The organism is Roseimaritima sediminicola, from assembly GCF_009618275.1.
Taxonomy (GTDB): domain Bacteria; phylum Planctomycetota; class Planctomycetia; order Pirellulales; family Pirellulaceae; genus Roseimaritima; species Roseimaritima sediminicola.
This window is the reverse complement of the sequence record NZ_WIAD01000011.1, coordinates 1-57,671: the sequence shown is the minus strand read 5'-3', so window position 1 is coordinate 57,671 and position 57,671 is coordinate 1. Positions and strand designations below refer to the sequence as shown.

At 58.9% G+C, this 57,671-nt stretch carries 49 protein-coding genes and 1 tRNA gene; 27 read left to right on the top strand and 23 right to left on the bottom strand.

Features of this window, described 5'->3' with window-relative positions:
• The first annotated feature begins 511 nt into the window (after window positions 1–511).
• The 4 genes from rpmB to gatB all read left to right on the top strand — a co-directional run bounded on the left by rpmB (window position 512) and on the right by gatB (window position 4,438).
• The gene (rpmB, locus tag GE027_RS08120; RefSeq protein WP_153556692.1) at window positions 512–790 is read left to right on the top strand and encodes a 50S ribosomal protein L28; all 279 of its coding nucleotides are present in this window, start codon (window positions 512–514) and stop codon (window positions 788–790) included.
• 2 nt (window positions 791–792) lie between these two features.
• The gene (gene gatC, locus GE027_RS08115; protein ID WP_153556691.1) at window positions 793–1,083 is read left to right on the top strand and encodes an Asp-tRNA(Asn)/Glu-tRNA(Gln) amidotransferase subunit GatC; all 291 of its coding nucleotides are present in this window, start codon (window positions 793–795) and stop codon (window positions 1,081–1,083) included.
• Between the two features lie 368 nt (window positions 1,084–1,451).
• Complete coding sequence (gene gatA / locus GE027_RS08110) at window positions 1,452–2,948, top strand: Asp-tRNA(Asn)/Glu-tRNA(Gln) amidotransferase subunit GatA (RefSeq protein WP_153556690.1); 1,497 nt, start codon at window positions 1,452–1,454, stop codon at window positions 2,946–2,948.
• Complete coding sequence (gene gatB / locus GE027_RS08105) at window positions 2,945–4,438, top strand: Asp-tRNA(Asn)/Glu-tRNA(Gln) amidotransferase subunit GatB (protein WP_153556689.1); 1,494 nt, start codon at window positions 2,945–2,947, stop codon at window positions 4,436–4,438. The genes gatA and gatB overlap by 4 nt, the downstream gene beginning before the upstream one ends.
• 808 nt (window positions 4,439–5,246) lie before the next feature.
• Here the strand turns inward: gatB and GE027_RS08100 are convergent.
• The gene (locus tag GE027_RS08100; RefSeq protein WP_237607382.1) at window positions 5,247–6,299 is read right to left on the bottom strand and encodes an aldose epimerase family protein; all 1,053 of its coding nucleotides are present in this window, start codon (window positions 6,297–6,299) and stop codon (window positions 5,247–5,249) included.
• Window positions 6,300–6,475: 176 nt separating this feature from the next.
• On the opposite strand from GE027_RS08100, the gene GE027_RS08095 reads away from it, so the two are divergent.
• From GE027_RS08095 to GE027_RS08070, 6 genes are all read left to right on the top strand, one after another.
• Entirely contained in the window at window positions 6,476–7,561 is a 1,086-nt protein-coding gene (locus GE027_RS08095; RefSeq protein ID WP_237607395.1) for a tRNA dihydrouridine synthase, read from the top strand.
• 436 nt (window positions 7,562–7,997) lie between these two features.
• Entirely contained in the window at window positions 7,998–8,531 is a 534-nt protein-coding gene (locus tag GE027_RS08090; protein WP_153556687.1) for a shikimate kinase, read from the top strand.
• A gap of 514 nt (window positions 8,532–9,045) precedes the next feature.
• Window positions 9,046–9,118, top strand: a tRNA-Asn gene (locus tag GE027_RS08085).
• 262 nt (window positions 9,119–9,380) lie between these two features.
• Entirely contained in the window at window positions 9,381–9,593 is a 213-nt protein-coding gene (locus GE027_RS08080) for a hypothetical protein (RefSeq protein WP_153556686.1), read from the top strand.
• Window positions 9,594–9,647: 54 nt separating this feature from the next.
• On the top strand, window positions 9,648–9,878 hold the full coding sequence (locus tag GE027_RS08075; protein WP_153556685.1) for a hypothetical protein: 231 nt from the start codon (window positions 9,648–9,650) through the stop codon (window positions 9,876–9,878).
• Window positions 9,875–10,423 (top strand): hypothetical protein, encoded by a 549-nt coding sequence (locus GE027_RS08070; protein ID WP_153556684.1) that lies wholly within the window; start codon window positions 9,875–9,877, stop codon window positions 10,421–10,423. Before GE027_RS08075 ends, GE027_RS08070 begins: the two co-directional genes overlap by 4 nt.
• Here GE027_RS08070 and GE027_RS08065 read toward each other — a convergent pair.
• The 6 genes from GE027_RS08065 to GE027_RS23330 all read right to left on the bottom strand — a co-directional run bounded on the left by GE027_RS08065 (window position 10,420) and on the right by GE027_RS23330 (window position 14,749).
• Window positions 10,420–11,040, bottom strand: coding sequence for a recombinase family protein (locus GE027_RS08065; protein WP_237607381.1), 621 nt, complete (start codon window positions 11,038–11,040; stop codon window positions 10,420–10,422). The two genes, GE027_RS08070 and GE027_RS08065, sit on opposite strands and share 4 nt — an antisense overlap.
• Window positions 11,028–11,696, bottom strand: a complete 669-nt coding sequence (locus GE027_RS08060) for a recombinase family protein (protein WP_153556682.1) — start codon at window positions 11,694–11,696, stop codon at window positions 11,028–11,030. The genes GE027_RS08065 and GE027_RS08060 overlap by 13 nt, the downstream gene beginning before the upstream one ends.
• 17 nt (window positions 11,697–11,713) lie before the next feature.
• Window positions 11,714–12,262, bottom strand: a complete 549-nt coding sequence (locus tag GE027_RS08055; RefSeq protein WP_153556681.1) for a zeta toxin family protein — start codon at window positions 12,260–12,262, stop codon at window positions 11,714–11,716.
• Window positions 12,259–12,636 carry a TA system antitoxin ParD family protein gene (locus GE027_RS08050; protein ID WP_153556680.1) on the bottom strand — a complete coding sequence of 126 codons (378 nt, stop codon included), beginning with the start codon at window positions 12,634–12,636 and terminating at the stop codon, window positions 12,259–12,261. Before GE027_RS08050 ends, GE027_RS08055 begins: the two co-directional genes overlap by 4 nt.
• Before the next feature lie 533 nt (window positions 12,637–13,169).
• On the bottom strand, window positions 13,170–14,096 hold the full coding sequence (locus GE027_RS08045; protein ID WP_153556679.1) for a restriction endonuclease: 927 nt from the start codon (window positions 14,094–14,096) through the stop codon (window positions 13,170–13,172).
• 38 nt (window positions 14,097–14,134) lie between these two features.
• Window positions 14,135–14,749 (bottom strand): helix-turn-helix domain-containing protein, encoded by a 615-nt coding sequence (locus GE027_RS23330; RefSeq protein ID WP_237607380.1) that lies wholly within the window; start codon window positions 14,747–14,749, stop codon window positions 14,135–14,137.
• Window positions 14,750–15,073: 324 nt separating this feature from the next.
• Between GE027_RS23330 and GE027_RS08035 the strand changes: the two genes are divergently transcribed.
• From GE027_RS08035 to GE027_RS08010, 6 genes are all read left to right on the top strand, one after another.
• The gene (locus GE027_RS08035) at window positions 15,074–17,974 is read left to right on the top strand and encodes a DEAD/DEAH box helicase (protein ID WP_237607394.1); all 2,901 of its coding nucleotides are present in this window, start codon (window positions 15,074–15,076) and stop codon (window positions 17,972–17,974) included.
• Between the two features lie 2 nt (window positions 17,975–17,976).
• Window positions 17,977–18,672: a DUF4391 domain-containing protein gene (locus GE027_RS08030; protein WP_153556676.1), complete on the top strand. Its 696-nt coding sequence runs from the start codon at window positions 17,977–17,979 to the stop codon at window positions 18,670–18,672.
• Window positions 18,665–20,530, top strand: coding sequence for a site-specific DNA-methyltransferase (locus tag GE027_RS08025; protein ID WP_153556675.1), 1,866 nt, complete (start codon window positions 18,665–18,667; stop codon window positions 20,528–20,530). Before GE027_RS08030 ends, GE027_RS08025 begins: the two co-directional genes overlap by 8 nt.
• A gap of 110 nt (window positions 20,531–20,640) precedes the next feature.
• Window positions 20,641–21,387 carry a DUF5131 family protein gene (locus GE027_RS08020; protein ID WP_153556674.1) on the top strand — a complete coding sequence of 249 codons (747 nt, stop codon included), beginning with the start codon at window positions 20,641–20,643 and terminating at the stop codon, window positions 21,385–21,387.
• Entirely contained in the window at window positions 21,384–22,550 is a 1,167-nt protein-coding gene (gene tcmP / locus GE027_RS08015; protein WP_153556673.1) for a three-Cys-motif partner protein TcmP, read from the top strand. The genes GE027_RS08020 and tcmP overlap by 4 nt, the downstream gene beginning before the upstream one ends.
• 8 nt (window positions 22,551–22,558) lie before the next feature.
• A complete protein-coding gene (locus GE027_RS08010) occupies window positions 22,559–25,675 on the top strand; it encodes a type III restriction-modification system endonuclease (protein ID WP_153556672.1) in 3,117 nt (1,038 codons plus the stop codon).
• A gap of 35 nt (window positions 25,676–25,710) precedes the next feature.
• On the opposite strand, the gene GE027_RS08005 is transcribed toward GE027_RS08010, so the two are convergent.
• From GE027_RS08005 to GE027_RS23575, 4 genes are read right to left on the bottom strand one after another with little or no spacing between them, the layout of a single operon-like run.
• Complete coding sequence (locus tag GE027_RS08005) at window positions 25,711–27,339, bottom strand: phospholipase D-like domain-containing protein (RefSeq protein ID WP_153556671.1); 1,629 nt, start codon at window positions 27,337–27,339, stop codon at window positions 25,711–25,713.
• Window positions 27,340–27,370: 31 nt separating this feature from the next.
• A complete protein-coding gene (locus GE027_RS08000) occupies window positions 27,371–27,970 on the bottom strand; it encodes an HNH endonuclease (protein ID WP_153556670.1) in 600 nt (199 codons plus the stop codon).
• Entirely contained in the window at window positions 27,967–28,398 is a 432-nt protein-coding gene (locus GE027_RS07995; RefSeq protein ID WP_202617359.1) for a hypothetical protein, read from the bottom strand. The genes GE027_RS08000 and GE027_RS07995 overlap by 4 nt, the downstream gene beginning before the upstream one ends.
• Window positions 28,395–28,529: a hypothetical protein gene (locus tag GE027_RS23575; RefSeq protein ID WP_261344038.1), complete on the bottom strand. Its 135-nt coding sequence runs from the start codon at window positions 28,527–28,529 to the stop codon at window positions 28,395–28,397. The genes GE027_RS07995 and GE027_RS23575 overlap by 4 nt, the downstream gene beginning before the upstream one ends.
• 346 nt (window positions 28,530–28,875) lie before the next feature.
• On the opposite strand from GE027_RS23575, the gene GE027_RS07990 reads away from it, so the two are divergent.
• The 3 genes from GE027_RS07990 to GE027_RS07980 all read left to right on the top strand — a co-directional run bounded on the left by GE027_RS07990 (window position 28,876) and on the right by GE027_RS07980 (window position 31,548).
• Window positions 28,876–29,031, top strand: a complete 156-nt coding sequence (locus tag GE027_RS07990; protein ID WP_153556669.1) for a hypothetical protein — start codon at window positions 28,876–28,878, stop codon at window positions 29,029–29,031.
• 253 nt (window positions 29,032–29,284) lie between these two features.
• Entirely contained in the window at window positions 29,285–31,390 is a 2,106-nt protein-coding gene (locus GE027_RS07985) for a glycosyl hydrolase family 65 protein (protein WP_162006623.1), read from the top strand.
• Window positions 31,390–31,548: a hypothetical protein gene (locus GE027_RS07980; RefSeq protein WP_153556667.1), complete on the top strand. Its 159-nt coding sequence runs from the start codon at window positions 31,390–31,392 to the stop codon at window positions 31,546–31,548. Before GE027_RS07985 ends, GE027_RS07980 begins: the two co-directional genes overlap by 1 nt.
• Before the next feature lie 258 nt (window positions 31,549–31,806).
• Here the strand turns inward: GE027_RS07980 and GE027_RS07975 are convergent, their stop codons facing one another.
• Window positions 31,807–32,571 carry a nucleotidyltransferase domain-containing protein gene (locus tag GE027_RS07975; protein ID WP_153556666.1) on the bottom strand — a complete coding sequence of 255 codons (765 nt, stop codon included), beginning with the start codon at window positions 32,569–32,571 and terminating at the stop codon, window positions 31,807–31,809.
• Window positions 32,568–33,503: a nucleotidyltransferase domain-containing protein gene (locus tag GE027_RS07970; protein WP_237607393.1), complete on the bottom strand. Its 936-nt coding sequence runs from the start codon at window positions 33,501–33,503 to the stop codon at window positions 32,568–32,570. The genes GE027_RS07975 and GE027_RS07970 overlap by 4 nt, the downstream gene beginning before the upstream one ends.
• Window positions 33,504–33,812: 309 nt before the next feature.
• Between GE027_RS07970 and GE027_RS07965 the strand changes: the two genes are divergently transcribed.
• The 3 genes from GE027_RS07965 to GE027_RS07955 all read left to right on the top strand — a co-directional run bounded on the left by GE027_RS07965 (window position 33,813) and on the right by GE027_RS07955 (window position 36,094).
• Window positions 33,813–34,343 (top strand): hypothetical protein, encoded by a 531-nt coding sequence (locus GE027_RS07965; RefSeq protein ID WP_153556665.1) that lies wholly within the window; start codon window positions 33,813–33,815, stop codon window positions 34,341–34,343.
• A 1,207-nt stretch (window positions 34,344–35,550) separates the two neighbouring features.
• Complete coding sequence (locus tag GE027_RS07960; protein WP_153556664.1) at window positions 35,551–35,730, top strand: hypothetical protein; 180 nt, start codon at window positions 35,551–35,553, stop codon at window positions 35,728–35,730.
• Between the two features lie 85 nt (window positions 35,731–35,815).
• Entirely contained in the window at window positions 35,816–36,094 is a 279-nt protein-coding gene (locus tag GE027_RS07955) for a hypothetical protein (protein ID WP_153556663.1), read from the top strand.
• A gap of 217 nt (window positions 36,095–36,311) precedes the next feature.
• Here GE027_RS07955 and GE027_RS07950 read toward each other — a convergent pair whose 3' ends face one another.
• Window positions 36,312–36,806, bottom strand: a complete 495-nt coding sequence (locus GE027_RS07950) for a GNAT family N-acetyltransferase (protein WP_202617358.1) — start codon at window positions 36,804–36,806, stop codon at window positions 36,312–36,314.
• Complete coding sequence (locus GE027_RS07945) at window positions 36,806–37,375, bottom strand: GNAT family N-acetyltransferase (RefSeq protein ID WP_153556662.1); 570 nt, start codon at window positions 37,373–37,375, stop codon at window positions 36,806–36,808. Before GE027_RS07945 ends, GE027_RS07950 begins: the two co-directional genes overlap by 1 nt.
• Before the next feature lie 275 nt (window positions 37,376–37,650).
• On the opposite strand from GE027_RS07945, the gene GE027_RS07940 reads away from it, so the two are divergent.
• Window positions 37,651–38,118 (top strand): DUF1569 domain-containing protein, encoded by a 468-nt coding sequence (locus tag GE027_RS07940; RefSeq protein WP_153556661.1) that lies wholly within the window; start codon window positions 37,651–37,653, stop codon window positions 38,116–38,118.
• A 167-nt stretch (window positions 38,119–38,285) separates the two neighbouring features.
• On the opposite strand, the gene GE027_RS07935 is transcribed toward GE027_RS07940, so the two are convergent.
• From GE027_RS07935 to GE027_RS07925, 3 genes are all read right to left on the bottom strand, one after another.
• Window positions 38,286–39,662, bottom strand: a complete 1,377-nt coding sequence (locus GE027_RS07935) for a DUF1501 domain-containing protein (RefSeq protein WP_153556660.1) — start codon at window positions 39,660–39,662, stop codon at window positions 38,286–38,288.
• 23 nt (window positions 39,663–39,685) lie between these two features.
• Entirely contained in the window at window positions 39,686–41,968 is a 2,283-nt protein-coding gene (locus tag GE027_RS07930; RefSeq protein ID WP_202617357.1) for a PSD1 and planctomycete cytochrome C domain-containing protein, read from the bottom strand.
• A gap of 295 nt (window positions 41,969–42,263) precedes the next feature.
• The gene (locus GE027_RS07925; RefSeq protein ID WP_153556659.1) at window positions 42,264–43,889 is read right to left on the bottom strand and encodes a sigma-54-dependent Fis family transcriptional regulator; all 1,626 of its coding nucleotides are present in this window, start codon (window positions 43,887–43,889) and stop codon (window positions 42,264–42,266) included.
• A gap of 242 nt (window positions 43,890–44,131) precedes the next feature.
• Between GE027_RS07925 and GE027_RS07920 the strand changes: the two genes are divergently transcribed.
• Together GE027_RS07920 and GE027_RS07915 are read left to right on the top strand one after the other, a co-directional pair.
• Window positions 44,132–44,683 carry a carboxymuconolactone decarboxylase family protein gene (locus GE027_RS07920; RefSeq protein ID WP_153556658.1) on the top strand — a complete coding sequence of 184 codons (552 nt, stop codon included), beginning with the start codon at window positions 44,132–44,134 and terminating at the stop codon, window positions 44,681–44,683.
• Window positions 44,684–44,792: 109 nt separating this feature from the next.
• Window positions 44,793–45,464 (top strand): peroxiredoxin-like family protein, encoded by a 672-nt coding sequence (locus tag GE027_RS07915; protein WP_153556657.1) that lies wholly within the window; start codon window positions 44,793–44,795, stop codon window positions 45,462–45,464.
• 148 nt (window positions 45,465–45,612) lie between these two features.
• Here the strand turns inward: GE027_RS07915 and GE027_RS07910 are convergent, their stop codons facing one another.
• Window positions 45,613–50,388 (bottom strand): pre-peptidase C-terminal domain-containing protein, encoded by a 4,776-nt coding sequence (locus GE027_RS07910; RefSeq protein ID WP_162006622.1) that lies wholly within the window; start codon window positions 50,386–50,388, stop codon window positions 45,613–45,615.
• 189 nt (window positions 50,389–50,577) lie between these two features.
• A complete protein-coding gene (locus GE027_RS07905) occupies window positions 50,578–51,582 on the bottom strand; it encodes a phosphotransferase (protein ID WP_153556655.1) in 1,005 nt (334 codons plus the stop codon).
• 317 nt (window positions 51,583–51,899) lie between these two features.
• Between GE027_RS07905 and GE027_RS07900 the strand changes: the two genes are divergently transcribed.
• Together GE027_RS07900 and GE027_RS07895 are read left to right on the top strand one after the other, a co-directional pair.
• Window positions 51,900–52,208 carry a VF530 family protein gene (locus tag GE027_RS07900; protein ID WP_153556654.1) on the top strand — a complete coding sequence of 103 codons (309 nt, stop codon included), beginning with the start codon at window positions 51,900–51,902 and terminating at the stop codon, window positions 52,206–52,208.
• A gap of 212 nt (window positions 52,209–52,420) precedes the next feature.
• Complete coding sequence (locus tag GE027_RS07895) at window positions 52,421–53,674, top strand: sialate O-acetylesterase (RefSeq protein WP_237607379.1); 1,254 nt, start codon at window positions 52,421–52,423, stop codon at window positions 53,672–53,674.
• A gap of 19 nt (window positions 53,675–53,693) precedes the next feature.
• On the opposite strand, the gene GE027_RS07890 is transcribed toward GE027_RS07895, so the two are convergent.
• The 3 genes from GE027_RS07890 to GE027_RS07880 form a co-directional block, all read right to left on the bottom strand.
• Window positions 53,694–56,552 (bottom strand): YncE family protein, encoded by a 2,859-nt coding sequence (locus GE027_RS07890; protein ID WP_153556652.1) that lies wholly within the window; start codon window positions 56,550–56,552, stop codon window positions 53,694–53,696.
• Window positions 56,553–56,717: 165 nt separating this feature from the next.
• Window positions 56,718–57,098, bottom strand: coding sequence for a restriction endonuclease, SacI family (locus GE027_RS07885; protein WP_153556651.1), 381 nt, complete (start codon window positions 57,096–57,098; stop codon window positions 56,718–56,720).
• Window positions 57,052–57,414 (bottom strand): hypothetical protein, encoded by a 363-nt coding sequence (locus tag GE027_RS07880; RefSeq protein ID WP_153556650.1) that lies wholly within the window; start codon window positions 57,412–57,414, stop codon window positions 57,052–57,054. Before GE027_RS07880 ends, GE027_RS07885 begins: the two co-directional genes overlap by 47 nt.
• Window positions 57,415–57,671 lie beyond the last annotated feature (257 nt).

Sequence of the window (57,671 nt, the reverse complement as noted above, 5' to 3'; positions counted from 1 at the left end):
GGCAAACTGTGCCGGTCAGGCGAGCTATGAGGGTTATCGGGAGCCGCCCCCGGGAAGCTGAGCGAAAATGGAAATTAATTTCGGTCTTCTGCGAAAGAAGTTGGGCCGGCCCATGAGTTCGTTGGTAGCTGATCTCGCCAGAGCTTGGAGGAAGCGAGTGGCGAGAAGCGAGAAGCGAGATCTAATTGTGCTCGTGCTCGATTTGAGATTTGCTGACTCTAACGGACTCTATGGTTGGCGTGCGAAGTTCGGACGCAGCAGTCACGGCAGTGGCGACATGCGGTAGCCCAGACGCGAGCCTGAGGTGCCGCTGGCTATGGCGGGATTTCCGCGGTTGTACACGAGGTCGATCGCGGTATACTCTTGAGCTTCGAAAAATTCGAACCGATTTCGAACTGCTCGCCCAACCCAGCGTGCTCTCGCCCCCAACGGTGCGGCAGTGACGCTGTAAAGCCAATAAGAATCTATCTTCCACACCGTTTATTGTTTGTAAGAACGTCGGAGAACACTCATGGCCCGCCAATGCGAATCCTGCGGCAAGAAAGTCCAGATGGGCAATCGTGTCGAAACCCGCGGTAAAGCCAAGTACCTGGGTGGCGTCGGTACCAAGATCACGGGGATCACGCGACGAAAATTCGTCCCCAACCTGCAGAAGGTGCATGTGACCACACCCGGCGGCCAGAACAAAACGATGCGTGTTTGCACCTCGTGCATCCGCAGCGGAGCCGTCCGGAAGGCCGTCAAGGTCAAGCCCTTCGAGCTGGGTGATAAGAAGCCGGCGAAGAAGTAGCCATGGCGTTTTCCGACGACGACATCCGCAAACTGGCCTACCTGGCCCGGTTGGAATTGACCGACCAGGAGGTCCAGACGCTCGGTCCACAGCTCGAGCGAATCCTGGGTTTTGTGGAACAACTGGCCGAGCTCGATACCGAGGGTGTCGAGCCGATGACGACGGCGCTGGACGTCAATAACCGCTGGATCGCCGACGTCGTCCAGCCCGGGCTCTCGCGCGAGCAGGCGCTGGCCAACGCCCCCCTGGCCGACGACGAATGCTTCCTCGTCCCCCCCGTGCTGCCGTCCTAGCCGGGGCACCAGTGGCATAGGCTTCCAGCCTGTGAACAGTGGCATAGGCTTCCAGCCTGTGAACAGTGGCATAGGCTTCCAGCCTGTGAACAGTGGTATAGGCTTCCAGCCTGTGAGGAATAACCTGTCCCGCAGCCGAATTCGCCAGAATTTGGATCGTTGGAGTCTAGCCTTTAGGCGATTCACCCGAGTCCAGCCTCCAAGCTGATTCGTCCGAGTCCAGCCTCCAAGCGTTGTCACCCCAGGCCGCCCACAAAACTTGCCCCACAAAATCGGCTAAAGCCTAGACTCCAGCGTCTCTAACGCCCAAAGTCTGGCGACTTCGGCTACAGCGTCTGTTCCCCGTCGCTCTTTGATTTGATTACCTCATGACTATCCCGCTCGATTCGGCCGTTACGCTGCAATCCCTGCTCGCCAGCGGCGAACTCTCGGCCGTCGACGTGGCCCGCAGCGTCTTGGAGCGTGCCGCGGCGACCGAGTCCACCGTGGCGGCCTTCACCTATCGCCCTGATGAACGCTTGCTCGAGCAGGCCGAAGCGATCGACCGGCGGCGACGCGAGGGCCAGCCGCTGGGACCGTTGGCCGGGATCCCGGTCGCCGTCAAGGACGTGCTCTGCACCACCGACATGCCCACGACGTGCTCGTCGCGGATGCTGGAAAATTTCCGGTCGCCCTACGACGCCACGGTCGTCGCCCAGCTTCGCGCCGCCGACGCTCTGTTGGTCGGCAAGACGAACATGGACGAATTCGCGATGGGGGCCAGCACCGAGAACAGCGCCTTCGGTCTCACCCGCAATCCCTGGGCTTCGACCTGCACGCCCGGCGGCAGCAGTGGCGGTGCGGCCGCCGCGGTCGCCGCTTCGGTGGTCCCGCTCAGCGTCGGCAGCGACACCGGCGGCTCGATCCGCCAGCCCGCGGCGTTCTGCGGCGTCACCGGGTTGAAACCGACCTACGGCCGGGTCAGCCGCTACGGGTTGGTCGCCTTCGCCAGCAGCCTCGATCAGGTCGGACCGTTGGCCTGGGACGTGGCCGACAACGCCCTGCTGCTGTCTCACCTCGCCGGCTTCGACCCGCGAGATTCCACTTCGCTGGATGCTCCGGTGGAGGATTATCTGGCTGCGGTTTCGCCGGCCGCGACCGCGGATCTCAAAGGGCTGCGAATCGGACTCATCCGCGAACACGTCGATCACCAGCGACTGGCCGCTCCGGCTCGCCAGGCCGTGCTGGACGCCGTGGGCGTATTGACCGCGGCCGGTGCCGAGGTCGTCGACGTGCACTTCGACCAGACCAAGTACTGGGTGCCGACCTATTACATCATCGCCCCCTGTGAGGCCAGCAGTAACCTGTCTCGCTACGACGGGGCGCACTACGGCTTCCGGGCCCAGCCGGCCGCCGAAGCGGCCCAGCAACACGGACCGCTGACGGCCACCTACTGTCAGAGCCGCGATCAGGGCTTCGGGGCGGAGGTCAAACGCCGCATCATGCTGGGCACCTACTCGCTCAGCGAAGGCTACGCCGACCGCTACTACGCCAAAGCCCTGCAGGTGCGGCGGTTGATCCGCGACGATTACGACGCGGCCTTCGGCAAGGTCGACCTGCTGCTCGGCCCCGTCACCCCGGGCCCCGCTTTCCCGCTGGGCGAGAAGGTCGACGATCCGCTGGAGATGTACCTCTGCGACCAGTTCACCGTCGGCGCGAACCTGGCCGGGATCCCCGCCATCTCGCTGCCCGCCGGCCACGACGAGAACAATCTGCCCCTTGGCGTGCAACTGCAAGCTCCACCGCTGGGCGAAGCCGCCTTGCTGCGAGCCGGCACCGTGTTTCAAAACGCCACCGACCATCATCGACGGAGGCCGCAACTGTGAGCGACCGGCGTGACGCCGACGGACGTTATCCGTTCAAAACCGTGATCGGCCTGGAAGTCCACGCCCAGCTCCGCACGGCCAGCAAACTGTTTTGCCGCTGCAGCACCCAGTTCGGCTCCGCGCCCAACACCCAGGTCTGCCCGGTGTGTCTGGGCCTGCCCGGGGCCCTGCCGGTGATGAACGAACACGCCATCGAACTGGCCATCACCACCGGCCTGGCACTCAACTGCGACATCCCCTCGGTGACCAAGTGGGACCGCAAACAGTACTTCTATCCCGACCTGCCCAAGGGCTATCAGATCAGCCAGTTTGATATGCCGATCTGTGCCGAGGGCTACCTGGACATTCCCGATCCGGCCGATGAAGGCGAGACGCGGCGCATCGGACTGTTCCGCGCTCACCTGGAAGAAGACGCCGGCAAGAGCATGCACGACGAGGCGGCCGGTCGCGACCACTCTCGCATCGACCTGAACCGTTGTGGCACGCCGCTGCTGGAGATCGTCAGCAAGCCCGAGATGTTTTCGGCCGCCGAAGCTCGCAGCTATCTGACGGAATTAAAACTGCTGCTGACCCACCTGGGCGTTTCGGATTGCGAGATGCAGGAGGGCAGCCTCCGCGTCGACGCCAACGTGAACCTCCACATCGAGAAGGACGGCAAACGGATCGCCACGCCGATCGTGGAAGTCAAAAACATGAACAGCTTCCGGGCCGTCGAGCGAGCGATTCAGTACGAGGCGGAGCGGCAGTACCAGGAATGGGAAGACACCGGCAACACGATCGAAACCGTTTCCAAACGCACCTTCGGCTGGAACGACGCGACCGAAGAGACGTTCGTCCAGCGTGAGAAAGAGGAATCGGCCGACTACCGCTACTTCCCCGATCCCGACCTGGTGCCGGTGCACTTGCCCAAGGAACGCATCGAAGCGGCCCGCGAGGCGATGGGCGAACTGCCGGCGGCGACGCGCGAGCGTTTCCAGACCCAGTACGAGCTGAAGGCCTACGACGCCGACGTGATCGTCAATCAGGGCCCGGCCATGGTCACGTACTTCGAAACCGCGGCCACCGCGTCGAAGGACCCCAAGCGGACCAGCAGCTGGATCCAGCAGGACGTCATGCGGACGCTCAAAGAGCGGCAGGAGGAGATCGGCGCGTTTCCCGTTTCGGCCGAGACGCTCGGCCAGCTGCTGGGCGAAGTCCGCGCCGGGCGGCTGGACAACAACCGCGCTCGCGACGTCTTTCAACACCTGCTCACCCACGGCGGCTCGGTCGAGCAAGCCACGGCGGCGCTGGGCATCGAAGCGGTCGACGACAGCGAGCTGGACGCGCTGTGCGACGAGCTGTTGGCGGAGAACCCGCAAGTCGTCCAGCACGTGCAGGGCGGCAAACCGCAAGCGGTCGGAGCGTTGATCGGCAAAGCCAAGCAGAAGAACCCCAACATCAACCCCGGCCAGCTCCGAGAAACGCTGCTAGCCAAAATCGCCGCCATGTAGCCGAGCAAACGCATCCGAACTCGCCAGAGTTGGGACCGTAGTGGACGAGGCAACGAGTCCCGTTTTGGTCGATGGCTGTCAGTTGCTAGTTACCAATGAGCGGACAGCCGGAATCGCGAAGCGATGGCAGTCGATAGCCTCGGATGCAATCCGAGGTAGCCCGCCCACACGAACATTTACTCCCCTCTCCCCCGAACGCCTGGCGAGCCCAAGCGAGCCAGGCGTTCGGGGGTGAGCCAAGATCGCCGCCATGTAGCCGAGCAAACGCATCCGAACTCGCCAGAGTTGGGGCCGTAGTGGACGAGGCAACGAGTCCCGTTTTGGTTGATGGCTGTCAGTTGCTAGTTGCCAATGAGCGGACAGCCGGAATCGCGAAGCGATGGCAGTCGATAGCCTCGGATGCAATCCGAGGTAACCCGCCCACACGAACATTTTCTCCCCTCTCCCCCGAACGCCTGGCGAGCCCAAGCGAGCCAGGCTTTCGGGGGAGAGGGGTCGGGGGTGAGGGGGAATGATCGCGCGGCGCCGCCTGTCAGCACCCGCACCCGAACGCGTCAGCATCAAGGCGCCAGAGTCCAGGCTTCAGCCGCCCCGCGTCCAACAGGCAGTCTGCAATCGCCTAAAGGCTAGACTCCAGCGCCCCTTCCCAATAAACAATTTGCAATGTTCATTTTGCAATTTGCAATCAGCCGCGCCGCCTCCCCCCCAAAGTCTGGCGACTTCAGCTACCTCCCCAACAACCAACAACCATCAACCATCAACCATCAACCATCAACCAACAACCGACAACCAACAACCAACCCCCAACTCACTCCACCGAAAACCGGTGCACCGTCGTCTCTTCCAGCGTCGCGCCGGGTTTCAGCAGCGTGCTCGGGAACGACGGCTTGTTGGGCGCGTCCGGGTAGTGCTGAGTCTCCAAGCAAAACGCCTCGTGCGCACCGGCTCCGGCTGAGGACGCGTTGCCGGGCAGGTGGTTCGCCGTGTACAGCTGCATGCCGGGCTGAGTCGTTTCGATTTCCAGGACGCGGCCGCTGTCCGGATCCACAACGCGAGCGGCCGGCCGCAGCACCCCGGCGTGGCCGTTGACGACGTAGCAGTGGTCGTAGCCCTTGGTCGCCGGTAATTGATCCAGGCGAGCTCCCAGGGTTTCGCCTCGGCTAAAGTCCAGCGGCGTGCCGGCCACGTCGCTCAGCTTGCCCGTCGGGATCAGCGTCGCGTCGACGTCCAAAAAGTGGTCGGCGTGGATCGTCACCACGTGGTCCATGGCCGATCCGCTGCCGGCCCCGCCCAGGTTCCAGTAGCTGTGGTTGGTCAGGTTGATGTGGGTGGGCGCGTCGGTCGTCGCGGTGAACCGGATCGTCAGCTCGTTGGCGTCGTTCCAGGTGTACTCGGTCACCACAGTCACGGTGCCGGGGTAGCCCTCAAAGCCGTCGGGATCGACCAGGGTGAACCGCACGCCCGCCGCCCCCAGCTCGGACGATTCGGTCGACTCAAACGGTTCGGCTTGCCACATCCGGTGGTCGTAGCTGACGCTGCCGCCGTGCAGATGATTCGGGCCGTTATTCGTGACCAGCTCGTACGTCTTGCCGTCGATCTCAAAACGGCCCTTGGCGATGCGGTTGGCAAAGCGGCCGATGGTGCCGCCGAAGTGCGGGTGCGAGCCCAGGTAGCCGTCCAGGGAATCGAAGGCGAGATTGACGTTGGCCGTGTTGCCGTCGCGATCCGGCACGACCACTTCCAGCAGGGTCGCGCCCCAGTCGGTCAGGGCCACCGAGTGGCCGTGGGCGTTGGTCAGCCGAAAACGAGTGACCGGTTCGCCCTCGTTGGTTTTTCCCCAAGCTTCCGATTCCAATTTCACGCCAGATTCCTTCGCATCAGCGGTCGCGGCCAGCAGCAACCCGATGGCCAACCAAGTTCGCAGTATGTACATGTCCACAAGACCCACGTTATGTTCAACAAAGCATGTGAAGAATTTACCGCCTCGCAAAGCCCCCGGCCATGAATGCGCCCCCGGACACAAACTCGCCCCCGGACATGAACGCTTTCCCGTCTGCTCCGCAGCTCCCAACGCTCCAGCCGCTTCGCATCGGCAACGTGCCCATCGATTTCCCGATCGTCCAGGCCGCCCTGTCGGGCTACAGCGATCTGCCGATGCGGCTGCTCGCCCGTCGCCACGGCGCGGGCTACGCGATCTGTGAAGTCATGCTGGACCAGTTTCTGCTGGCGGTCAAGAAACGGCAGAAAACCAAGCACTTTTTGACGATTCATCCCGACGAGGCTCCTGTGGGCGGCCAGCTGATGGGAGCGGAACCGGAGCAGTTTGCGGCCGGGGCGCTGCGATTGGTCGAAGCCGGATTCGACGTGATCGATATCAATTTCGGCTGTCCGGTGAAGAAGGTTTTGGGGCGCTGCCGGGGCGGATTTCATCTCTCCCAGCCGGCCGTGGCGATCGAGATCATTCGCCGCACCCGTGACATGGTACCCGATCACATCCCGGTGACCGTGAAAATGCGCCGCGGCATCGACGATACCCAGCAGTCGCGAGACCAATTTTTCGAGATCCTCGACGGCGGGTTCGACGCGGGCATCGCCGCGGTGACGGTACACGGCCGGACCGTGGAGCAGCGGTACATCGGGCCGAGCCGCTGGGAGTTTCTGCGGGAAGTCAAACAGCACATCGGCCCGGACCGCGTCGTGCTCGGCAGCGGCGACCTGTTTCGCGCCGAGGACTGTTTGCGGATGATCGCCGAGACGGGGATCGACGGCGTCACGGTGGCTCGCGGCGCGATCGGCAACCCCTGGATTTTCGCTCAGGCCCGAGCCCTCGCCGAGGGCCGACCCCTGCCGCCCCCGCCCACGCTGCACCAGCAAGCCGACGTGATGCGGCAGCACTTCGATCTGTGCGAGCAGACCTACGGCGAGGACCGAGCTCCGTTATTGATGCGAAAGTTCTGCATCAAGTACACGGCCAGCCACCCGCGGATGGACGAGGTCCGCAGTTCCTTTACGCGGATGCGATCGCGAGAAGCGTTCGACGCCGCGCTTGCCCAGCACTACACCGAAGACGCCCCCGGCCAGTACCCACCCCGCGAAGTCCACCGCACCCAAAGCGAAGGCTAAGCACGTCGCAACATTTCATTCGGCTTTACTCTCCCTCTGGGGGAGTCGGGCTCTTAGGCCCGGAGAGGGTTTTCGTAGGGCCCTTCCCGGGCCTAAGAGCCCGACCCTCCCGCTGCGCGGGAGGGTGTTGTCGCGGGGTTTCACCGAAAAATTCATGCCGACGTGCTTAAGTCGAGCAAATGAGCCGTTTGGGCGATAGCCCCGGTTCCCCCAGCCAACTCCCAACGTCCAACTCCCTACACTTTACTCCCCTCTCCCCCGAAGCCTGGCGAGCCCAAGCGAGTCAGGCTTCGGGGGAGAGGGGGCGGGGGTGAGGGGGAAACACAGCCGCGCTAGAGCCTTTCGGTCCAGCTCAGCGATACTCACCGAAACGACGGCTCAGTTCCCAACCAACAACCAACAACCAACAACCAATAACCAACAACCAACAACCAAAATGCACCTCTACCTCACCGGATACCGCGGCAGCGGCAAGACCAGCGTCGCCCGAACCTTGGCCAGCGAGCTGGGCGTGGACGCGATCGACCTGGACGCGGTCATCGAGCGAGAGGCGGGGCGGACGATTCCGGAGCTATTTGCCGACGAAGGCGAGTCGGGCTTCCGCGACCGCGAGAGCGAGGCGCTTGCGCGAGTGGCCGAGCGACGGGAAGCGGCGGTGGTGGCATTGGGCGGCGGAGCGATCTTGAGGGAGGAGAACCGGCAGGTGATCCGCCGCAGCGGCCGCTGCGTGTGGCTGGTAGCTCGGCCCGAGACGCTAGCCGCAAGAATCGCCGCCGACGAGCAAGACGGACCGCAGCGGCCGAGCCTCACCACCCCAGGCGGCGACCCAGCCGAAGAGGTCGCGAGGGTCCTCGAGCAGCGTCAGCCGCTGTACGCCGCGGCGGCCGAGCACCGAGTCGAAGTCGACGACCAAAGCATCGACGAGATCGCCGAGCAAATCCTCACCTGGCTCGACCAACAACTCACCTAACCTCCCCCCCCCCTGAGCCGCAGACGCTAGCCTCGGGCCTTCCCCACCGAACCGCCGCCTCTCCACCCCGCGAGGCATTGAAACCAATTCAGCACAATCCCCCACACCGAAAAATCCGGCCTCTCAAGACCGCGTAGACCCCCCGAGCCGTTTAGGCGATAGCCTCGGTTCTCCCCCCCCATCAACCAACAACCATCAACCAACAACCATCAACCAACAACCAACAACCAACAACCAACAACCAACACTCCCCCAACCATCGCCACCCCACCAACCCGCGCTCCAACACCCATCGCACGGCGCCCCCCGCCGCCGCCAAAATCTCCACGGGCGGTTGGCAATTCTCGGGAAAGAAGTAGAGTAGAGCAGTATCACGAGGCAGCGGTCGATTTCCGCGAGCGAGAAAGCGCGTTCCGCCTGAAAAAAGGCCGGCGAGGCGATCTTGCGAGCGATGCGTGGATCGATTAAATTCCCACGCAATCGAAGCCAAGCTTCGGCGAAAGCCAAACCACGATCCCCTGTAGCTCAGTTGGTAGAGCAGGCGGCTGTTAACCGCCTTGTCGCAGGTTCGAGTCCTGCCGGGGGAGCTTTTTGAAAACGCGGAATTGATCCGCCACACCAGTTAACACCAAAAGCCGAGAACACCCGTTCTCGGCTTTTCGCGTTTTGACGCAGGATTTCGCCGGGTTTGTGATGTGTGCGAGATTCTGAGAGCGCTCTCAGAATTCCAGTTCAGCGTTTCATCCGGTGTGCGAAACCAACCATACTGAAAAAAGTTCTCGCGCTCTCTGTTTTGGACGCCCGATCGGGTTAACAACCCGGTTGCTTTCGGTGCCCGAGGAAACCCTTATGGAAAAGATCATTCGATCCTTCGACACGCACGAGGAAGCCGATCGCGCGAGTCGAGAAGATGACGCAAAGCTGACGACAAGCCAGCGTCTCGCCCACTTCCTGCAGATGATGGCACCGGCCTATGAGTCGACCGCAAGACTTCAGAGAGTTTATCGAACTCGCAATCTCGATGAACCTGAGGTTCGTGATCCTTGGCGGCTGGGCGGATGATCTTAGACGGCCCGCGACAGCGACTTCTTGTTTCAGCCATCGAGCGCCCGAACCATGAGCAGCCTCCAAGATATTGATCAACTCCAACTGGAAGCCTATCGCCAAATGACTGGCGAGGAACGCTTGCGGATAGGACTTGGTCTTTATGAAGCCTCGTTGGCAATCGCTCGGGAAGGCATCCGAAACCGCTTTCCAGACGCGGATGACGCGTTCGTTGAGGAAAAACTGCGGGCACGCATTCGCGCGGGTTATGAGATCGAGTCCGCTAGAAAGGGCGTTTCGTGACAGAGGAGGAATTGCTGGTTGATTGCCTGCGCCGTCTCGAAACGGCAGGGATCGACTATATGTTGGTCGGTTCCATGGCCGGTAACTACTGGGGAGTTCCTCGCTCTACCCACGACATCGACTTCGTCATCGAGTATGGCGCGGCGGAAGTAGAGGCGATCCTCGCGGCCTTCCAAGACGACTTCTTCATCCAAGAAATCAGTGTGAAATCGGCCCTGCGTCCGCCACACCAGTTCAACGCGCTTGATAATCGCTCGGCGTTGAAGGTCGACTTCTTCCGAGTTGCCGGCGACGAATACGAGTTCACGCGTTTTGCTCGTCGTCAGCGCATCACGTTACTCGGTCAGCCAGCGTGGATCGCGGCACCGGAAGACGTTTTGTTGCACAAGCTGCGATGGCACAAGATCAGTCCGAGTGACAAGCAACTGAAGGACGCCCGTGGGATCTTTCTTGTTTCGGGTGAAGAACTCGATCGAGACTACCTCAAACATTGGGCTGCACAGATCGAAGTGGCCGATCTCCTTCGTTCAATTCTCGAAGGCTAACTATCACGCATCAAAGCCGCCCTCCAATCATCCAGCAGGACGATGCTGATCGTCCCAGCCGCGTGGCTGTAAACGACGCGATGAATGACGTCGCGTAACTGCGTCGACTGTTCGAGTTCGTCCAGTCCATTCCAGTGCTTCCGCAGTTCCATCGGAATCACCGACCGCGTATCATCGACGTCGGACAGCACGTCGCACACGAATTGCTCCAGCTCGTAAGCCCCCACGTTCACGCCCGAACACGGCTTCCTGCCGCCCGCGGTGGAACGGCAGCGATAGTAGATGTAGCGAACCGGACCGCGCTGCGAAACGCTCGTGCTCATCGGCCGGTCGCACTGCCCGCAGATCAACAGCCCTCGCAAATGCACGCCGAAGGAGTCGAACTGCCGTTTGCCGGAGCGCGGCTGCGGTTCTCGCGTGCGGCGTCCGGCCAGTTGTCGCTGCACCGCCTCAAACACATCACGCGATACGACCGCTTCGTGCTCGCCGGGCAGTGTCGATTTACCGTGACGAACCAGACCTGCGTAGGTGGGGTTTTTCAGCAGCGCCGCGATTCGCCTGGCCGTCCATCTGCCCGTGTTTCCATCTTGATCTTTACAGCCGTTCAGATCTGCCACGTTAGCCAGATCGCTGGGACGCCCACCCTCGGCGGCCAACTTGAAGAGTCGCGGACAAGCGGTTGCTGATCGGGATCGGGTAGCAGACGCTTCGTTCTCGGATTGGCATGATACCCGAACGGAACACGACCGGCGACCCGCTTCCCCTTCCGCTTCAACGCCGCCCGCGCATCGGCCATCCGTTCCCGAGTCAGTTCCTGCTGAAACTCGCTTGCTGCTGCAATGATGTTGATCGTCAACCGGCTTGCCGCCGAAGTGCGGCTGTAGCTGGGATCGGTGATGACAACGAGTTCAACGCTGTGCGTGTCGAACAATTCCAGCAACGTTTGCAGATCGGCCAAACGACGGGTCAGCCGATCGATACTGTAGATTACCAATCGATCGACTTCCTCGTTTCGAATCGCCGAGATCAGTTCCCGCAATGCCGGCCGGTCCAGCGTTTCACTGGACTGGCCTTCGTCGCGAAAGATGCGGGTGACGACCCACCGTCGCTCGCCAGCCATCTCGCGGCAGATACCGAGCTGCGCCTCGCAGGAAGTGAAACTCCCAGCCCGACTGCGCGATTGCCGCGCATAGATCACCGTCCGCCGATCGGTTTCCCAGTTCGGCGATTCCTTCTCGGGGCCGGTGGTTTCATCGGAAGCTTCGGACTGCATCGAAGACTTGACTGTCTTTAGGAGTCCACTCGAACGCCATGATCATAAGCCGCGACCAGGCGATACGGATGCGACAGATCTTCGTTGTTGTACACGAGCACGTGCGGAAGTCGCTCGATGGCCCGCTGTAGATTAGCCCGAGTGCGATCGAACCGCCCCCGCAGTTTCTCGTCCGGCACGTCGTGGCCTCCCTGGCTGACTCGCATCGAGACACGGCGGATCGATTCCTCGACCGAATCGAGCTCGATGAAAATCAGCGCTACCGTGTAGCCCAGCGAAGCATACGCAACGAGCTGATCGACTTTTTCGCCAACCGGGTCGGACAGCACGGTTTCGAAGACAAAGCTCTCGCGTTGGTTGACCAATACCGTCCGCATTGCGGCCGCGACCTCAGCCGCCTCGTACGACGAAATCTCCAAGGCAGCTGCGATCACGTCGGCATTGATAAACCGCAATCCGCAGTCGGCGAGGAAGGCTTCGTAAAAGGTCGATTTACCGGCACCGTTCGAGCCGGCGATCGCGATCACGATCGGACGTTGGTCCAGGAAAGCGAACCAGCGACTCAACGCTCCGCCTCGACGGGAACAAACTCGCGATCCACGAAGCGGCCGGTGATCTCCGATCCGTCGGCATCGATTCGGCAGACAAGATCGGGGCGGCCGGGAACTGGTTTGTAATGCGGATAGGGCCGCTGCGCCAAATGGTCGGCGACTCGCCGGCGTCCGGCCGCCGAGTTGACGTCCGCAACGATTTCCGAAAGCGGTTGCTGCTTACCGGAAGCCTGCAGCGCGAGCGCGCGATCGCCCCGCAGCAGCGGTTCAATCGACTTGCCCAGGGTGGCCCAGAATTCGATTTGTCCGGCCAGGCTACGCTGAGAGTACGGCACCACGGCTCGTGCGTCGTCGACCAACTGATCGGAAAGTTTGACAGGTTGTCCCATAAAATCACCTCAACACCCCAGGGTAGCATTTTGCTACTCCAGGGTCCAGTTCCAGACAGTCCCATCGGAGATTTGGTTAACAACCCGGTTGCGATCGCCCCTCCCTCCGATTGCCCCGAGTGAACGTCGCCAAGTAAAATCCAAGGGATCCCTCGCGACCGCTGATGCTCCACAAGGGAGCAGGAAAGCCCATTGAGCCACGCTGGTTAACAGTCCGGTCGCGAATGAGCCAGCTCGAATTTGAGCTTTTTCAATACGCGGAATTGATCCGCCGCACCAGTTAACACCAAAAGCCGAGAACACCCGTTCTCGGCTTTTCGCGTTTTCACGCCGGATTTCACTGGGTTTCGCTGCTCGCGAAATTCCGAGAGCGCTCTCACCTTCGCAGTTCAGCGACCCCCGCACCCTACGAAACCAATCGGCTTTGCCGAGGACTCTCGCGCTCTCTGGTTCTGAAGGCCGATCTGGTTAACAACCCGGTTGGTTTCGGGGTGCGAAACCAACTCAGCGATGCCCGTCGCGAGCTGGCCATTTCATTGATCGAGTCCCTCCTCGAAGAAGTCGCCAGAGACCTCTTTCAATCGATACACAGTCTTCGTCGTGACGCCGACGTCGTGCTCGATCATGAACTCGGCTAGTCGTTTTCCATCGATGAGAACCACTCGTTTCCCTTCGATCCGATCGACAAACGTTTTCGCGTCATCAGAGAATCGGCCAGTGGTTAAGATGACGCCCTTCTTTGCTCGAATCAGATCCATGCTGCCGACAAAGGCCTGAACCACTGGACGCCCTACGGTCCCTTGCCAACGCTTCGCCTGAAGACACACCACATCCAAGCCAAGCTTGTCCTCGCGAATCACTCCATCGATGCCGCCGTCGCGAGCGTAGCTTGTCACTTCGCCGCTATCGACACCGCCACCATATCCCATGGCCTGCAACAGACGCACGACGACCTGCTCAAAGAACGCGGGCGACACTTCACTCAATCGCTCAAGTAATTCGTCCGACACCGCTGCCTTCCACTCGGCGTAAGCCGATTCAAGCTGTTCGAGTGGAGTCGCATCTTCTTCTTCAATTTCCTCGGCGGTCTTCGTTTTCGCGGCATCACTTGCGGCAGACCCGGCAATAAATTCAGGGTAGCCATCAAATTGCTTTAGAAACTTCATGTTCACCGCGGCCGGCTGCTTCTCCAGCACTTCCCGTCCGCAAGATGACAGTCGAACGCGTCCACGCGAAGGGTTGTCGACTAGGCCGGCTTTCTTCATGTGGGTCTTCGCCCAGGCCACACGATTACTGAAGACGGTTTGCTGGCCACTCGGAAGAACTTCAGCCAAATCACTCTCCGACATCCCGAACCGATCGGCCAGGAGTGAAACCATCTCCTTCATGGACCGTTCCTGCCCATCGGAGAGGACTTCCAGAAACGGAAGCATGATCGACTGGAAATCTGGGATCGGCATCGAATCACTTGGCAGGTAAAAGACTGGCGGGGGAGCAGCTACTTGTTACTGACGAGCGACTTTTCTAGAGCTTTCAGTGAGCGTCGATCCATCTGCGCGAGTCGTCGGAAGAGTTCAGGGTTTTGGCGAATACGGCTTCGGATCGAAGCCGGTACCTTGTCGGCCAACAGCAGCAGCTCGTCTTCGTCAGCCTTCAATTCATCTGCCAACTTATGGATGAATTTCTCCGACGGGTAATCACCGAAGTGCAGCTTTCCGTTCTCGACCTTGCTGATGTACGAAACACTTACGCTCATCCGGTCGGCCACGGTTTGTTGGGTCAGCCCTTGCTGAACACGTAGCTCTCGCACTCGTTCGCCAAACTGCATGGGTTCGCTCCCCACGTGGAAAACGCACCCCCTGATTGTGCGGCGCGTTGCAGCAGCGTAAGCTACTTGCACTTTTGGGTCAACATGCAGCGACACAACTGCCGCTGTGCTGCCAAAAGAGATGCATCGTGAACGCGGCAATAACTGCTCGGTAGAAAAAGACGGAATCCCATGGAGTTGATCGATAACATCAACACGCTTTTCGGTGACGAACTGCGTCGGGCAATCCGTCCGGGGGCAAGGCTCAAGATTGCCGCGTCGTGCTTTTCGATTTACGCGTTCCAAGCTCTGCGTTCGGAATTGGAACAGCTCGAGTCGCTTCAATTCATTTTTACCTCGCCGACCTTTGTACCACACGAGGTGACCGACAGCGGAAAGAAGGTTGCTCGCGAGTACTTCATTCCAAAGGCCGAACGCGAACGTAGTCTCTACGGAACTGAGTTTGAGATTCAGCTAAAAAACAAGCTGACACAGCGGGCGATCGCCAAAGAGTGTGCCGAGTGGATGCGACGCAAAGCTCGATTCCGATCAAATCGCACGAAAGCGCCTATGCAGCAATTTGCTTGCGTATCGCCGGCGAGCGGAGATCAACAGGGAGCGACCGTGTATATGCCGTTGCATGGATTTACGGCAGTGGATCTGGGTTACCAGAAAGGCGACGCCATTTCCAACTTCGTCCACAAATCCAGCGACGCGCCGATCACGCAAAACTACCTAATGCTGTTCGACCAGATCTGGGACGACGAAGACCGCATCGACGAGGTTACCGACAACCTGTGCGACCACATCGCTTCGATCTACCAGGAGAACGCTCCAGAACGCATCTACTTCCAGATGCTGTACAACATTTTCAACGAGTTTCTCGAAGACGTTTCTGGCGACACGCTGCCGAACGACATGACGGGTTACCTCGACACGTTGGTTTGGAACAAGTTGTTCAACTTCCAACGAGACGCGGCGACCGGAATCATCAACAAGCTCGAAACGTTCAACGGTTGCATCCTCGCCGACAGCGTGGGCCTTGGTAAGACTTTCACCGCCTTGGCCGTCATCAAGTACTACGAGCTTCGCAACCGCAGCGTGCTCGTCCTCTGTCCGAAGAAGCTGGCAGACAACTGGCTGACATTCAATCGAAACCTCAAAACGAACCTCTTCGCCAAGGATCGCTTCAACTACGACGTCTTGTGCCATACCGATCTTCAGCGAACGCGTGGCGAATCTTTCGGGACTCGCCTCGACCAAATCAATTGGGGCAACTACGACCTGGTTGTGATCGACGAGTCTCACAACTTTCGCAATGCGGACGCCTACGCAGAAAAGGAAACTCGCTACGATCGGCTGATGAACGCCGTGATTCGAGCCGGCGTGCAAACCAAAGTGCTGATGTTGTCAGCGACACCGGTGAACAATCGGTTCAACGATCTGAAAAACCAGCTGGCCCTCGCCTACGAAGGCGACCAAGAAGCGATCAATCGCAAACTCGACACAGCTCACGACGTTAGCGAAATCTTCCGCCGCGCCCAGGCAGCGTTCAATGCGTGGACGAAACTGCCGGCGAATGAGCGGACAAGCGAAGCAATTTTGAAGAGCCTCGACTTTGATTTCTTCAAGCTGCTGGACAGTGTCACCATCGCCCGCTCGCGGAAGCACATCCAAACGTTCTACGACACGGCAGAAGTCGGAACCTTCCCGCGGCGACTTCCGCCGAAATCGTTCCGTTGCCCGCTCACAGCTCGAGCCGATGTTCCTTCGCTGAACGAGATCTACAATTCGCTGGCGTCGCTGTCGCTGGCGGTCTACGCTCCGGTTGCTTACATCCACCCAAGCAGGCTGCCTTTCTACGCCGAGCAATACGACACCAAATTCGAAAGCGGCAATCGCTTTCGGCAGCTGGACCGCGAACGCAGCTTGCAAAACTTGATGACGGTCAATCTGCTCAAGCGTCTGGAAAGCAGTATCGAGGCGTTTCGCATCACGCTCTCCAAACTTCAGGCGAACCACCACTCGTTGCTTGAGAAGATCGACGAATTCCAACGGACTGGTATCAGTATCAAGGTCGCTGATGCCGGTGCTTCGTACGGAGACTGGGATGAGGACGACGTGCTGGATCCTGATGCCGTCACCACCGGGAAAGTTCAGATTCGGCTGGAGGACATGGATCTTCCCTCGTGGCGAGCCGATCTCGAGCGCGATCTGAAGGTTATCGGAGCCTTGCTAGTCGAGATGAACAAGGTCACGCCACGGGACGATTCCAAACTGCAACACTTGCTCGGCTATTTGAAAGACAAATTCCAGTCGCCGTTCAATGCCGAGAATCGCAAAGTTCTCATTTTCACAGCCTTTGCCGATACCGCTGAGTACCTGTACGAACACGTCGCTCCGGCCGTCGCCGCACTGGCGGATGAGCAGGCCGGAACCGTCGACCATCACGGCGGACACACCGCGTCGGTCTCGGGCACGTTTCCGCCACACAGTACGATCGTCGATAACAACGGCCGCCCAAAAAGGTACGACTTTCAATCGCTGCTCACGCTCTTTTCTCCACGATCCAAGGAGAAAGCGATCGTCTTGCCGGAAGAACCCGCCGAGATCGATGTGTTGATCGGCACCGACTGTATTTCGGAAGGACAGAACCTGCAGGACTGTGATTGTGTGGTCAATTACGACATCCATTGGAATCCGGTGCGGATCGTTCAGCGGTTTGGTCGTGTCGACCGCATCGGCTCGCCCAACCAATCGATTCAGTTGGTAAATTACTGGCCCGACATCACGCTGGATGACTACATCAACCTGAAAGAACGAGTCGAAAACCGCATGGTCATCGCCGACATGACCGCGACTGGTGACGACAACGTCCTGCTCCACGATTCAGCAGCAAACAATGAGATCGCCTACCGCAAAGAGCAACTGCGGCGGCTGCAGGAAGAAGTCATCGAAATGGAAGATGTCAAAACCGGAGTCTCGATCACGGACCTCGGTTTGAATGACTTCCGGATGGACTTGTTGGCGTACGTCAAGCAAACGGGCGATCTGGCCAACGTCCCGAACGGCATGCACAGCGTTGTACCTGCGGATCCAAAACTGGGACTACAGCCGGGAGTGATCTTTACGCTCCGGAACCGGTCGCCGGACGTGAATATCAACGGAAACAACCGCCTGCATCCTTACTATCTGGTCTACGTGGCAAGCGACGGTGCCGTCGTGATTGACCACACCGAAGTCAAGCGGCTGCTCGACCTCGCGAGGGCAGCTTGCAAAGGACGCCGTGAACATGTGGAGGAGGTCTGCTGGGCCTTCAACAACGCCACAGTCGATGGGCGCAACATGAAGTTTTACAGCGATCTATTGGACGTGGCGATCAACAGCATCATCGATCGCAAACAGCAATCCGATGTCGATAGCCTCTTCAGCGGAGGACCGACCACGGCCCTCGTTGGCGACATCAAAGGGTTAGACGACTTTGAGCTGATCACCTTCTTGGTCATCTTCGATCCGAAAGGAGATGCCTGACGATGGACGCAGCCCAAAAGCTATTCGCTTGGCCTAAGCAAGCACACTTCGGTCGCGTACTGAACAAAGAGCGTTTCTACGCGGGAGCACGCAACAATCGAAAGCTGAAACAGCTCTTCACTGAGCAGGTCAGCCGAATGACCTGGCAATACAAGCTGGCGACCGAAACGCTGAACATCCCCTCCACGCCAGAGGTTCCAGAGATCGAAGTCATTCAGATCGAGGCAAAGACCGCCGAATTGGACGAAGCGATTTTGCAGGCGATCGATCGTGCAATTCCTAATCCGACAATTCACGAGATTCATTCGGACGATCGTACTTGCCAGATGGCTGCATTCAAGCGACCTAGCGAGGCGGATAAGTCGGCGAAAGTCATCAGTCACTACGTCTCGACAAGCTGGCAGCCTCGGAAGAGCGACCGTTCGCCTCTTCCAGTCACGCTGAACTTGAGCAAGTTGTACTCCGCTATCTTCCGAGGAATGATCGACATTCCCGATCGCGAAGGTGAGTCGCTGAAGCTTCATGTTGAACGGCATGCCGAAGTGCTGGCGGCACGGCGGGAAGCTGAGCGAATTGCCAAGAAGATGAATACCGAAAAACAGTTCAATCGCAAAGTTGATTTGAACGGTCAGCTACGAAAGATCAACGAACAAATCCAAGCACTTACCCGAACGAAACCGCAGGAAGCCGATGGTTGAGAAACTGAAGATGCACTCCCCGGACTTGGTCGCTGGCAATATTGAAAAGATCGCCGAACTGTTCCCGAACTGCGTCATCGAAGCTTCGGGCGCGGACGGCCAAGTCACCCACAAGATCGACTTCGATCTACTGCGTCAAGAATTGTCGGACGAGATTGTCGAAGGACCGCTAGAGCGCTATCACCTCAACTGGCCCGGCAAGCGAGAAGCGATTCTGGCGGCCAACGCCCCGATCGCCAAGACGCTGCGTCCGTGCCGCGAAGAAAGCATCGACTTCGACAGCACGCAAAACCTGTTCATCGAAGGCGATAACTTAGAAGCCTTGAAACTCTTGCAGGAAACCTACCTCGGCAAGGTCAAGATGATCTACATCGACCCGCCGTATAACACAGGTCGCGATTTCGTTTACAACGATTCGTTTGCCACAGATAACCGGACTTATGCTCAGCGATCCTTGCAGACCAACGAGGAGGGGGAAAGGCTTGTTCTAAATACAGAAAGCAACGGTCGGTTCCATTCGGATTGGCTGTCAATGATGGTTGCCCGTCTGCGAGTCGCCTACAGGCTATTGAAGGACGAGGGCGTCCTAATGATCTCCATAGACGAAAACGAAATCTACAATCTATGGACGGCCTGCAACGAATTATTCGGACGCGAAAATTTTGTCGAGTGCTTTGCGTATCAAAAAAAGGCTGCCGCTAAAGGGGTTCCACCAGCGAACATGGTCGTGAGTGTCCACGAGTACATTCTCTGTTACCAGAAGTCCGCCAAATTTTCGTTCCGCGGCATCGAGCGAAGCGAAGACTCTTTTTCGAATCCTGACGACGATCCCCGCGGCCCCTGGCGAAACACCAATTGCAAATCCACGACCAAGGACGCAACGGAAGCATTTGATGTAGAAGACCCCGATACCGGAAGAATCTTTCGCGACACGTGGGCGCACAGCGATGGCGAAATGAAACGATTGGCAAATGAGCGAGTGCTAATTTTTCCAGCTAGCGCAGATGGTCAAGTGCGGAAAAAGGAATATCTCAATGAGTTTGCCAATCCGAACACCCCGGTCAAGTCGTGGCTGGGCTTGTACGATGCGCAAGAAAATACTCAGACGCTGGAGAAACTTATGGGAGGAAAAGTCTTTCAGAATCCGAAAAGCTTGAAGCTGATGTGCGACATAATTCGTTTCACCGTTGCGGAAGATGAATTGGTCCTCGACTTTTTCGCCGGTTCAGGCACAACGATCCACGCTGTACACGAGATTAATGCGGAAGATTCGGGGAACCGTCGCTGGATCGCGGTGCAAGTGCCCGAAATATGTGACCCGAAGTCAAATGCGTTTGCGCTCGGCTTCAGCACCATCGCGGACATAGCTAAAGAACGCATTCGCAGGGCAACCAAGCAGATTGCCGTTGAACAAAACCTTCTTGCACAGGATCGAGACCTTGGCTTCCGCGTCCTCAAAATCGCCTCGTCTAACATGAAAGACGTTTACTACTCGCCCGCCGACACGTCGCAAGCGATGTTGGGTGGGTTGGTAGATAACATTAAGCCGGATCGCTTGGGCGAAGACTTGCTCTTTCAAGTCCTGCTGGATTGCGGCGTTGATTTGGGCTTGCCGATTAGGTCTGAAGTGCGCGACGGCCGCGAAGTCTATTTCGTCAACGATTCGCCACACGCATCACCTGACCTAATCGCATGCTTCGCCGCCGACGTCCCTGAGTCCCTTGTGAAGACCATCGCTGCTCGACAACCTCTACGAGCAGTCTTCCGTGACCATTGCTTCAATGCGGACGCAGCTAAGATTAACGTCGAGCAGATTTTCAAGCAGATGTCTCCGCAAACGCAGTTGAAGAGTCTCTAGCGGAGTGAGCTCAGGAGTTTGCAGTTCGTCGGAAAACTACGGACTGCCAAGTCCGCTGACCAGAGGTGTCCGCGGCAGGTGTAGGATCAGAGATTCGGGAGGAATCAATCATGAGCGAGAATTCAACGATCGAATGGACCGACGCAACGTGGAATCCCGTGCGCGGCTGCACCGAGATCACCTCGGGCTGCGCCCATTGCTACGCACGCACCTTCGCAGAGCGCTTTCGCGGCGTTCCGGGACACCCCTACGAACAGGGGTTTGATCTGCGGTTGGTACCGGAGAAGATCGACGAGCCGCTACGGTGGAAGCGGCCTCGCCGGGTCTTCGTCAACTCGATGAGCGATCTGTTTCACAAAGACGTTCCAGACCATTTCATCCGCCAAGTCGTCGATACGATGCTCTCCGCCAACTGGCACACCTACCAAGTGCTGACGAAGCGGGCGGAGCGGATGCGTCAAATGCTGAACGCGAGCTTGGCAGATGCTGTTCAAGCGAGACACATCTGGTGGGGAACCAGCGTCGAAAACCGGCGGCAGGGATTTCCGCGCATCGACCAATTGAAGGCGTCGAACGCTGCCGTCAAATTCCTCTCTGTCGAACCTCTTCTCGAAGATCTCGGCGAAATCGATTGGCGTGGTATCGACTGGGTGATTGTGGGCGGCGAGAGCGGCCCAGGTGCTCGGGAAATGCGGATTGATTGGGTCCGAAAGATACGTGACCAATGCCTGCGCGATGGCGTCCCCTTCTTCTTCAAGCAGTGGGGTGGCGTCCAGAAGAAGAAGAATGGGCGCGAGCTGGATGGCCGAACTCACGATGACTTCCCCGAATTCGAAGAAGTAAGGGGGGCAAGATGAGCGACGCTGGATCGCCAGAAGAAGACGAGTGGTACTTCGGGCGAGAACAAACGCGTGTGAAGCACGAGCTTCTCCGGCATTACTTGGTTGCATTTGCGGCAATTATCGGACAGAAGTGGAAATCGATCACTTTTGTGGACACATTTTCCGGACCGTGGCAGAGCCGCTCCAAGGACTTGAACGACACGTCGTTTGCGATTGCAGCGCAGCAATTAAAGGCAGCGTGTTCTCAACTCATTTCGATGGGCAGGACACCGCCCCAATTGCGTGCATTTTTCGTTGAGAAAGACCAAGCTGCTTATGAGTTGCTCCAGCAGTGGATCGATCGCACCGACGGCATTGAAATCACCAGTCGCAACGCCGACTACGCCGATTGCATTGATGACATCTGCGACTATATTTCCAAAGACAGCGACACTTTCCCTTTCATTCTGATCGATCCCAAGGGCTGGAAGCTTCCTCTGAAAACAATCACGCCGTTACTCCAGCATGATCCGGGCGAGGCGGTCGTGATGCTAATGACCGAACACGTGCGTCGCTTCATCGGAGATCAACGCGATTACGTACGCGCGACTTTCGACGAGACGTTTGGGATCGATGATGTCCACCAATGGTTCAGCGGAATCGAAAAGAAGGATCGCGACATGGCAATCGTCGAGCGATACATGTCCCGCCTTCAGCAAGCAGGCGGCTTCGCTTACGCCAGCGCTGTTCAAGTGCTGCACGGTCTGAAGAATCGCACGCATTTTCATCTGATCTATTTGACGCGGCACCATCGGGGCGTTGCGAAGTTCAAGGATGCTGAACGAAAGGCGATGGAGACCATGGAGTCGGCTCGCGCAGAGGCTGAGAAACGGAGCGGCAAGGCTGCCGAAATGCCTCTCTTTGCCGATCTGCCGACTCCCCCCTCTCAGCACTACGACCAACTGCGGCGAGAGGCGTTAACCAGAATGCGGCGGACTATTGACGCGTCACTGGAAAATCAATCGGTTGGCTACGACGATCTGTGGGCTCGATGCATGCGGCTACCACTGGTTTGGAATCGGGACGTGTCAGACTATCTGCTAGAAGGGCGGACGCAAAGTCGCTGGCAAGTAAATGGGATGAAACCAAAGCAACGGGTGTTGAAGCCAGGCGAAGGCATCAGGATCGGTAGGGAATAGGCAGGAAAATGAAGATTCAATTCAAAGTTCAGCAGTATCAAACCGACGCGGTACAGGCCGTTGTCGATTGCTTTGCGGGCCAGCCGTGCATTTCTACGCCGAAGTATGCGATCGACCCAGGTATCGAGGATGCCGCCAAGTCGCGAGCGCTACTCGATGCTCTGGAGCTGGAAGGATTTCGGAACGCCGATTTGCGACTGACCAACGCCCAGGTTCTTGAGAACATCCGTCGAATCCAGCTGGAACAGAACGTCCCCCAAGACAGCCAGTTGATCGCGAGCCCGTCCTGCAAGCTAAATCTCGACGTGGAGATGGAGACCGGTACAGGCAAGACGTACTGCTACATCAAGACGATGTTCGAATTGCACAAGCAATACGGCTGGAACAAGTTCATCATCGTCGTTCCGAGTATCGCCATCCGCGAAGGTGTCTACAAATCATTCGAGATCACCGCCGATCACTTTCTGGAGCAGTACGGCCGCCGCGCACGCTACTTTATTTACGACAGCAGCCAGCTCCACGAGCTGGAAAGCTTTTCGTCCGACGCCGGCATCAACGTGATGATCATCAACGTGCAGGCGTTCAACGCGTTCAAGTCGGATGCGAAAAACAAGACCGCTCGAATCATGTTCAGCGCTCGTGACGACTTTCAGTCACGTCGCCCCATCGATGTGCTGAAGAAAAATAAGCCGATCCTGATTTTGGACGAGCCGCAGCGGATGGGAGGCAAAGCAACTGTGAAGGCGCTTGCCGAGTTCGACCCCATGATGATCCTGCGGTATTCCGCTACACACAAGGACGAACATAACAAAGTTTACCGGTTGGATGCCCTCGATGCGTACAACCAGAAGCTGGTCAAGAAGATTGCGGTTCGCGGGATCGCAACCAAAGGACTCAAAGGAACCGACAAATACCTGTACCTGGAAGACATTCGGCTGAGCAAGAACAAGCCGCCGGTCGCTGTGTTGGAGATGGAGCAAAAGACGGCCAACGGTGTCAAGCGGATTCGCAAACTGATCTCGAAAGGCGACGACTTATTTGTGTTGTCTGGCGAATTGGACGAGTACAAGGGCTTCGTCGTTTCGGACATCGATTTTCGGGGCATCGAGGGCTTCGGCCAGGGCTTCATCGAATTCACCAATGGCGAACTTTTGACCGTTGGTACCGCCAGCGGCGACGAGAACGAGGACACCCTGCGTCGACTGCAAATTCGCGAATCGATCAAAGCTCACTTCGAAAAAGAACAGGAGCTGTTCGCGCAAGGAATCAAGTGCTTGACTTTGTTCTTCATCGATACGGTGAAGAAGTATCGCGACTACTCGCGCGAAGACGAACAAGGCGACTATGCCCGTTACTTCGAGCAGGAGTATAAGGAGATCCGCGAGGAGTTTCGCACGCTTTTTGCTGAAGATGAAGCTTACCAACGATACCTGGATGGGATCGATCCAGGTGCCACCCACCAAGGATACTTTTCGATTGACAAGAAGAGTAAACAGCTGACCGATCCAACGATCAAGAAGACCGGCGAGATGGCCGGCGAAACGGATGACGTCGATGCGTACGACCTGATTTTGAAAGACAAAGAGACGCTTCTGGCCCTTCCAGATGACAGCGATGACGATCGCTCTCGCGAGCTAAAAAATGTTCGCTTCATCTTCTCGCATTCGGCACTGCGAGAAGGCTGGGACAATCCCAATGTCTTTACGATCGGAATGCTTAAGCCAGCGGACTACGAGGGAGCAAAGAAAACAACGCGGCGCCAAGAAGTCGGACGCGGGCTACGCCTGTGCGTCGACAGTCAAGGCAGACGGATCGATGACCCGACGGTCGTTCATGACGTCAACGTCTTGACCGTGGTAGCCAACGAGAGCTTTCAAGATTTCGTCGGCAAGCTGCAGGGAGAAATGCGCGATGCGATTTCTGCTCGACCACGCTTCGCTAGCGAAGAGTACTTCACCGGAAAGCTGTTGCAAACCGAAGAGGGTGAGACGATCGTCAGTAAGACGATGGCTTCGCAGATCTATTTCTATCTCGTGCAGAACGGCTACACCGACTACGAAAAACGAATTACCCCAAAGTATCACGAAGCGAAAGACGCTGGCCAGCTCGCAGACCTTCCCGAAGAACTCAAGCCTCTGGCCGAGCCGATTTTCCGCTTGATCGACAGCGTCTTTGATGATTCGAAGCTACCGACACCCGACAATGGCCGGAATCCAAAGGGAAATCCGATCAACCAAAAGAACCTGGCGCGGGACGAGTTTCAACAGCTTTGGAAGCGGATCAATCATAAAGCGGTGTACGCTGTGGACTTCGAAACCGACGAGCTGATCGCGAACTGCGTGGAGGCGTTGAATCAGCACCTGAAGGTTTCAAAGTTGCGTTACGAGGTGCACCATGGGATTCAGCGTGATGTCAACACGGTTGATGATCTGGAAAACCGCAAAGCGTTTGAAGTGAAGGAAAACCGGACGGATACAATCGATGCCGCGGTATCCACGGATGTGAAGTATGACCTGATTGGCAAGATCAGCGAAGCGACCCAGCTCACGCGAAAGACGGTTGCCGCAATTTTGACGCGGATCACCGAGCCGACTTTCCTGCAGTACCACCAAAACCCGGAAGAGTTTCTTTCCAAGGCTTCGCGGCTGATCAACGAGCAAAAGGCAACGGTGATCATTGAGCACCTGGTTTACGACCCGCTGGAAGGCGAACACTTTTCGGACATCTTCACAGCTGACAAAAAAGCCGACATTTCAGCGGCCTACCCGGCTGAGCGTCACGTCTACGATTACGTGATCACCGACAGCAAGACGGAACGAGCATTCGTCGAAACGCTCGACAAGTCGACTGAAGTCTGCGTTTACGCAAAGCTGCCCAAGGCGTTCTCAATTCCCACGCCTGTTGGCAACTACAACCCGGACTGGGCCATCGCCTTTGAGCAGGGGCACGTCAAACACGTCTTCTTCGTAGCCGAGACGAAGGGATCCATGAACTCTTTAGAACTCCGCAAGCTCGAAGAAGCCAAAATCGAATGTGCCAAGAAATTCTTCGCGAAGATCACTAGCAACCAGGTCAAGTACGATGTGGTCGATAGCTACGATCAGTTGATGACGCTCGTGCAATAGAAATGCCGGTTGTCCTGCTTGCAGTGTTCGGCGTTTTACTCCGGCTTGGAACCGGTCTGAGAGTTGGCTCTCGCAGCGGCTTGCCATACTTCCTTCAGTTTTTCGATCTTCGTTGTGAATACGCGCTGTGATCGTTCTATGACTGCTGACGCCTTAAACAGCATCGGCTCATCAGCTTCTTCATTTTCAGGTGGATCGAGATCCGGTGCGAGCAGGGAATCGCTCGTTTTCGCGTAAAGGTCGTCAGGTGCGTTCTCAATTTGTTCTGGGATAAACGTGTCATGAATGGGGCTGGCCGCAAAACGTTTACCCAGCTTCAAGCGTTTAACACGCGACATCGGGTTTGGGAGCGCTTTTGCCCTGGTCCTGACAGGGCTGACACCAAAATCGCGCTGTAAGGCCGTGATGATCTCGTCGTATTGTTCGTCCGGAACGACGTACCCGTTGACAATCTCGAATCGAGCGTCTTCCCGCTTGTGAGCGACGGCGAACGTCGATCGATCCCAGACGTACTGAGAGTTGGGCGACGGATTCGTCTCTGGATCAATGACGGCTGCTACTTCAAGCAAGAACTGATATTTGGGTGTGACGGACCGATCGTAGTGCTGGCAATCGGAGCTTGCTGCCGGATATTCCATATCGAACACCTGCACGCTGGCCTCTTTTCGGCCAGACAGCAGGGAACGAGCAGGAATCCGTCCAGACTCTTGTCGCTCAATCTGGTTGCGGTCGAATAGGACTGCCTTGAAGCCGGCGATCGGATTGTTTGCCTGGTTTGTGCCTCGCCGATCGGAAGTTGGCCCTGCGTTACGAGTATTCCTGTTGCACAACAGGATTGTTGGCTGATCGCCATTTGCCAACGCGCTTGGGGTTTCCCAAACGAGCACCAAAGTCTGATCGGGTGAATCCCAAACAGCGGATCCCTCCTCTTCCTCCAGAGACTGGAGATAGACCCCGCCACCCTGCAGAGAAGACAAAGGCAATCGCATATTCTCGCTGTCTGATCGCACCGCCAGAATGAGCAGGACTTCGTCCAGTATGGACTGTGGACGAGGCTTGCACACAGATTGCGTCCATTCTTCAAACGTCTGATGATTGTCGTTGGTCGCGGGCAAACAACACGGATGGTGGAACGCTCTCAGCAGGTGCTTGTTAACCTTCGACGCCGTGTCACTGCCCGTTCCGGCCAAATGTTCTTCTTTGAACGGGAACTCAAATCGGTAAGACGCTTCCGCACTGCGAGGCCCAGATCCACCGAGAGCTCTCGCGGACCAATTGTGCGATCCAAGGTACACAACAGACTTTTGCTCTCCGTTCGAATTCGTGCGAAGGTAAATGAGCTTTGAGTGCATTAGAACGAGCTGGTCCGGTTCATCGGTTCCACGAACCGCAGGATCCATGAAATACTTCAATCGTAGGCAATCGCTTGGCAGTTCACCTTGCAGTTGGAGCAATGGCTCGAACCCGCAAGAACAGCTCATCGATCCAACACCGAACGAGTTTTCATGATGCAGCATTCGAAGCAGTCCAAGCCGCCCAATTCGATTCAGCCCATTGTCCGAGATGTACGCCACAAGGAAGCGACAAATGTCAGCTAATTCAATGTCAGCCCTCAACGCACGTACGTATTCGTCGTCTATCAAAGCTTCGCTGAAGAAGGTCATTTCTTTACGCAGTCCGCTGGGCTTCGGTAAGTTAGGGAGTCTCTGCCTCGCGCTCGGACGTTTGGCCGCTTCGAACCCAGTGTTCCAGTAACCCTAGTTCGGGGAAATGGTGCGGAAGAAGGCTTAGCTCGAATGGCAGCGGCAGTTCGGTAGCCTCGTTAACGGGCAGTTCCAGAATATCGTGCTTCTGACAGTAACGAGTTACAAGCTTGAGGTAGCGGCGCAAAAGGAAAAGTGGTGGAAAAACGCCCCTGCGATCCATCCATTGCAGCAAGTCTGCTTTTCCTTTGGAGCTGTTGCAACTCCGGCACGCCCAAACAAGATTGTCTCCCTCGTCTTCACCGCCGCGGAATCGAGGGATGAGATGATCGAGCGATAGGCCCGCCGTCGAACCGCAGTAGCAACACGCTTGCGGCAATGTCATCTTCAGTCGCTCGTCATCGTACAGCGATCGCATCGACATTTTGCCGGTGCGCAATCCACTGAACAACTTGCTGCGAATGATGTGGTGGTGCCGCTTGTATTTCGAGCAGCCTTCATTCAGCGCAGCGTCCGCTCGAGCGAGGTTGGCATAGGACCAAGCGATATGATCCCACACGGTTTCGATCATTGGCCCACGTGCTTTCTTCATTGCCCTTTTTCGATTGACTTACCGTAAGCGTTCGCGGACGAGTCGCAATGCAACAACCTGTCCCAATGGCTCCGCTGGACCGTCCAGTTCGGTTCGCAGGCGAGCGCCCGCAAATCGTGCTCGCTGATCCGACGCACTACTGAAGATGTTGGGTTACATAGTATCGCTTCCTGAATATCCGGTGCCAACTGCAGCAGATTCATGATCTGCGTGAGGCGGGCGCGGGAGACGTAGCCGAGGCGGGCGAGTTGGGCTTGGTCGGCGACGACGCCGTCGCGGATCAGTTGGTCGAGGCGGATGGCGAGGGCCATCAACTTGGTGACGCGGGGGATGCGGCCGGGCGTCTTTTGAGACGGCCGTGCCGATCGAAGTTGCCGCTTGCCGCGGTTTCCGTGCGTGAAACGGATCGAATGCTCGCTCTGGATCATGTGGCTTCCTCAGTTCGGTCAGCGAACTCGGTTGTCAGCGTCCGAAAGCCGGTGGGCTGGTAGGTGATCGACAGCTTGCCGGCGTCGCCGTCGTATGTGACCTGCTCGACCAGCAATTCGATGATCTCCAATTGCTCTTTTGGATGAAGGCAATCCCACAGTTGGGCGAAACTGCGGAGGCTGGACTCAAATCCGGATTCGTCAATCGCGCCGCCGGGAATGCCTTCCCCGGGGTCGGGCCTTGTGTTCGGTGTTCAGGGGGAGTTGCTGTTCGGTTTTCTTAGCGTTTCGGTGCTACTGTGGGGACTGCTGGTGTCGCCGTTTTGCTCGGCGCCCCGGGGGCTGTGCGCGGGGCAAGTCTGGCTGGGTGGGCCGCGGTCCCGCGTCTTGCGGCGGGGGGGGGGAGAGCCGTTGTCGGCAAAGCCACGTGGCCTTGTCACGGTCTGTCGTGGGGCTGCGGATTGGGGCGGAGTCCGTTTGCGACTTGCTGTGATTGGCGGCGGTTGCGGGGAGGAGCTCGTCGGCTTCGATGGCCCCGCCGACGAGCACTTCCGGTTGGGCAAAGTCGATGACGCCTTCGCGCGTCTGCGTAGCGGCAAGGCTTGTCGCCGCATCGTGCTCGATCGGGATTGACGGTGTCACTTGTCGCGGCGTGTGGAGTGAGGGAACAAGGACTATCATGTGCCCAAACGACTACGCTGAGGCATGACGCATGACGCATGACGCATGACGCATGACGCATGACGCATGACGCATGACGCATGAAAACATCTTTGTCTGCGATTGTGCGCTGGATGCGCATCGGCTCGTCGTCGTTCGTGCAATCGAGAAGCACGGAAGCGAAGGGTTCGAAGCCAAGCCTGAGGAGACTTAGAAAATGAACAGGATGAAGTACGCGGTGTTGTTAGGCCTGTTGGTATGCCTCTGCTGCCCCACGGCACGGGGCGAGGATCCCGAAACAACTCCCGCTTCCGAACCGGCCCTTCCGCAATTCATCGTTGCTGGCCACGAGCGGGAGATGCGTTTGCTGGGCGACCTCTACGAACTCCACCACTCGCCGCGCGTCGCCTGCACGCTGTGGGACGCCTGGCTGCCGATGTCCACGCTTTGGCCCGCGATTGGCAAAGAGCAATCGGCCGCTCCCCTCCGAGACTTCTACCGCCGCTCCTTTCTCCGGCGGCACATCGATCGCCAAGGCTACGTCAACATGGCCCAGCATCGGGGCCTCGCCCACCCCGGCGGTTGGCCCTTCCCGACTTGGCACCAAAGCGGGGGCATCGGGTTCCACTTCACCCACGCCAATGACGGCTACGCCGTCAGTTTGAACGTGCCACGTGCCGGCGCGGACGCGCTCGCTGCCGTGGGGATTGCAGAAAAGGAAATCGATCCCGCACGCGGCCTGGTGCTGACCACGGAAGGTCCCGCCTCTTCACTCACTTCGCCTCGGCTGCGTGTGGACACATTCGTTTCCCCTTTTGTGGTCGTCGAATGGAGCGGCCTCGATCCCGCCGCGCGACCGCGCCTTCAATGGACGACCGAAGATCTGCCGGAATTCGACGAAACTCGCAGCCTCGAGATCCCCCTCGAAACGGCTCGTCCCGGCGGACCGCTTACGTTCTCGGTCGTTCCCGCCTACCGGCATCCCGAATGGAAAGGCCGCCTGACGGGGCTTCGCCTGCACTGGGTCAACGGCGACGGCCCGCGCGAGATCGTGCTGCGTTCTGTCCACACCGCCGTCGACTCCCGCCATCCGATCACGGGCAGCCTCTTCGTTCGCGGCAGCTGTGACTTCTTCAACTGGACCGGCGACCTCGACTTCCTCCGTGCAAACATCGCCCGCATGCGCCGGGCGATCTCCTACGCCGTCGATGAATTCGCGGTGGAAGAAAACGGCTGCGTGCTCGTCCCCTGGGTCGGCCATGGCGGCCGCACGGGGTTCGTCCACGATCCTGCCGGCAAAAAGACGATTCTGTATGGGCGCGGCGTCGGCAACAATTACTGGGATCTGCTGCCGTTCGGCCACAAGGATGCGCTCGCGACGATCTATCTCTTCGACGCTGTGAATGCGCTCGCCACGCTCGAGGAAGCCGTTGCCGCGCACTCCTCCTGGAACATACCGCCACCCGCCATCCCTGCGGAAAAGCTTCGCGCCCTCGCAGCGAAAATGCGGAAGACGGGCCAACAACTATTCTGGAACGAAGCGAACGGCCGATTCTTTGCGTGCATCGACGTGGACGGCCAGCCCCACGACTACGGGTTCACCTTCCTCAATCTCGAAGCGATCCACTACGGCTTGGCGAGCGAGGAGCAGGCCCGAACGATCCTTGACTGGATCACTGGCGACCGGATCGTTGAAGGGGACACGGCCACCGGCAAGGATATCTACCACTGGCGCTTCGCTCCCCGAGCCACCACGCTGCGCAACGTCCAGTGGTACGCCTACGTCTGGCACGGCCCCGACACGATTCCCTGGGGTGGTCAGGTCCAGGACGGCGGCGCCGTCCTCGGCTTCTCGTACCACGACCTCATGGCACGGCTCAAAACCCGCGGTCCCGACGACGCCTGGGAACGGCTGAAGGTCATCCTCGACTGGTTCGGGGAAGTTCAGGCGGAAGGCGGCTACCGTGCCTACTACGAGAAACCCGGCCGCGGCTCCCTTCAGGGCGGCGGCACTCCGGGCGGTCTCGGCATGGACGCCGAATTCTTTGAATCGGTCCTTGTCCCCCAAGTCATGCTCTACGGATTCCTCGGCTTGCAGCCGCAGGCAGACCATCTCGCCCTCGATCCGAAACTCCCATCCAGCTGGCCTGAGCTGACCGTCACCCGCATCCACTACCACGACCACGTTTTTGATCTTCGCGTCGATGACAAGAGCGTCGACGTGACCTTTCGCCGGAAAGGCACCGGACCTTTGGAAATTCAACTTCCCGCGGGTGACGCTCGTGTCATTAAGTTCCATTCGCCAAACGAGCGTGCAAAGAAAAAGGGTTGATGAGCTACGAGATCGAAGACTGCCCAAAACCGGTCATCAAAGCGGTCAAACGTGCCGGAGGCGAGCAAGCAAAGCAGTGGGCTGCCGAAATGATCCGAGCTGACGAAGTGGGCTATATCTGCGATGCCGAACTAGAAAAGTTGACGCAGGCAAAGTGATGAAAATTGTCTGCCCGACATGGCTCACCAAGTATGGAAAGGCTTCGCCGAGGTCTCCGAACATCCCTCTTCCTCGGCTTTCCCATGACAGAACCGGAGCGCCCCATCATTGCGGGGCGCGCGTTCGTGGGGCCGGTGGAGGAGCGGGGCGCGCTGAATAGGTGGGGAGCAAGTTATGAACGCTGCCGGAGAGGCGTTCCTGTTTGGGTTCCGACAACGAGATGGATGCGTCGCCTCATTCGCTCCCGTCAGGTCAGCTCAACGCGTCCGCAACCGGACAAGCAGATCATTCAGCTCGCCGCGGGCTGACGGCATCTCGGGAAGCTTGTTGGCTTCGTAGGCTGATTCGAGTTCGCCGGTGAGTCGCTCGTATTCTCGGGTGTGGAAATCCAGATCGGCGGCCTCGAGCGTTCCCTTTTCCGGTCCAGAACGTTTGCGGTCGACGAGCTCGTCGATGTACGAGAGCTTTGCCGACTGGTTCAGCGTCACCAGATTGGCTTCCACCTCGCCGGTGCGCATCAGGTGGATCCCTGTCAGCAGCACGCGATACACGTACAGCAGCGGCTTGACGCGCGGTGGCGACTCCTTCGCAAAGAGCTTCCACTGGGTCGCGGCAAATCCGAGATAGTGATGTGCGTGGTGACGCGTGATGCAGTTCTTGGCGATCGCCTTTATCTCCTCGTGCTCGGGCGTGCTGTACACCACCAGCGGCGAGAAGATCTGCTCGAGCACATAGCCGTTCCGCTTCAGCATCAAACGAAAGAACTTTTCGGCGTCGTGCGTGACCAGATCGATCTCCAGGCCGTCGTAGATGCCCTCTTTCTCCACGGTTTGATCACCTTCGTCGAGTCCGACGACGGTTTCCAGCGGCAGCATGTGAACGCCCCGAAGATCGAAGTCGGAATCGGGCGAAGGGAATCCATAAAGATGGGCTCCACTGATGGTCGCGAACAGCAGCGGGTACGGATGCGACTCGACGTGCTGCATCATCTTCGCGTGGTCAATCGTGCGGGCGTCGGTCATGGCAATGACTCCTCCATCGCTCGCCGACGCGCGTCGACCAAGAATGCGTTGGCACGCTCGTAGTCGGGACGGTCCGGGAGCTTGGTTGTTTTGAACGCAGACTCAAAATCGCTTTGCAGTTCCTTCCGCCACGAGTCTGCTTTGGCGAACGGCATCTCACCTCGTTTGATCGTCAGCAATCGAGCTCGATACTGGCCGACGTCGACCATCATCTCACCTGAACGCAAGACGTGGGTTCCCGACAGCAGCAACCGAATCAAGTGCATCACGTGCTTCCACTTCACACGCCCCTGATTGCGGATGTCGGTCTGCATTTTCTTGAACTGTGACGCGACGTATCCGGAGAACGTTTGGAAAATGAGCTTCGAGAGGAATGCAGATCGCATCTCGAGCAGTTCTTCGCCCAGCGGAGTCGCTGAATCAATGACTGGAGAATAGAGGCACTCGAGCACATTCGGGTTCGCCTTCAGCGCGAGCACGATGAACTTCTGCAGTTCCCAGTAAACCTCCTGCGTCTCATCGTTTTCCAATTGCTCGGGAACCCCGAAGAGCGACCAGTGCAGGTCGGCCGTCGGCAGGTAAACTCCACGGCGATCGGTATCCGACGCTTCGTCTTCCAGACCGTACGCCCGTGATCCGATCACGCAGCGAAAGATCACGCGATCGTATAGGCCCGAGCTCATCAGCGGCGCATCGTTATCGCGGATGCTGTTGGATTTGAACTCCGCCAGCCGAACGAGTTGGTCGTGATGGATCGGGGCCTCGAACCCGTCACTGAACTTCACGCGGTAGGCGTGGGTGCGGTCCACTGGCGACCGGACGATCACGCCGACAGCACCGGCCGGGTGCGCAATGCGATCATTAGCCGCCATGACGTCTTTCTGAGCGACCACCTGTGTGCCGACACTGTAGATAAGCGATTGTTCCGTCACCGAAGTTGCCTCACTATGATTGATCTTAAGCACGTCGGCATGAATCTTTCGGTGAAACCCCGCGACAACACCCTCCCGCGCAGCGGGAGGGTAAAGCCGAATTAAATGTAGCGACGTGCTTAAAAGGTTCCTGACCAACCAACCGCCCCTGATGTTCACTCGCCCCTCCACTGCCTGTCATTCACTTCTGAGCCAAATTCTAACGAGTATCGGATACGATGACTGAAGCAAAGGTGGCGTGCACCTCGTGTGGCCGGTTGACGATTCCTATTTCAACCCTCGAGCCGTACGGCATGGGCGGACGAATTGATGGCAGACCGATCAGAAGAATTTGACGTTGGTTCCTCGGAAGACCTGCAGCGCAGGAATGGCTGGTACATCGAGAACTGGACTGCTCCGAATCTCGACGCGGCACAGGTTCCGGTCTCCCTGCAGCATCTGATTTCGGCCGCACGACAATGGGGAATCAGCTGCGACGTGACTCGCCGTGATGCTGGCAGCAAAGCGACAGATGAACAACTCACCAGCCTGACGGAGCAATTGGACAGATCCCATGCAATCTACGAGGACTGGACCTTTGGCGGGATGGATGACTTTGACCCAAGTTCGGAAGAGTGCTCGGTCTTCGGTGCGATGTACCTGTTCGAGATGGAGTATGCCGAGGGTCCGGGAATCCGGAGCAAGCTTGAGTGGGCGATAGACCGCTACGAAGTTGAACAGAGCGAACACAAGCGAGTTATCCTGCAGGAATGTTTAGAGCAAACGCTTCGTCGAGGCCGTCGGTTCGTTCGAACTCGACGCGAATCCGTCGACCGAGCTCAGCGACTGTTAGCTGAATGACTCAGGCCGCAACGGGCGCCAACTACGGCAACATGAGTTTGGCGGGGTCAGCTCACTAAGCACGTCGCAACATTTCATTCGGCTTCAATGCCCCTTCACCCCCGACCCCTCTCCCCCGAAGCCTGACTCGCTTAGGCTCGCCAGGCTTCGGGGGAGAGGGGAGAAAACGATCTTGTTTAGGAGAGCGTATCAGCCGACGACGCGCTAGCGTACGGGTCCGTTGCGCGTCGGTGCACGAAAGGGTGCTGCGCTGCAGGACGAACGATACAAACGCGGCGGACACAGAGGACGCAGACACAGGCCTGGGCTTGGGGACTCTGCGCCCCTCTGCGACTCTGCGTTTATCGACGACCTCGCATTCCGTATCGCTAAGCCGAACACAGGGATGAAAGCAGCACGCGATAATGCCCCCTCACCCCCGACCCCTCTCCCCCGAAGCCTGACTCGCTTAGGCTCGCCAGGCTTCGGGGGAGAGGGGAGAATATGGTTTTGTTTAGGAGAGCGTATCAGCCGACGACGCGCTATTGTACGGGTCCGTTGCGCGTCGGTGCACGAAAGGGTGCTGCGCTGCAGGACGAACGATACAAACGCGGCGGACACAGAGGACGCAGACACAGGCCTGGGCTTGGGGACTCTGCGCCCCTCTGCGACTCTGCGTTTATCGACGACCTCGCATTCCGTATCGCTAAGCCGAACACAAGGATGAACGCAGCACGCGATAACCGATTCGGTTGGAGGCAGGGAAACGTTACTACATCGAAGCACTACAACACGAGGCTGCCGTTGATGATCGCCTTGCCGTCGGCTGGATGCCTCCGGACGGCGAATTCGAAAGGCCGATCCCCGGCAAACGACACCCCACGTCCGTCTCCGCAGCGCCACAAAGCTCGAAGTAGAGCCGATCGTCCGGCTGCGGTCGACGTCAGGCATCTCCACCGATGCCGGAAGTTTGAGAATTTTGCACGCGAACACCACTCGAAGCCTATCGCCGGCTGACCTACATGATGATCAATGTCGGTGACGAGTCGTTCCGCTGATCTTCTGTAGAGCTGGAGGTTCCGCCGCGCTGCTTGCGTCCTGGCGCGTCATTTGCAGAAATTTGGCGGTGTGATGGTTCGCCAGCGTCATGGGATCGCTGCGACAAGCGACCTCTACGTTCGGCAACCGTTTCCGATTCCATCATCCGTCAAACAGGGACGAATCAGAGATGAATCAACCGATCAGCCCGAACAAAGTCAGTGAGAAAGAGCGAAGGCGTGCTGCGAGGATCAAGGAGAAATTGATCCACTCCGGAATGGGCGAAGACGAAGCGGAAAAGCAATCGCTGCGTCAGGCCGTCGAGGAGATGGAAAGCGGTGAAGGCGGTGGCACAAACGCCGGTGGATGATCGCACGCCAGAATGGACCGATAACAGACGCCGGGGACAACCGCCCCCGCAAACGACAAGCCCCATAACCCGATGGAGAGAATCTATGGCTACGGAAAACGATTATCACCTGCAACCGCGTAACGACGAACTTTCGGATGTGATTTGCAACCGCTGCGAGAGCGAGATTGGCGAAGTTTACGTCGCTCAACAAACCATGGCCGGTCGCGATACCGGCCGCACCGAAGCCGAGGTCACGACCGACGCTCGTCAAATCATTCAAGAGCATCTGGAGCAGTGTCCCCAGCGGGACCGAGCACCCGAAGCCAGCGAGGCGCAAGCTGCCACACCACCGAAAACGGCTCCGCTCGACAAACGTCGGTAGGGCTTCGGTTTGTGGTGGCGAGCGGACAGTCCCGAACGCATCGACAGTTTTCGCCGAGTGCGCAATGTGATCGTTCGTTGCGGTGACATCCTTCTCTGCGACGACTTGCGTGCCGACGCTGTCGATAAGCGGTTGTTCCGTTACCGGTGCTTCCCAAAAGGATTTGTTCTGGAGTGATCGCGGTCGACGAGCCCGGGCAAAGACGGCCCATGCAGAATCAACCCACGTCGGTTGGTACGGCTCGCCGCATTCGATAGTTCGTCAGCCTCACTCCGCGGCACTCGACAGATTGTTTGCGATCAACACAGAATCCCATCCGCTCAAAGAATGGTCTGGCGGTGATACTCGCGTCGGTCGTGATCGCTTCCATGGAGTGATCGATAGCGTCTTGTAGCAGCCTTTCGACCAGTCGGCGAGCAATGCCGCGGCGCTGATGGTCTGCACAGACAAACAAGCGATCGAGATGTCCGTTGCGAGTCATGTCGGTGAAGCCAACGATCCCATCACCCTCCGTCACAACATAGGCAAAACGACCATCGAACCGGGTACGCCACGCTTCGAGATCGATCGTCGGTGAAGCCCAGGCCTCGATTTGATCGGGCGCGTAATCGCGCGAGTTGATGCGATGGACGCAATCCCGGAACAAGGCCAGACAGGCCGCTGCATCTTCGCGGCGAAACGGTCTCAGCTGCAGCGACGCCGTTTTGGCCATTACTCGACCCAGTATTTCTGGTCGCTCAATGCTTCGCAGCACTGGACCGTGCCTTCGAAAGACTCGACCGCGTTGGCCGCTAATTCAAGGACCATCCAAGCGTCGGCGTTTGGTTCGGAAATAGGATACGGAGCCTGGAACCCGCGAACGCCGGCGGGAAGGAACCCAAAGCGAGTGTAGTACTTCGGATACCCGAGCACGAAGACGAGCTGGACACCGGTCTCGGCGAGCCGCTGCAACGCTGCTTCGACGAGTTGCGTCCCGATGCCTCGGCCTTGCCGCTCGCCGGTCACCGCCAAGGGGGCCAGGATTTGGGCACTTACTCGATCATCGGTTTGGCTGTTCGCGTGAATCGTGACGGATGTGAACAGCACGTGCGCAACGATCTCGTTCGCGGACTCGGCCACGAATGAATGGACCGGTTCTGCCGTCGAGTCGTCGAGCATCTCTTCAAGCAGGCTCACGATCACGGGGCCTTCAGCGTCGCCGAAGGCATCAAGGTGCACCGCGAGGATGCGGTCGCGATCATCGCTGCGAGCCGGCCGGACTTCCGTTGCACTGGTGTTCATCGCTAGTGGTGCGTCTAGGTCTCATTTTAGGGTAGCTGATCTCGCCAGAGACTGGACGGAAGCGGCGAGCAGGTCCAAAGTCTGGCAACTGTCAGCTACGGCCAGACCTTAAGATTAAATGTTGACGCAGCACTAGTCGCCCTGCGGCTCACTTAATCAACAGCCCGCTAGCGCGTGCCGCTCTGGTTTTCAAACAGACCCACGTGCTAATCTTTCGCCGAGTCGTCCATACTGTGCTTCGAACGACTCCGATTCTACCGACATACCGAAGTCCCATGAATGACCTCCGTCAGTTGCAGTTCAGCGATCTCGAAGCGGCCGTTGCGGACGCCCGGCAACTGTTGGCCGGCGGCTACGTCCGCCAGGGAAACTGGTCACTGGGGCAGATCTGTCGGCACCTGGTTTTGGTTCAGGACCCCAGCGTCGATGGCTACCCGGCGTGGATGTCGCTGTTTGCTCCGCTGCGACCTTTGGTTCGACGACTACTGTTGCCCAAGGTGCTCAGCGACGATTCACCTCGTGGGATCCGAACGGCTCCGATCTTTGTTCCACCAGACGATTTGGAAGATGCAACCGAAGTGGAAGCGTTCGCCGCCAGTGTTGGTCGTCTGCTTGGTCACCGCGGCAGCTTCGCTCCGCACCCAGGTTTCGGCCGATTGCCGCGCGAGAGGATTCTGGAGATCCACACCGCGCATGCGGCTCACCATCTCCGGCATCTCCGCGCCGAAGGTGACTCTGCTTGATTATTAGGGTCGTTATGAATCGGGACGCAATCTCTCCTACCACCAAGCCACCGACACCCCGGACACGCTCGGTTACCCGCGGATGACCGAAGTCACGCTGAGCGACGTGCCGGCGGACTCTCTCGCGGCGAAGGCCGAAACGGCCGGTCCAAAGGGACGCGGTCCAGTTAGGCGATTACCTCGGTCGCGACGTTTCCGTGGACGTCGGTGAGGCGAAAATCGCGGCCCGAGTAACGATAGGTCAGCCGCTCGTGGTCGAGCCCCATCAGGTGCAGGATGGTGGCGTGCAGGTCGTGCACGTGCATCGGGTGTTCCACGGCCGTCGCGCCGAACTCGTCGGAAACACCGTGGCTGTAACCACCCTTGACCCCTCCGCCTGCCAGAAAACAAGTGAAATTGCGGTTGTAATGTCCGCGGCCCTGAGGGGTGAGGTCTTCCCAGGGCGTGCGGCCAAACTCCGTACAGCCAACCACCAGCGTCTCGTCCAGCAAGCCGCGACGTTTCAGGTCCGTCAGCAACCCGGCGATCGGCCTGTCGACATTCCGGCTCAGATTCTCATGCTGCTTCATATCGCGGTGATTGTCCCAATTGGTGTTCGAGCCGACGTCGAACAGTTGCACCACACGGACGCCGCGTTCCACCAATCGTCTGGCGACCAGGCACTGCGCGGCGAACGAGGCTGGGTTGGCCGTATCGGGACCGTACAGATCCAGCACATGCCGCGGTTCGCGGGCGACATCGAGCGCTTCGGGGGCTTGCTGCATCAGTCCCTGTGCGGTTTGCAGGCTGGTGATGCGAGAACGCAGCTCGGGCGCCTCGGCATGTCGCTGCAGGTGAGCCTGGTTCCAGTCGTTTAACATCTGGCGTTCCAGGTCCTGCCGACGAACCGAAGCAATGGGGCTGGCCAGATTGGGGAGCGAATCGGGGCCGGGAATGAAGCGCGTCCCTTTGTGAAAGCCGGGCAGGAAGCCGGAATCCCAGGCCAGAAAGGCGTTGTAAGGTTCCTTGGCCGCCAGCACGACATAAGGCGGTAGGCTGGTGTTTTGTGTGCCCAGTCCGTAACTGATCCAGGCCCCGATGCTGGGCATGGGGAACGTGATCGAACCGGTCAGCATGCCCTGTGTCGCCGCCGAGTGGCCGCCCGAGTCTCCCCGCACCGTGTGCAGAAAACAAATGTCGTCGACGACCGAACCGACGTGGGGGAACAGTTCGGACACCATCTTGCCGCATTCCCCATAAGGCCGGAATTTCCAGTCCGTGCCCTTCAGTGACCGCTTGTTACTGCCGATCGTCTTGCCGTGGTCTTTGTTCAGTTGCGGCTTGTGATCGAACGTATCGACGTGCGACAGCCCACCGGTGAAGAAGAACAGGATCAGGTGCTTGGCTCTGGCGGGAAAATGACCCGGCTTTGGCGCCAGCGGATGCCCGCCGCCCAGTTCCGCCGCCAGGGTCAATCGCCGATGCAGCGCCAGCTCTCCGGCGGTGCCCAGTGCCGCGGCGCTGGTTAAAAACGAGCGGCGGTCCAGTCGAGGATTCGGTGTCATGGCAAACCAATACGTCTTCGTGTTCAGTCTACGTACATCAATTCATTGGACGCCAGCAGCGTTCGCGTCAGTGCCGCCCAGCTCTCGTGCTCGCGAGCCTCGGCGGCGATCCCTTCCGCTTTCAGCACGTCCTCATACCGCTCGAGAAACTCGCCGGCTCGCGCCTGCTCGCCGGCCGACGGCGGCCGAGCAAGGAGGCTCAGGAAAGCGTGACGCAGCCGCAATTCCACGCTCGGCTCCGCCGCGATCAACCGCTGTGCAAAGCCGGCGGCGCTCTCGTGGACCATTTCGTTGTTGAACAGGAATAACCCCTGCTGCGGCAGAGCCGAACTGTCCCGCATGGCCGTGGAAAGACTCGGATCGGCACCGTTGAACAAGGACAAAAAGGGATGGGCATGCAGCCGCTGGACCATCAGATAGATGCTGCGATGGTTCGAGGGATAACTGCCCGGATTGAATTGGCGATGCGCCGTGAACTTCCACTTGGACGGCTCGGGGAAGGGGTGTGGACCGGGTCGCGCGAGGTCCAGCGTACCGCCGATCGCCAGCAGCGTGTCGCGGAACGCCTCGGCGTCCAGCCGGCGACGCTCGAACCGCCAATACCACCGGTTGCCCGTATCCTGTTGGTCACCGGCCGCATTGCGCCCGCTGGACATCTGATAGGTCTTGGAAAGCATGATCCTGCGATGCATCTCTTTCATCGACCACTTCGAGGCAATGAATTCCGACGCCAGCCAGTCGAGCAATTGCGGATGGGTCGGAGGTGTGCCGCGATATCCGAAATCGGAAGGAGTGGCCACAAGCGGTTTGCCGAAGTGAAACTGCCAGAGGCGGTTGGCCATCACGCGTGCGGTCAGAAAGTCGGCCTTGGTGGTCAGCCACCGAGCCAATTCCAGCCGGCCGCTGGCCCCTTCGGCAATCGATAGGCCTTCGGGGTCCACCGCCCGCGGCACGCCGCGCGGGACCGCTTCGCCCAAGTCACGTGGGTTGCCCGCCTTTTGAAGCTTTGCATCGAGCGGTTTTGATTCGGAAACGGCGTACGCCATGGGGATGGGTTCCGCACCGCCGGCCTCCTTTCGCTTGGCCACCTCCTGGGGAGGAAGAAGCGGTGCGAAATGCGTCTGCTTGCGAACTTCTTCGGCGCCCGGGAATGGGTACTGCGTGCTGGCGAAGATACCGTACAAGGCGTAATAGTCCCGCTGGGAGATCGGCTCGAATTTATGGTCATGACAGCGTGCGCAGCGGACGGACAAACCAAGCAGCGCGGGGCCGACGGTCGCCAGCGTGTCTTCGATCACGATGTGCATGTCTTCCAGTTCGCGCGTCCCCATCCGCTTGGCTTGGGCGATAAAGCCGGTGGCGATGACCAGTCGCCGATACTCCTCCGGCGAAGCTTCGCGGGCCAGCAGATCTCCGGCCAACTGCTCGTGCAGGAAACGGTCATACGGAACGTCGGCATTGAACGCGTCCACCACATAATCGCGATAGAGATAAGCCTGCGGGATCGGATAATCCGAATTGTCGCCAGCGGTGTCCGCGTATCGGACCAGGTCCAGCCAGTAACGACCCCAACGCTCGCCGTACTGAGGCGAAGCAAGCAGCGTCTCGACCACCTCCGCAAAGGCCTCGGGGCGATCGTCGGCGACGAATGCTTCGATCTGTTCGGCGGTCGGTGGCAACCCGATCAGATCGTAGTAGGCCCGCCGCAGCAGCACGTGTTTGTCGGCAGGGCCATTGGGCGAGAGGTCTTGCTGATGACGCGCCGCCGCGACGAACCGATCGATCGGAGCCTCTGCCCAGCCGGTCGGATCCTCCGGCAGCGGAGCCCTGGTCAACGGCTGAAAGGCCCAGTGAGTTGACGGCGAATTCGCATCGACCGCGTCGGCGGCCTCGGCCTCGGGCCACTTCGCGCCCGCAGCGATCCAGGCGGTCAGATCGGCAATGGCCTCGTCGCCCAACGGTTCTTCCGGCGGCATCTGAACCGGCTGAGCGTCGTTGTGCTGGAGCGCCCGGATCAACAGACTCTGCTCGGCGTCGCCCGGGACAATCGCCGGACCATGCTCGCCTCCTTCGAGCAACGCTTGCCGCGAATCGAGTCGCAATTCGCCGCTGGCCACGTCGGGACCATGGCACTGGACGCAGGCTTCAACCAGCACCGGACGAATGCGAGTTTCGAAAAAGGTCTCGTCCGTGCGGTCGGCCGGCGTTTCCGGTCCGGCCGCCGAGGCAAGCGAACCGACACAGGCCGCAACCATTCCGCCGAACAACACCAGTACGTATCGAACTCGTACGTATCGACGAGCCATAGCTGACCTCAAGCAACAAAGGGACGCGCCAGTGAGTTTCAGACAGTGCCCAACATACCACCCGGGGGCGTGCCCTTCAAACGAACCCGCGTCCATCGATAAAAACCCGTCTTCTTGGTCACGACGGGGCGATCCGCCTTTGCCCGCGATGACGACAGTCGGAGTAAACCACGCTCGGCCATGGCCCTACCGTTCTGGACGACGCGAATGTGATGCTAACTGCGTTGAATCGCGGACCGATAGCAGTCGATAGCCTCGGATGCCAGACCGAGATAGGACGGGACCCTAGGGGGGCTCAACGTTGAATTCCGAACGCTCGCATCCTCGACAGCAAGGTGGTGGGTTTGATACCAAGTAATTCGGCGGCGCCACCGTCTCCGTAAACTTTCCCGCCTGAAACAGCCAACGCCCGGCGCGTGTTTTCTCGTTCCAAGCTTCGCACCTCTTGGTCCGTCAATACCTGATCCGATACGGCGTCGTTCGCCTGCGTGTCCTTCATGCGCGGCTGTGTTTGGGGATCTTCCGGCAGGTCGAATCGCAGTTTGCCATCGGTGCAGATGATGACGGCGCGTTCGAGAACATGCTGCAACTCACGGACATTGCCGGGCCAGCTATATCGCTGCAACTGCTGGACGTTCGCTAGTGTAAGCTTCAGCGGTTTGCGTCCCAGACGACGAGCGAATCGCTGCAAGAAATGCTCCGCCAGTAACGGAATATCCTGGACCCGCTCACGCAGCGGCGCCAGCTCGATGGGAAAGACACTGAGCCTGTAGAACAGATCTTGTCGAAACCGTCCCTCGGCAGACTCCTGGCGAAGATTGCGATTGGTTGCAGCAATAATCCTCACGTCCAAACGCCGCGTTTGTTCTTCACCGATCCGTTCCAGTTCCCCTTCCTGCAAAACTCGCAATAGCTTTGCTTGAAGATCAAACGGAATCTCTCCAATCTCATCAAGGAACAGCGTGCCCCCATCAGCCAGCTCGAACCGACCGGCACGATCACGCAACGCTCCGGTGAACGATCCCTTGGAGTGCCCAAAGAATTCGCTCTCATACAACTCGCGTGGAACCGCCGCACAATTGACTTTGATCAACGGCCGCTCCGCACGGCTGCTGCGGCGATGCAATTCGCGAGCGATCAGCTCTTTCCCAGTCCCACTTTCGCCAAGAATCAGCACCGAAGATTCCGTAGGAGCCACCAGGTCAATCTGCTGACTGATCGTCTGCAACGCCGGACTGTTGCCAACCAATTCGCCGAACGACGCGACTTCGACCTCTTCACGCAAATACTCGTTCTCTTGTTCGAGCCGCGATTTCAGCAACTCAATCTCATCGACCGCTCGAGCATTCGCGATCGCGGCGGCCAAATGGTCAGCAATCATCCGCAGCCAATCGCGAGAGGAAACATTCAGCGGCTCGCGAGAAAAGAGTGCTAAAACGCCGAGCGTCTCGTTGCGATAGCGGAGCGGCAAGCCAAAAAAGGATTGGATTGCTTCGTCACGTACCCACGCCGGTCGTACGATCCACTGCGAGTCGGTGGAGACATCATCGATTTGAACCGTCTCTCCCGACGCGGCAATGTGACCAATCTTGCGAACAGCCATTGGCATCCGACGGAAGTCTCCGGTCGTTCGTTCCCAATGTCGATCCTGGCTTCGATCTTGGCCAAGGCTGGCGTGCCCGTAGCTGGCGACAAGATGCAGGCACCGCTGCCGATCATGGCACTCATCAGCCTTTAGGCAGCTCGCACAATCGCCTTCCAGCGGCGGACGCACCAGCCAAATCCTGGCCAATGCAACCTGCGCGTCGGGCGCCAATAGCCGAACGGCCAAGGGGAGCAGCTCCGGCAAGTGATGCTTCCCGGAGATGGCCAGCAGAATCTTGGTCGGATCGCCGAAAATCGCATGTCTCGGAAGGCTCATCCCACGGTCTCCGGAGCAACGGAATTTCGTGGAATTCCCACGAGATTTCGACTTTACACGAAATGTTGTGGCGAAGCCAGCGGGTCGCTTGTGTTTCGTAAGTCATTGTTGTTACACGACTTATGGTTTTCTCGAAAGGTTTGGCACGAAAGATGAGTAAGCGGAATGGCGTTCTGACTCACGTTGAGCCAGAGCGTACCGTATTTCGGTCCCGAAACCTTGTTTAAGTGGAGCCCCACGTCATGTCACGAATTCATCCAATCTCGCCTGAAAACGCCCAGGGCAAGTCCGCCGAACTGTTCGCTGCGGTCAAAAGTAAGCTCGGCATGGTCCCCAATATGATGCGGGCGATCGGCAATTCGCCCGCCGTGCTGGGTGCGTATCTGCAGTTCAGCGGGGGGCTGGCCAGCGGAACGTTGTCGAACCAACAGCGTGAACTGATTGCCTTGACGGTCGGCGAAGCGAACCGGTGCGACTATTGCTTAGCCGCACACTCGGCGCTCGGCCAGATGGCAGGGCTGGACGCCGACCAGATCCGCGACGCTCGTCACGGTTCCGCAGTGGATGCCAAGAGCGACGCCCTCATTCGGTTCGCACGTAAGTTGGTCGACGAGCGTGGTCATGTCAGCGGCGATGATTTGCAAGAGCTGCGCGGCCATGGCTTCACCGAAGGAGAGATCGCCGAAGTGGTAGCGAACGTCGCCTTGAACCTCTTCACCAACTACTTCAATCACGTTGCCGATCCGGATATCGACTTTCCCAAAGCCGATCCCTTGGCTTGCCGCGTCGCTTAAGCATTGAAGTCTGAAGCCACCGTCCGCGCGCCGCTGCGGGCGGTGGCTATTGGAAAGTCATCGCTCCCCAGCAATCCTTCCGCAATTCCACGACCCCACAAGAGCAGTCATGTCCAGGACATTTTCACTCGCCCCCCCATTCACTTTCGAATCGGCCGTCGCCAAAGTTCGCGCCGCCGTGATGCGGGCTCAGACGCAGAGACTGCAGGAGTCGCGTATCGTCGCTACGGCCCCCAAAACCGGCGACAATCTGGCAGACTTCGAGCTGCCTAATCATCTCGGCGAGAAGCGAAGCCTCGCAACTCTTAGAGAACGTGGACCTGTCGTCGTGACATTCTACCGAGGTGGATGGTGCCCATACTGCAATTTGGAGCTCCGCGCCTACCAGGCGGTTTTTCCGGAGATCAAGGCTGCGGGAGCGACGTTGGTCGCCATCACGCCGGAACTCCCGGACGCGTCGTTGTCGACCGCTGAGAAGAATGGTTTGGAGTTTGAGGTTCTCACCGACGCCGACGCCGTCTACGCACGTCAGGTGGGGCTCGTCTTTACGTTGCCGGAGCCGTTGCGCCCTATCTATCAGGGCCTTGGGATCAATATCGAAGAACACAACGGAGACGGTCAGTTCGACCTGCCGCTCGCGGCAACCTTCGTTGTCGACATCGATGGATCCATTGCCAGTGCTTTCGTCAACGCGGACTACACCGCGCGTGCGGAGCCGTCGGATGTTGTGAAGGTACTTCAATGCGTTTGCCACGGCGGACCGTCTGGAACCGTGGGCTAGTGCCCAAACGGCTAATGTAATTACCCCCCAATGATTCCTTCCCGCCTGCTTACTACTTTCCGCATGACCACGACTGGGAGTTTGAAGGGGCTCTTGAACACAGAGAGGCATCACAACGGAGGCGTCTGTCGGGAGCTTTGTATGCAGCTCAGTTCTCAGCACCGCTCAAATCGCTTGTCAGTTCTTGACGGTTCAGCCCCGAGAGCTGGTCTGCAGCGGTGCCGCGGCTCAAGTTAGCGAAGTACCAGTCCAATCCCGCGGCTCCGGTGATCCGGTCTTTGGAGCCGTCATCGGTGAAAGCGGATTCGGAATCGTCTACCGTCAGCACATGGCTCCCATTGACACCATCGCCGTAGTTGGGATCCGATGTGTCGCCGCGAAGATTGGCGATCCGAGTCTGGTAATCGCGAGAGGATTGCCATTCCGCCATTACTGCAGCAAAGGCGTCGTCGCGCCAAGCCGACTTGAAGGCTCCGGCGATCAAAAGATCGTCGCCGGCCTGTCCCAGTAAGTGATCTGCGCCAGTACCTCCGACCAGCACGTCTCGGTCTCGGCCGCCGAGCAATTGATCGTCACCGTCGCCGCCTAGAAGCAGGTCGCCCGCCGCAGCGCCCTGGAGTCGATCGTCTCCATCCCCTCCATCAAACCAAACTGGCAGGTTGATCGACGCCTCAGCCGCAATGTGATCGTCTCCGCCCTCACCCCAGGCAATCAACCGCTCGGTCGGTTCGAAGGTCCCCGTCGGCAGGTCATCGACAAAGACGGCGATGGGGCCACGACCGGAGCGGGACCGGAAACGAATTTGGTTGTCCATCGCAGTTCCCAGGACGCGAAGGCTCGTCCCATCCGGCTGAAGGGAGTCAAAAGCGTGTACCAAGGTCGGGCCATCCAGGAAGTCGATTGAGAGACGTTTCCCAGCGACTTGGTAATCTCCATAATCGGAGCCGCTAACGTGAATGCGGCTGCCCTCTTCAACGGCGTCAACTGCCCGCTGGATACTCCCGCTAGAAGGAGTCACGTAGACTGCTCCTGGCAGATAGGTGACCAAGCCTAGTCCCGACCGATCCAGGGCATGAACGATCAGGTCTTCAATCGCGAAAGGCGAGCTAAGGGACGTCGAGTCGACATGAAATTCGTTGCCAACGGCCGAGATGTTGCTGGTGCCATAGCTGCGAATCGCATCCCCCGCGGCGCTGACGAGAAGGCGATTCTTGCCGGCCTGATCGCTGGTGCCGAGATCGACGGTGCCTCCGCGAATCTCGATCGCAGCCTGGTCGTACGCAATGGATTCCGTCACCGTCGACGACCGCAGCGTAAGCTGTCCGCCGGTAACCAGAATCGTGGGAGCATCGGTTGCCGAAGACGCGTCGACTGCATTGTGAATCTGCATTCCGGAAACAAGCACATTGCCACCGGAAATGGTAAGCGCTGGCGAGGCACCGACAATGACAGTCGTCTCTCCGTTGCCGTTCAGCACCAAAGTCACGCCTTCCGGAGGCGAAGCTTCTAGGCCGGAGTAGGACTCTGCGCCTAGATCGATTTCCAGAGTAACGGGTTGCGATTGCGCGGCAAGATTATTGATCGCCGAGAGCAGTTCGTCAGCTTCTGCGTCATCAGCGGCTTCGAACCAAAGCTGATCTCCGCCCGTTGCATCCAAATCATTCACCACCTGCTGCAGGTTTGCGGCGGTGACCGCCTCGACCCGCAACGGAGGATCGATCGTCGCCCAGCTTCCGACTCCGCCATCTTTGTCGATCGCACGGACGCGGACGGAATAGGAACCCGCCGTCTCATAGACGTGCGAAATCGATTCACCAAGTCCGTTCTCAGCAGTTGGGGCAATCGTTGATGCAAATTGATCTCCCCAATCGATCTGGTACTCGAACCCGTTGGCACGATCCGCTTCGAAGACATCCCAAGCCGATACGTCAATCGTGACGTTCTGGTTGACGAGCGCGCTGATAGGGCCTTGGATCGCCGCGGACGGAGGCGCATTTTCAATTGTCACAGCGGTCGCATCGATCGTTGTTCCGCCCTGCGTATCTCGGACTCGCAGTGCGACGGTCCGTGTTGCGGGACCGTCGATCGTTGCCGCTGAGAAGGTGGGAGCGGCCCCGGAGGCGTCGACGTCGAACGTGACCCCATCGTATGAGAAATCCCATTCGTAGTCGACGATCGAACCGTCTGGATCGGTCGAACCCACGCTGCTTAACACAACCTCTCCCGCTTCCTCGACAACGTACGGACCGTTCGCGTCCGCAACCGGTAGTTGGAATGCGCCGAAGCTGATGTCGGTCGCAACCTCCGCACGCCCAACCTCCACAGTGTGAGACGAGCCTGCCGGCGCTGTCGCTTGCCAGTTCGCTGGGACCGGCACAGTCACTTGGTAAACGCCTGGTGGTAGATTTCCGATATCGTAGCTTCCATCGCTCGCAGTGGTTGCGGAACGCGGCCCGTCGGGAAGGCCGGCACCGTCCAGCAGAACTTCCCATCCGCCTAAGCCAGGTTCGGAAGCGTCTCGTTCACCATCTCCGTCGAGATCATGCCACTGGACTCCCCGTACCGCAGAAGGTGCTTTTAGGTCCAAGGCAACGGCATAGTCGCCTTTGGCCCCTGCCCTCGCGGTAAGCGAACGGAATACGTTGTAGTTTCGGTTCTCCGACGAAGACACGCCAAGGTAATAGATGCCGCCGGTCAGGAACGTGTAGTTAAGATTTGAGTATCCTTCGCTACCGCCATCATCGTCCGCCATGAGTTCTTGTCCTGAAGAATCGAAGAGACGCAAGTAGGTGTCAATCGGCGTCGCACCACTGGGAAGCCTTGTGGAGGCGATAAGGGTTCCTCCAGCGTCAGCTTCGAAGCGGAACAGATCAACATCGTTGTTCCCATTCGAACCATTGCCAATCAATTGGGACGCTGTGTAACTGCCGGAACCAGGTCCGATATTGGTATGGGTAGCAGACAAAGCTGTATCACCACTGTCGGAGGGCGCGGAAACCGCAACGGCGATGTCGTAGTCACCGCGACTGCCGTTCCGTCCACTTCCGGACACGAACGGGTCGTAGTAACGGTTGGAGTCGCCAGAGACTCCGAGATAGTAGGTTCCCGTCGCGTTGAAGGTGTACGTAAGTCGCGAATAGGATCCGCTGCCGCTGTTGTCGTCTAACGCCAGGGGCATTCCGTCGCTGTCAAAGAGTCGCAGGACCGTATCCATTGAGTTGCCACCATACGGCAACGAGGTCTGCGCGGTGAGGCTCGCACCGCGTGCTGCCTCGAAGCGATACAAGTCCACATCCTTTCCCAGCAGGTAGGTGTCACCAATGCGAGCGTCGAGTGAGTCGGAGCCCCCGTTGATGTCGATGCCGATCGGCTTGGCGGCCAGTAGCGTATTGCCAATATCTGCGGGTGAGGTCTCCACGTATAGATTCAATCTGTAAGAATGATAGTTGTTGGATTCGTTGAATTCGCGTACTTTATTTCCCGAATCAATTGACCAATAAACCTCGTAAGATCCCGAAGGAATCGAACTTGGTAGCGTTCCGCTCCAAGTAACCGTTGACGACGATAAGGCGCCGATCGAGCCGGAGCTGCGGGTGCCAATCGTATAGACACGATTGGTGAATATGTTTCGTGCGTAGAAACGAACGTCGAAGTTGCCAGAGGAGGAGGTGCCGTTGTTGCGTATCCGAGTGCTGATGCTCAGGTCGTCCCAGGCACGTAGGCGAGTGTCCGAGATGGAAGCGTGGGAGGTATTGAACCATTGGTCATGGTCGACCAGGTCAGCACGGTCGGTAGGACGTCGAGTGTTGTTGTCCGCCGAAATCCAGCTTCGCAATCGGTCAAACTTGTCTTGGTTAATGCGAGCTGATGCGTTGTAGGGATAACCAGCCGTCGATACCACGCCATTGATGTAACGCTCACCTATCGAAGAAACGTAACGCCACAGGGGACTACCACTTTGCCCGCCGGTTGTGTCAAGCGTCCCGTCGTAGTAAATGCGATTTGTGGTGGCATAATCGGTGGGACCGAAGACGCGATATAGTTCGTCGGCTTTGGTGTCGCGGCCATGTGCGTATCGGGGGTAGCCGGCGGAGTTGAGGTTCATGCCGTTGTAAGCGGAGTTGCCCGATCGCCACTCGTATCCATACCAACCGGTGTAGTTGCCGATGTTTCGGTCCAGAGTAACAAGCGCCCAGTCATGGTCAAAATCTTGGTCGCGTGTCCAGCCGGTGTAAGACCGAACATAGGTCCAATCCACCTCACCGTAGGGACGGTAGTCGTTGTTTTGGCCCAGATATATCCGCATCTGTGAGGCCCAGCCTCCGTCGTTTCGATTGTGGACACAGTGACCGGCAGTTAAAAAATGGTAAGGACTGACCATCGCCCCGGAGCAGGTTTTCCAGCCACTGGAGAGCCGAAATTCAAGATGACCGAGGGCCCGCCACGGATAGCTTGTCGTACTCGTGACGCGGATCCGATCGTCCTTTCCGTGGATTCCGAAGCGTGGATCGTTCTTGGAATACGACACGGAGTCTGCGACAAGGACCTGTTCCACAGAATTGCCGGGGAACGATGAAGTTGAGCCCTCGGGCTGCGAGTTATTCTCGCTACCGTCCAGCTCCTGCTCCGGAATCGCTTCCGGGGACGCGTCAGAGTCGCCCACAAATTCACTCAAATCCACCGGGAAAAGCGGTTTCTGCCCGTCCACTGCAGCTCGATCCTCTGGGTAATCGTTTGCCCCACCAGAGACGACGACGGTGTCCAGGGTAACCGCTTCCGCTGTGACCGGATCATAGCCGATGACCGCTGCGAGCAACGCCCGTTCCTCGAGCGGTTCGGCGCCGTGGAGCAGCCGGAACGTAAACCGCTTCCTCTTGGAGCTTGACCGCTTGCTTTTTCGAGTCCATGCAAATGACGGCATCATCCGGTTAAATCGTGGTGGACGCATCCTATGGCTCCCTAGCTGCACGTTATCGAGCGGATTTCCCCGGCCAGAATGGGGGGGGCGTCCGTCAGGTTACAGCAGGGGGTGGCTGTATGCAACAGGAGGGGGGGGGGCGGCCCCAGGACTCTAACCGCTTCCGCTTTCGCTGGACGAACTTTCTGTGTCGGTTCAGCGATGGCCGAGTTGTTGGAGCACCGATTGGGTGAGGCGGAGAGTGTAGGCGTTCAGCTTCCAGTGGCCCGGCGACCACCCGGTGAGGAAGCGGCAGAAATCCGCCCACGCGAACGGATACAGTTCGCGCCACTCGCGTTCCAGTTCCGCGACGTCGACGTTGCCTTCGCGGACGGCAATCGCATCCCGCAGGGCCGCGAAATAGCCGTTCAGCAGCGTCTCCTCTTGGGCCGCGGCCTCGTCTTCGCTCAAGCAGCTGCTGATCAGGTAGGCCACGTCCTTCATGCCACAGCCGCGACCGACATACTGAAAATCCACCGCGGCAACGCGATCGGGGTCGCAGTCGGAAAAGCAGAAGTTCGCAACTTTGGCGTCCCCGTGAACCAGCGTCTGGAAGGACGCCCCGTTCAAGCGGCGATCCATCTCTTCTGCCGCCTGCTTCAAAGGTCCGTCCGGCATGGCGGCGAGTTCGTCGGGGCGTGTCTCGAGGTGCCAGTAGGTGCCGACCGGCCACAAACCATCGGCCGAGCTTCCCAGGAACGTGGCATGAAAATTTGCCAGCCAGCTCAGGCAGGCTTGGAGTCCGCGTCGGTCGAGATCCTTTCGGCGGCGAGCGAAGCCCTGAGCGTCCAGGTCCGACAGCACCATCAACCAGCCGGATTCGTCGGCTTTCTCATGGCCGGCAACAAAACCCGGGACTTGGCAGGAACGGTCGCATCGTCCCGAATACCGTTCGTAGAACGCCTGCTCGACCTGGTAGGAACGAACTTTCCGCAGATGCGAAGCGTCTCCGCCCCAGCCTCGGCGGTTGGGGCGCGCTCGAGAGATGTCGACGTGTTTGATGACCACGTGGGTTGGGTCGCCGGATGCCTCACCCGGCAACCCTCGCAGTGAGACGCGTTGGATCACGCCGTAACCACTCCAGAGGCTTTGGATTTCTTCGCCCAGTTGAACGGACGAGGCACCGGTGATGCGCAGGACGATGTCGGAGAGCGAGTCCATCACGATTCAAAAAGGCTTCACGATGTAAGCGGGCGTACGGTGTTTTCAGCGTTTCCAGCTTGGTCGCGGGCTGCACCGGGAGGAATCAATGCGACTTCCAGCGAAATTGCTTCGGCGTGCTGTTAACAAGGACCGAGATCACTGTACCGCACATGCAGGCCCGGAACGACCGCCGGTGGCCGTGCGCAGGCGGCTCGGATTGTCGAACCAAGCCTTGGATCGCCGTCGGGACGGCGGTAAGTTGGGAGCGGCCGGAGCGGCGCTGCGTCGTTCGTATCCCTGCTTGTCCTGTATCCCCGCTTGTCCTGGGAAGTCGTATGAGTCACCCCCAGCCCAATAATCCGCTGCACGGCGTCACGCTCAAGGCGATACTCGAATACCTGGTCGCGGAGTACGGCTGGGAGCGGTTGGGCGAGCGGATCAAGATCAAGTGCTTTACCCACGAGCCGAGCATCAACAGCAGCTTGAAATTCCTCCGCAAAACGGACTGGGCGCGAGCCAAGGTCGAGCGGCTCTACGTTTACTCGATCAGCTACGACGAGCGTCAGAAGAAACGCCAAACGGACGCCCGAGACACGTCAAACGGCACCAGCAGCGTGTGGGATCGAGCCCGCCGGTGGCCGTGACGGCCGACGGCAAGATCGCGTGTTCCTCCTTCGGGGCAGCAGCTTGCGGACAAGCCCAGACGAACCACCACGGATCAGCTCGCAAGGTCGCAAATTTGCAGGTTTGGGTTGCAGCCGAGAAAATACGGAACCTGCCGCGTGGACGGGGGGGCTCGGCGATGCACCTCGGTTTCGCATTCGATTGTTATTCGAACCTCCAAGGAAAAGACCTCGTGAAAACGACCCTCACGCTGCTGATCGCTGTGTTGACTGTGGCCTCCTCCGCCCTCGCCGACAGTGGCCGCGCTGGCGACAGCCACGGGGAAAGCAGCAGTAGAAAGCCGCTGAAAGCGTTCATCCTGGCCGGCCAGTCCAACATGGAGGGGCACGCGAGGATCGAAACCTTCGACTACATCGGTGACGATCCACAGACCGCTCCGCTGCTGAAGAAGATGCGGGACGAGAACGGACAACCGCGGGTGTGCGACGGCGCATGGATCTCCTACTACACCGGCCGGGGCGAGAACAACGGCGAGGGCTTCGGGCCGCTGACTGCGGGTTACGGTTCGAGGTCGAACCCGGCCGAGGACGGTGGCAAGATCGGTCCCGAATTCACGTTCGGAATCACCATGGACGAAGCGTTCGAGCAGCCGGTGTTGATCATCAAGACGGCGTGGGGCGGCAAGTCGCTGTTCTATGATTACCGTCCGCCCAGCGCCGGCGTCTATCCGCGCACCGCCGCGGACATCGAGAGGGATCGACGTTCCGAGAGCGGTTCCGGGCATTATTACCGGATGATGGTCGAGCACGTCCAGAAGGTGTTGGGCGATATCGATCGTGTCGTTCCCGAGTACGACGCCGATCAGGGGTATGAGATCGCCGGTTTTGTTTGGTTCCAGGGTTTCAACGACATGGTCAGTCGCGACGTGTATCCGCTGCAGGACAAGGACGCGTCCGGAAACCGGTTCGCCGAATACAGCCGCTTGCTGGCCCACTTCATCCGTGACGTACGCCGGGATCTGGACGCGCCCCAGATGCCGTTCGTCATCGGCGTGATGGGCGTGGGAGGCGAACAAGCGAACGAGGGGAACCTGGAGTTTCGCGAAGCGATGGCCGCCCCCGCGTCGCTGGCAGAATTTCAAGGCAATGTCGTGGCCGTTCCCACATCGCCGTTCTGGGACGAGCCGCTGGCCGCGATTCAAGCCAAGTACGACAAGGTGCGGCAGATGGCCTACCTGCTGAGAACGGAGAACCAGCACGAAGCCAACGCGGACGGATCCATGTCGCCGCAGCAGCAACGAGACTATCTACAACGCTACGAGGCGGAGCTGGTGAGCCCGGAAGAGAAGGCGTTACGCGCCCGCGGCGCCTCCAATGCCGGATACCACTATCTGGGCTGCGCCAAGACCTTCGCGCGGATGGGACAAGCATTCGCCCAGGCCATCCTCGAGCTGCGAGACGCCTCGTCGCCGAGCCCCGCTGGCTAACCACACACGTGGCCTCGACCTATTTCTTCTCCAGCTCTTTCAGGATCGAATCCAGGGCGGCTTCGATGCGGCGGATGCGGGCTTCGATTCTGTCCAATCGCTCCTCGTCGCCGGCCGGCTGGCGAGCGTTTTCGGCCCTGGCAAGGGCTTCGGTGTATTGCTTGGCAGTCTCGGCTTGACGCCGCGCTTGTTCGCGGCGAGCGGCGGCTTCGGCACGCTGTTGCTCCTGCCGCTTCCGTTGTTGCTCACGCCGGGCGTCGATCGGTGCGCGCGGCCCGAGCACGATCAAAGAGAATTGAGTCGCGTCTTCCTGGCCATCGGATTCACGCAAGGCCGCGGAGATCGGCAGTTGAGCGGCAAACTGATCGGCCGGAAGAGATTTGCCAGTCAGATTCTTGTACTCCGACGCGTTCGCCGACACGTCGAACGGGTCGCGGTCGCGGGCGGATGTGTGCGGAAGGGTTTGGGCGGATGGACCGGCGACGAAGCGGTCCCAGAGTGCCGTGGTGTCGATGGTCAATTCACCGCTGGAGGAATCGATTGCAATTCCCTCGTATTCAGCCATCAGGCTGAACGTCACGCCTTCACTGGAACCACCGACGCCCAGTTGCACCGTTTGCTCGCCTGCGACGGCGATCTCGGTAGGTTGACGTTCCGTAAAGTACGTCGGCATCGTCGCCTTTTCGCCAATGGCTTCTGGAATGGTCGCGACAACTAATTCGTCTTCGTTCAGCACGAACACGCGTTCGGCGTCCGTGATGAGCCGCTGCTGCGAGCCATACCGATTCGTGCGACTGGCCGACTGCGTCGGCGCTACGGCGATCAAGGCGGACTGCAGCACGGTGCCATCCACCAGGTCGTGCAGTTCGAACCACGTTTCGGTCGTTCGCGCGGTGCTGTTGGGCGTCGTGCGAACGGTGACGGCGACGGGCCAACGTTCGGAGATAGTGGATAAACGGGGGCCTGACCATTGGGCGATCCGGTTGCCCGCGTGGTTCATCAATGTGGGGCCCGCGACGATCCTGCCCCAGCGTTCGACGGATTGGTTGCGTTGATGGGGGTTGTGGGGGAGCCGATTCACCGTTCCCGCTAACACCGGCAGTGCACTGGTCACACTCCGCACGAGTTTTCCGGAATCGTATTCGACCACGCGGTTTGCAATGCGAATTGTGTCGTGGCTGGTCCAGGCGATAGGGGCTTGGATGTGCCGATTAAAATTCGCCAGCCCGGCGATGGGGTGCGACTTCAGCGGGTTCACCTCGAAACCTTCGGTCTGGTCGCCCACGACGGCCAACCGGTCCTCGGAAATCTTGATCAAACGCGTCGGCGTCGACTTTAGGAACTGACGCTCGTTGGAGGTCAATTCGTGGTCCAGCCGGTAGAACAAGTTGCCTGAATTCGGGGCGAGGTAGATCCAACGGTTGTCGATCGCTGCGCAGCGAATGCCCTGGGGCAACGTTTTGCGAACGACCACATCCAGTTTGTCGACATCGATGACGACCAGGGCATCGGGGCCGGTGTGTGCCGGATGGCGTTCTTCCTGGCCGGGGGCCGGGCCCCACACCAGCATGCGTTTGCCATCAGGCGACAACGCCATCGACTTGGGCGGGAAATCGAATTCCAGCGTGGGAAGCGTCGTGTGGACGGTCAATTCGGCGGAATCGACGACTGTGCCATCTGCCTGTTTCGCCTCCAGCACGATCGTTTGAAAGCCGACGTCCTCGGCGGTCGGCGTCCACACCAAAGCGTCGCCATCGATCCGCGCCGCCTGGGGACCGCGTGCGATCGCGATGTGTGTCTTGGATTCGACGTCGGCGTTGGAGACAGCCAGTTCGATTCGCAGTGGCTGGCCGACCAGCGAAGTGACCTCGCTGGGGACATCCAGCATTCGCAGCGGGGCCAGTTGGTCGGCGTGGTCCTCTAGATCGACCCAGTGGACCGAGGCGTGCGTGCCGACGATGACCAGGTTGTTGGGCAAGTCGAACCGAATCGTCTTGTCCGTCTTGTCCGATAAATCGACGTTGTCGAGGACGACCGTGGCGATTTCCGAAGCATCGCTGAAACGCTCCAGATGAAGCTCGTTGCCTTTCAGCGACGCGGCGAGATCAAAGGTCGGATGGATGGCCACGGGCGTGCCGCCGAACGCTCGCACCTGCTCGGTGATGTCCAGCGGGTACAACAGATTCCCCAAGGTCCAGTAGCGGTTCCTCGGTCCGGGGACGATCTGGCCGAAGCTCTCGTGGTGACCGCGCACCTGGGTAAACGTGAACGCTTCTTCGTCCACCTTCATCAGATCCCCGCCGCTGGGCGTAGACTTGCCCCGCGCATCGACGACGATCCAGTTGCCGTCGCGGCTCATCGCGACGTGGATCGGATGCGACTGCCTCCAGGGCTGAACTTGCTGTTGCGCTCGAATCTCCAGGGCTTGCGTATCGACTTGAAAGACCTCGCCGTCCCACCACGCCGATCCCGTTTTGCAGATCGCGTACACGTACGGATTATCGGCTTGCGAACAAAACAACGCGTAGGGGCCGGTGCCGGGCAATTGGACCGATCCGGCGATTTCATTGCGGGCCAGATCAATTAAAACCAGCGACGGGGACTTGGTGCAGGCGACGACCAGCAGGTCCCGTTTGATAATCAGCTCGGTCGGATCGCCAGCAACCGCGATGCTGCGGACTTTGCCACCCTGCGACGAGTACTCGACGACCTCGTTCTGGTTTTTTACCGTCGCGAAGACGCGACCCGTTTCTTCTTGCACGGCCCAGCCGGCCGCCTCGACAGCCAGGGTTGCCGGGTCCGCCGCCGGCGAGTTGGAGGCGGTCCAGACGCAACCGAGCAACACGACACAAACACAAACCAGCAATCGACAAAGCATGAAACCGTTCCCTAAAGCAGCAAGCGAGAAGGAAAGAGTATACGTGATCCGCAGAGCGACCGGTAAAAAAACGGCAGAAGCCGGCCCCCGCAGTCGAACTCGCGTCCGCGGCCCGCGCGCGCATCCCGCAGTCTGGATAACCCCACGGAAATCCCGGCTCCGCCCCTAAAATCCTGCTTCCTTCAGCACGCTGTGCAAGGCGCTGCGGGTGGGATACGCGGTACGAATGGAATCCGCTTTGGCCATGGCCATCGGCCTTCCACAGGCTTTCGCGAGCAGGGACAACTCCTCGGCGGCTCGCTGATAGGCAAGGCGAGTGCGTTCGTCGATGGCGGCATCGATTCGAGCGATGGACTTTTCAGGCGTGTCCGCGATGCTCGCCAGCTGTGCTTGCAGCAGCCGCTCGGCTTCGGCTTTACGGCGTTCGGCTTCTAGGGCCGCGGCCGCCTGCCGCGTGTGCTCTCGCCGAGCTTCGATCTCGCAGACGCTTTCCCGCAGCTCACCAATGGTTCGCGTCCCCTTCCGGTTCAAGGCTAAGGATGCCACCGCTGCCTTGATCGTCGGGAGCCCAGTAGATTCCGTCTACGGAAAGATAGGATTGCAGTTCGCTGGCGTACTTGAAACCATCTGGGATTCGGAAACAAAGACGCCGGATGCCAAAGTTGGCATAGTGAACGTGAACATCGTAGCCGCGGCGCATCATTTCCATGACGTCGCCACGAAAATCGCCAAAAAGATACTCGTTGGTAAACTGCCAACGACTGATCACAGCCCGCGTCGATTGTCCGTGCATGAAGCTCAGCGCTGCGTCATCCAGTGGCGCATCCACGGCACGAAACTCGACCCATTGATACTCAGCCATCCCACAACCTCGTGGTATTCTCTCGATCGACGCCGGCCCGCCGATTGGCAATTCGTCTGGCGCTGCGTCAACATTTGATCATAGGGTCTGCCCGTCGCTGAAGTCGCCAGACTTTGGATCTGCTCGCCAGTCTATTGCATCCAAGCAGGTTTACAGACAGAGCTTAGGAAAACAACAGGCTGGAAGCCTATGCCACAGAGTAGCTCGGCTGTCCCAGCCGAGTTTCTGGTTTTTACGGCTGAGACAGCCGTGCTAAG

What these genes read in the sequence shown, in the direction of transcription:
- rpmB (WP_153556692.1), top strand. Translation starts at nt 512, where the DNA reads ATGGCCCGCCAATGCGAATCCTGCGGCAAGAAAGTCCAGATGGGCAAT.
- gatC (WP_153556691.1), top strand. Translation starts at nt 793, where the DNA reads ATGGCGTTTTCCGACGACGACATCCGCAAACTGGCCTACCTGGCCCGG.
- gatA (WP_153556690.1), top strand. Translation starts at nt 1,452, where the DNA reads ATGACTATCCCGCTCGATTCGGCCGTTACGCTGCAATCCCTGCTCGCC.
- GE027_RS08095 (WP_237607395.1), top strand. Translation starts at nt 6,476, where the DNA reads ATGAACGCTTTCCCGTCTGCTCCGCAGCTCCCAACGCTCCAGCCGCTT.
- GE027_RS08090 (WP_153556687.1), top strand. Translation starts at nt 7,998, where the DNA reads ATGCACCTCTACCTCACCGGATACCGCGGCAGCGGCAAGACCAGCGTC.
- GE027_RS08080 (WP_153556686.1), top strand. Translation starts at nt 9,381, where the DNA reads ATGGAAAAGATCATTCGATCCTTCGACACGCACGAGGAAGCCGATCGC.
- GE027_RS08075 (WP_153556685.1), top strand. Translation starts at nt 9,648, where the DNA reads ATGAGCAGCCTCCAAGATATTGATCAACTCCAACTGGAAGCCTATCGC.
- GE027_RS08060 (WP_153556682.1), bottom strand. Translation starts at nt 11,696, where the DNA reads ATGCAGTCCGAAGCTTCCGATGAAACCACCGGCCCCGAGAAGGAATCG.
- GE027_RS08050 (WP_153556680.1), bottom strand. Translation starts at nt 12,636, where the DNA reads ATGGGACAACCTGTCAAACTTTCCGATCAGTTGGTCGACGACGCACGA.
- GE027_RS08045 (WP_153556679.1), bottom strand. Translation starts at nt 14,096, where the DNA reads ATGCCGATCCCAGATTTCCAGTCGATCATGCTTCCGTTTCTGGAAGTC.
- GE027_RS08035 (WP_237607394.1), top strand. Translation starts at nt 15,074, where the DNA reads ATGCCGTTGCATGGATTTACGGCAGTGGATCTGGGTTACCAGAAAGGC.
- GE027_RS08030 (WP_153556676.1), top strand. Translation starts at nt 17,977, where the DNA reads ATGGACGCAGCCCAAAAGCTATTCGCTTGGCCTAAGCAAGCACACTTC.
- GE027_RS08025 (WP_153556675.1), top strand. Translation starts at nt 18,665, where the DNA reads ATGGTTGAGAAACTGAAGATGCACTCCCCGGACTTGGTCGCTGGCAAT.
- GE027_RS08020 (WP_153556674.1), top strand. Translation starts at nt 20,641, where the DNA reads ATGAGCGAGAATTCAACGATCGAATGGACCGACGCAACGTGGAATCCC.
- tcmP (WP_153556673.1), top strand. Translation starts at nt 21,384, where the DNA reads ATGAGCGACGCTGGATCGCCAGAAGAAGACGAGTGGTACTTCGGGCGA.
- GE027_RS08010 (WP_153556672.1), top strand. Translation starts at nt 22,559, where the DNA reads ATGAAGATTCAATTCAAAGTTCAGCAGTATCAAACCGACGCGGTACAG.
- GE027_RS08005 (WP_153556671.1), bottom strand. Translation starts at nt 27,339, where the DNA reads ATGACCTTCTTCAGCGAAGCTTTGATAGACGACGAATACGTACGTGCG.
- GE027_RS08000 (WP_153556670.1), bottom strand. Translation starts at nt 27,970, where the DNA reads ATGAAGAAAGCACGTGGGCCAATGATCGAAACCGTGTGGGATCATATC.
- GE027_RS07995 (WP_202617359.1), bottom strand. Translation starts at nt 28,398, where the DNA reads ATGATCCAGAGCGAGCATTCGATCCGTTTCACGCACGGAAACCGCGGC.
- GE027_RS07985 (WP_162006623.1), top strand. Translation starts at nt 29,285, where the DNA reads ATGAAGTACGCGGTGTTGTTAGGCCTGTTGGTATGCCTCTGCTGCCCC.
- GE027_RS07980 (WP_153556667.1), top strand. Translation starts at nt 31,390, where the DNA reads ATGAGCTACGAGATCGAAGACTGCCCAAAACCGGTCATCAAAGCGGTC.
- GE027_RS07975 (WP_153556666.1), bottom strand. Translation starts at nt 32,571, where the DNA reads ATGACCGACGCCCGCACGATTGACCACGCGAAGATGATGCAGCACGTC.
- GE027_RS07965 (WP_153556665.1), top strand. Translation starts at nt 33,813, where the DNA reads ATGGCAGACCGATCAGAAGAATTTGACGTTGGTTCCTCGGAAGACCTG.
- GE027_RS07960 (WP_153556664.1), top strand. Translation starts at nt 35,551, where the DNA reads ATGAATCAACCGATCAGCCCGAACAAAGTCAGTGAGAAAGAGCGAAGG.
- GE027_RS07955 (WP_153556663.1), top strand. Translation starts at nt 35,816, where the DNA reads ATGGCTACGGAAAACGATTATCACCTGCAACCGCGTAACGACGAACTT.
- GE027_RS07950 (WP_202617358.1), bottom strand. Translation starts at nt 36,806, where the DNA reads ATGGCCAAAACGGCGTCGCTGCAGCTGAGACCGTTTCGCCGCGAAGAT.
- GE027_RS07945 (WP_153556662.1), bottom strand. Translation starts at nt 37,375, where the DNA reads ATGAACACCAGTGCAACGGAAGTCCGGCCGGCTCGCAGCGATGATCGC.
- GE027_RS07940 (WP_153556661.1), top strand. Translation starts at nt 37,651, where the DNA reads ATGAATGACCTCCGTCAGTTGCAGTTCAGCGATCTCGAAGCGGCCGTT.
- GE027_RS07935 (WP_153556660.1), bottom strand. Translation starts at nt 39,662, where the DNA reads ATGACACCGAATCCTCGACTGGACCGCCGCTCGTTTTTAACCAGCGCC.
- GE027_RS07930 (WP_202617357.1), bottom strand. Translation starts at nt 41,968, where the DNA reads ATGGCTCGTCGATACGTACGAGTTCGATACGTACTGGTGTTGTTCGGC.
- GE027_RS07925 (WP_153556659.1), bottom strand. Translation starts at nt 43,889, where the DNA reads ATGAGCCTTCCGAGACATGCGATTTTCGGCGATCCGACCAAGATTCTG.
- GE027_RS07920 (WP_153556658.1), top strand. Translation starts at nt 44,132, where the DNA reads ATGTCACGAATTCATCCAATCTCGCCTGAAAACGCCCAGGGCAAGTCC.
- GE027_RS07915 (WP_153556657.1), top strand. Translation starts at nt 44,793, where the DNA reads ATGTCCAGGACATTTTCACTCGCCCCCCCATTCACTTTCGAATCGGCC.
- GE027_RS07910 (WP_162006622.1), bottom strand. Translation starts at nt 50,388, where the DNA reads ATGATGCCGTCATTTGCATGGACTCGAAAAAGCAAGCGGTCAAGCTCC.
- GE027_RS07905 (WP_153556655.1), bottom strand. Translation starts at nt 51,582, where the DNA reads ATGGACTCGCTCTCCGACATCGTCCTGCGCATCACCGGTGCCTCGTCC.
- GE027_RS07900 (WP_153556654.1), top strand. Translation starts at nt 51,900, where the DNA reads ATGAGTCACCCCCAGCCCAATAATCCGCTGCACGGCGTCACGCTCAAG.
- GE027_RS07890 (WP_153556652.1), bottom strand. Translation starts at nt 56,552, where the DNA reads ATGCTTTGTCGATTGCTGGTTTGTGTTTGTGTCGTGTTGCTCGGTTGC.
- GE027_RS07880 (WP_153556650.1), bottom strand. Translation starts at nt 57,414, where the DNA reads ATGGCTGAGTATCAATGGGTCGAGTTTCGTGCCGTGGATGCGCCACTG.